The organism is Rothia sp. P100 (genome assembly GCF_023712425.1).
GTDB lineage: Bacteria > Actinomycetota > Actinomycetes > Actinomycetales > Micrococcaceae > Rothia > Rothia endophytica.
In genome coordinates, this window is sequence record NZ_JAMAYG010000004.1 from 230686 (window position 1) to 288356 (window position 57671).

Below are 57671 nucleotides of genomic sequence, written 5' to 3' on the forward strand. Positions count from 1 at the left end.
CTGGGCCTGCCCGGTGTTCTACCGGTGGTCAATGGTAAGGCAGTGGAGTCTGCTATCAAGCTGGGTCTAGCATTGGGCTGTGACATCGCCCCGGTCTCTCACTTTGCGCGTAAAAACTACTTCTACCCCGATACCCCCAAGAACTTCCAGACCTCTCAGTTTGATGAACCTATCGCTGAGAACGGCTCTATCGATATTGAGCTTGAAGACGGTACCGTCTTCACCATCGATATCGAGCGCGCTCACATGGAAGAGGACGCCGGTAAGCTGACCCACAAGGGCGGCGCCGCTGGACGCATCCAGGGCGCTGACTTCTCGCTGGTGGACTACAACCGTTCCGGTGTGCCCCTCATCGAAATCGTTACCCGCCCCATTGTGGGTGCAGGGGAACGCTCTCCTGAGCTGGCTCGTGCCTACGTAGCGGCCATCCGCGAAATCGTTAAGAACCTGGGTATCTCGGACGCCCGTATGGAACGCGGTAACGTGCGCTGTGATGCCAACGTTTCACTGATGCCCAAGGGCACCACCGAATTCGGAACCCGTTCAGAGACCAAGAACGTTAACTCCCTGCGCTCAGTCGAACGTGCCGTACGCTACGAGATTCAGCGTCATGCTGCCGTACTAGATGCTGGCGAGAAGGTGGTGCAGGAAACCCGCCACTGGCACGAGGATACCCGCTCCACCACCTCGGGTCGTCCTAAGTCTGACGCGGATGACTACCGCTACTTCCCTGAGCCGGACCTAGTGCCCGTGGTAACCGATGCCGAGTGGATTGAGCGTTTGCGCGCCGAACTGCCCGAGCCTCCCGCTGAGCGCCGCCGCCGTCTCAAGGCTGACTGGGGTTTCTCCGATGAGGAGTTCCGCGACGTGGTCAACGCCGGTGCAATGGACGTCATCGAAGAGACCATTGCAGCTGGTGCCCCCGCTGCTGTGGCGCGTAAGTGGTGGATGGGTGAAATCGCTCGCATCGCTAAGGAACGTGAAGTCGAACTGACTGACACCGGTGCGACTGCTCAGACCGTCCTTGAGCTCAATAAGCTCATTGAAGCCAAGAAGATTAATGACAAGATTGCCCGCCAGGTGCTGGGTTTTGTCATTGACGGTGAGGGTGAGCCCGCTGAAATTGTTGAGAAGCGTGGCTTGGCAGTTGTGTCTGACGACGGTGCGCTAACCACCGCTATCGATGAAGCTTTGGCTGCTATGCCCGATGTTGCCGATAAGATCCGTGCCGGTAAGGTCCAGGCTGCCGGTGCTATCGTCGGCCAGGTCATGAAGGCGACCCGCGGTCAGGCTGATGCCGGACGTGTGCGTGAGCTTATCCTTGAAAAGCTGGGAGTAGAGGGCTAAAAACCACCTCCTCCTTGAAAAGAGCAGGGCACGGGATCTTCTTCCTGTGACCCTGCTTTTTCTTTTAAACTGCTAGGCGCCCGTCCAGTAGTGGACGGGCACCTACACTCGCACTACCGGGGTGTGCTAAGGGGGCACACTCCTCAGGAGGCAGGAGTGATTGAGTGAAATAAAAAGAGCAGGGGATATAAGCGTTGGTTGTTGATAGCCCCTGCTGCTGAGAAAGCACTCAATACTTTTTATGCCTGAATATTTTAAATGTATCTATTTTTTATCGGACAGATGAGATAACAAAAACGCGTAATCCCAGGCAATGTCGCGCCAGGCCGTGTACCGCCCTGAGCCTCCACCATGCCCGCCGTCCATTTCTGTCTTGAGCAGGGGAACCGGTGAGTCTGAAGATATAATTTCACGCAGTTTAGCTACCCATTTTGCAGGCTCAACATACAACACACGTGTGTCATTAAGAGAGGTGACTGCGGCTATCGCCGGGTAGGCAGTAGCTCGGATGTTTTCGTAAGGGCTGTAAGACTTCATATAGTCGTAAACTTCACGGTTCTCGATGGGGTTACCCCATTCTTCCCATTCCAAAGCAGAGAGCGGAAGCTCTGGGTCGAGGATGGTAGTAAGGGCGTCCACGAAGGGAACCTGGGCTAGGCAGGCTTTGTACTTCTGCGGCGCCATATTCAATACGGCCCCCATGAGCAGACCGCCGGCAGAACCACCCATAATACCTATCCGTTGTTCGTCCACCCAGGGGAGTGAGGCGAGAAAGTCGGTGGAATCAATGAAATCTGTGAAGGTGTTCTTCTTGGTTAGTTTCTTACCTTCGGTATACCAGGACCGGCCCATCTCGCCACCGCCGCGGATATGAGCAATCACAAATATAGCGCCGCGGTCGAGGACGCTCAGGCGGGCTACAGAGAAGTAAGGATCCATTGAAGCTTCATAGGAGCCATAACCGTACTGAATCACGGGGTGCGGTTGTGTCTTATCCATATCAGCTAGGTGCATGACAGAAAGAGGAATCATGGCACCGTCGGCAGCTGGCGCCCACATGCGGTAAGCGGTGTATCGATCACGCTCGTAGCCCAGAACCGGCGTTTCCCGGCGTAGCACCAGCTCATCGGTATCAGGGAAGTAATCATAGACACTGCTGGGCGTGAGGAAGGAGGTGTAGTTGAGGCGAATCACCGGGGACATAATGTTCATCCCTGAACAGGAGGAGGTGTAGAGCTCCTCACTAAAGCCGCCGGGCTGAGTGAACTCGATACCGCGGGGGTTGCCTACGGCGAGCTGATGTGACAGTGAGCTGCGGGGTGCAACAAAGACCTTAACCGTGGTGTTCTCCCGCGCCATGACCGCAAGGTGGTTGCGCGAGAAGCTAACGCTCTCGATGCGTACATCGTCGCGGTGCGGCATAAGAGCCACCCAATCAGCCCGCAGACGCTCAAAGGGTACATAGGCATCGGGGAGAGGGGCTATGACGATTTCTGAGTTGGGCGCATCAAAGTCATGGGTGAGCACCAGGTAGGCTCTTCCATCGACATCGATGATGTCGGTGCTGTACTCAATCCTCTGCTCCCTGCTAATAATCAGCGTGGGCTCTACCTCGCCTAATTCGTGAATATTGACCACGCGGGTTTCAGTGTACTCAGAGTTACCGGAGGTCAACACCACGTGTGTACGGGAGGACGACATCCCCGCTCCCAGCCACATGCCCTGATCCTCTTCGGTATAGAGAGCAATGTCATCAGCCGGGTTACTTCCCACTCGATGAGCACGAATCTGATAGGGGCGCCAGGAATCATCGGCTACAGCATAGATAAGGTGGTTAGCGCCCGAGGCAAAGAAAGCTCCGGCGAAGATATCTTCAATCTTTTCATCCAGCATCTGGCCGGTTTCAAGGTTTTTAAAGTGCTGGGTGTAGCGCTCATCGCCGGTGTCATCAACTCCAAAGGTCAGCAGTCGTCCGTCGCGAGTAACCTGGAAGGAACCTAGTGAGAAGAAAGGTAGGTCTCGCGCAAACTCGTTGCAGTCCAGCACCACTTCTTCACCCTCAAGCGGCTGACCGGGCACCACCTGCGGTGGTGTATAACGCTCAACAACGCTGCCTTCTGTTAAGGCAGGCACCCGGCACATAATGGGGTACTGCTCGCCGGCCACCGTCCGATTGAAATACCACCAAGCACCCCTGCGGGAGGGAACGGACATATCCGTTTGCTGAGTGCGGCCTTTAATCTCTTCAAAAATAGCGTCGCGCAGAGGCTGCTGATCAGCGGTAACCCCATCGGTGTAAGCATTCTCTGCTGTGAGATGGGCAAGCACCTCTTCGCTCTCTTTATCACGCATCCATTCGTAGTAATCAATGAAAGTATCGCCATGATGAGTGCGCTCGCTGGCGATGCGCGGGGGACGGGGTGGGGTGAGCGTCATGAGATGCCTTTCTGATGGTTTCTTCTCCAGTCTAGTGGAGAGAGGTTTCCCCATAAGAGCAGGAGCATGCTCCTAGTCCGTGCGTGGTCTTAATCCAAACTGTGTAAGAGTGAGAGTTACACCTGCGTAACTTTTGCAACAAATGAAACATGCTGACATCTTGCGGTGCTTTCTTGACGCCATCAAACCCGCTAAGGAAGACTAACAACAGGTCAAGAGCGCCAGCACTAAGCCTCAGCTAGCTGGCCGGCAACCCTCCACCTGCGGTGGGGTGCCCTGAGTGAAGACCTGACACATCCCAGACGGGCATGTGTAAGCGCGGGACCGATGTGCCTTCTCCTTTGGTGCATCACCTTCCGGTAGACCGGGAGTTACGGCATGCGGCCCCACCTTGCGAGATATTTTCCTCACTAGAGACTGGAGCTACCAACATGACGACCTCACAGAACATCCCTACTCCCAGCAAGCCTGCCGGCTGGAAATTTGAGACCCAGCAAATTCACGCTGGTCAAGAACCTGACCCGGTCACCGGTGCACGAGCTTTGCCGATTTATCAGACCACCTCTTTTGTCTTCAAGGATTCACAGCAGGCGGCTAACCGTTTTGCTCTCTCTGAGTTGGGTCCCATCTATACCCGTATTAATAACCCCACCCAAGAAGCGGTAGAAAACCGTATCGCGGCCCTAGAAGGCGGAGTGGGAGCGCTGCTGCTCGCATCTGGTCAGGCAGCCAATACTTTCTCGATTCTTAACATTGCCGGGGCAGGGGATCACATCGTTGCCTCGCCCTCTCTTTACGGCGGTACCTACAACCTCTTCAAATACACCCTGGCGAATTTAGGCATTGAAACTACTTTCGTTGATGACCCTGCAGACCCCGAAAGCTGGCGCGCTGCTGCCCGTCCTAACACCAAAGCTTTCTTTGGGGAGACCCTGCCTAACCCCCGCGGGGACGTGCTGGATATTGAACCCATTGCAGAAGTAGCTCACAGCGTGGGTGTTCCCCTTATCGTGGATAACACCGTAGCAACACCTTATCTGCTGAACCCCATCAAGCACGGTGCTGATGTTGTGGTGCACTCTGCGACTAAATATCTAGGGGGCCACGGAACCTCTGTGGGTGGTGTCATCGTGGACGCAGGCACCTTCGACTACGGCGCTTACCCCGAAAAATACCCCCTCTTCAATCAGCCCGATGAGAGCTATCACGGCCTGGTCTACGCCCGCGACCTGGGTAAAGACGGCGCCTTTGGCGTCAACCTCTCTTACATTTTGAAAGCCCGCGTGTCCCTGCTCCGTGACCTGGGAGCATCAATTTCTCCGACCAATGCCTTTAACATAGCGATCGGGATCGAGACCCTCTCACTCCGCATGGAGCGACACGTGCAGAACGCCGCTGCAGTTGCCCGCTTCTTATCCGAGCATCCCGCAGTTGAATCGGTAGTTTACTCGGGTTTGGAAAGTTCACCCTACTACGGGCTGTCTCAGAAATACCTATCCCGTGGCGCCGGTGCAGTCCTGGGCTTCACTCTCAAGGACGCGGATGCTCCTACCGCCCAAAAATTTGTAGATGCGCTGTCCTTACACTCCCTCCTGGTCAACATTGGCGACGTGCGCAGCCTGGTAGTACACCCGGCGTCCACCACGCACAGCCAATCAACGCCAGATGAGCTAGCCGCCATCGGCATCAATCCCGCCTTTATTCGCCTCTCGGTGGGTATTGAGCATATCGATGATATTTTGGCTGACCTCGAACTGGGCTTCGACGCACTTTAAAGTACGAAAGGTAAATCGATGACGATTAAAACCTCGACCACTGATACCGCTGCTGGCACCCGTGAGGACGGCGTACTTAAGTACGCCCAGATCGGCGACCTAGCCCTCGAAAACGGTGAAACTCTGCCCGACGTCGTCATTGGCTATGAAACCTGGGGAACCCTCAATGAAGCCGGCGATAATGCGGTGTTGATTCTGCACGCGCTGACCGGTGACACCCACGTCTCTGCTGGTCGCGCGGCTTCGGATGCTCCGGCAGAAGTGCGGGCGGCAGCTGAAGCAGGTGGTTGGTGGCCTACCGCTGTGGGCCCAGGGCGAGTCATCGATACCGATAAGTACTTTGTGGTGTCCCCCAATATGGTGGGGGGGTGCTACGGCTCAACAGGACCGGCTTCCCCCTCACCCCTTTCCATAGATCCTGAAGGCAAACCCTGGGGCTCCCGCTTCCCAGCTGTTACCATTCGGGACAGCGTCCACGCCGAGAAGGTACTGGCTGATCAGCTGGGCATTACGTCTTTCCACCACGTGGTGGGTGGCTCACTGGGTGGAGCGCGCGCCATTGAATGGGCGGTGACTTACCCCTCCCTGGTGCGGTCGGTAGCTGTGCTGGCTTCGGGTTCGGCAGCTACAGCCGAACAAATTGCCTGGGGGCACATGCAGAATCTAGCGATACGCCAGGACCCCAACTTTGCCGGCGGCGATTACTACGACGGCCCCGCTCCTGATACCGGGCTGGCCCTTGCCCGACGTATCGCGCACACCACCTACCGTTCAGCGGCTGAACTGCACTTCCGGTTTGGGCGCGACGAACAGCCGGGCCACGAGGTACTTGCCCCCAAGTACAGTGAGCGCGGCCGCTACCAGGTGGAAAACTACCTGGATTACCATGGGCAGAAGTTGACCGCACGTTTTGACGCTAACTCCTACCTAGCGATCAACGAGGCGCTACTGAGCCACGATGTGGCACGTGGTCGCGGCAATCTTGAGAAAGCGCTGGCTCTTTCCACCTGTCGATGGACGCTTGCCTACGTAGACTCGGACCGCCTCTTCTTCCCATCCGACACCCAGATTATTGCTGCATCCCTGCCGCAGCCGGTGGAGCCCGCCGTGATCCATTCACCCTGTGGACATGACGGTTTTCTGATTGAACACCGCCAGCTGGAGCGCATTCTGCTGCAGAGCTTTGAGGCGCAGGACGCTGCAGACGGGCAGAAGACTCGCTCAGCCGGCCGCGCCTACCCACGCAAATATTTGAGGGTGGTCGCCTAACTATAATGCTCGGCAAAAGCCCGGGGAAGCTATGTTAGGTTGGAAAAAACACCCCGCCCAAAGGAAAACTTATGTCCCAGTACCTGGTTGATTTTTCAAATGCCGAGCCAGCACGGGCAGGCACCCACCTGGTGGTGCTCTTGCACGGTTATGGTTCTCACGAACGAGACCTTACCGGGCTGATCCCTTACCTTCCATCCGATAAGGTAACCTACGCGTCCCTACGTGCCCCACAACCGGTGGGGTATGCGCTCCCCGCGGACGCTGAGAGCGCTTATATTGGCCAAGCAGCCATGGGCTACCAGTGGTGGCCGCTGAATGCTCAGCTAGAAACGGTTGGCTTTCGAGCCATTGAGCTGACGACCGACTATGTACTGGACTGGCTAGAACCCCTAGTTGCTGACCACAAGAGCGTTACCCTGCTGGGCTTCTCCCAAGGCATGGCCGTGGCGACTTCCGTGGCCCGCCGCCGTCCCGAGCTTATTACTGCCGTGGTGGGGCTTTCTGGCTACGCAGTAGACGGCGGTTCTGATTACTTTAGGGACGCCGAGCTCACCGGGAATCAGAAACTACAACTTTTCTGGGGGAGGGGAGACTCAGACCCCGTCATCACCGCAGAGAAGATTGAATTCACCCAGCAGTGGGCGGGGAAGTATACCCAGGTGGAGCAAGAGCTTTACCCCGGCTTAGCCCACGGCATCGCTGCTCATGAGTTGACTCATATTTCGGCTTATTTGAGTGAAAAGGTGCTGGGTTAGTCCCTTTCCACCTGCACTGCCATACCATTGAGTTCCACGACGTCCCCGGGGTGGAGCTGTTTGCCGCGCTGTTCACAGATTTCATCGTTGACCTTGACCAAGCCATCCTGAATGACGTTGCGGGCGTGGGTGCCGTTTTCTACCAGGTTAGCCAGTTTCAAGAACTGACCTAGACGGATCATCTCGTCACGAATAAAAACAGGTTCAATGTTGCTCATACCCCATACTTTACCGCCCCATATGCCCCGGTGCGTGCGGTAGGCTGGTAGGTGCACGCGTCCACAGATGAGCGTGCATTTTTTGCAAATCCAAGCACGCCACAACCGGTGGCGCAGGCTCATAGGAGTATCCAACACATGGCAGCGAAGTCCACGCTCGATAACGTCATCTCACTCGCGAAGCGCCGCGGGTTCGTCTTCCAGGCAGGTGAAATCTACGGCGGTTCCCGCTCAGCCTGGGACTACGGCCCCCTGGGCGCAGAGCTCAAAGAGAACATCCGTCAGCAGTGGTGGCAGACCTTTGTCCGCGGACGCGAAGACATGGTGGGTCTGGACTCCTCTATTATCCTGCCTAAGGCAGTGTGGGAGGCTTCCGGGCACGTAGCAACCTTCACCGACCCCCTGGTGGAGTGCCTCTCCTGCCACTCACGCCACCGCCAGGACCATCTGATTGAAGCCTTTGAAGCCAAGAAGGGCCGCGCACCTGAAAACGGAATGGACGATATCGTCTGCCCTAAGTGCGGCAATAAGGGCCAGTGGACCGAACCGCAGAACTTCTCAGGTCTCATGAAGACCTTCTTGGGCCCGGTGGATAATGAAGAGGGCCTACACTTTATGCGCCCCGAGACCGCTCAGGGTATCTTCGTGAACTTCAACAACGTGGTGACTGCCTCCCGCAAGCGCCCGCCTTTCGGCATCGGCCAAATCGGCAAGGCTTTCCGCAACGAAATCACCCCCGGTAACTTCATCTTCCGTACCCGTGAGTTCGAACAGATGGAAATCGAGTACTTTGTGCACCCCGACGATGCACCCAAGTACTACGACCAGTGGATTGAAGACTGCTGGAACTGGTTCATTGACCTGGGTATCAACCCCGATAATATGCGCAAGTTTGACGTCCCCGACGACGACCGCGCCCACTACTCAGCTGGCACCATGGACCTTGAATACCGCTTCGGTTTCCAAGGCAGCGAATGGGGTGAGCTGATGGGCGTTGCCAACCGCACTAACTATGACTTGGGCGTGCACAATGAGCACTCCAATGCCAAGCTCGAATACTTTGACCAGGGCACGGGCGAACGCTACGTTCCCTACGTCATCGAGCCTTCCTTCGGTTTGACCCGCGCGATGATGGCTTTCCTGGTGGATGCTTATGTCGAGGATGAAGCACCCAACACTAAGGGTGGCGTGGATAAGCGCACCGTGCTGAAGCTGGACCCGCGTCTGGCTCCCGTCAAGGCTGCCGTTCTACCCCTGTCCAAGAAGGAAGACCTGGTTCCCTCAGCCAAGAAGCTGGCCAACGAACTGCGCCGCAATTGGAACATCGACTATGATGACGCCGGTGCAATCGGCCGCCGCTACCGCCGCCAGGACGAAATCGGCACCCCCTTCTGCATCACGGTGGACTTCGACACCCTCGAAGACCAGGCAGTCACCATCCGCGAGCGCGATACCATGGCTCAGGAACGTGTAGCTCTCGATCAGGTCACCGCCTACTTGGCAGCTAAGATAGCTGGCTAAAGAGTAGATAACCTCACATAAACTCACGAGGGTGCGCTTCACGTCAGCTACAACGAGCTGACGTGAAGCGCATCTTTTGTTTATTAACCCTCAGTGGTCTTGTGCCTGAGGGGACTAAGGGTTGATCTAGGGTAGCTGGTCGTAGTGACCCGCTGCTTGCAGAGATTCAGGCTCAATCTGGAAGGTTGAATGCCTGATACTGACCTCGAAGTGTTCAGCAACGCAGGTCTGTAACCGTTTGAGGGTTTCGACGGCGCACCCATCGGTTAAGCAGTCATCCTTAACGACCACATGGGCGGTTAATATCGGTAGGTCTGAGGAGATTTGGCTGGCATGCAAATCGTGCACAGCCACCACGTGGGGAAGAGTCTCTAGATGCCGGCGTACGTCCTCTACGTCCAGTCCCCGCGGTGCCGATTCTAGGAGTACGCTCACTGTTTCTTTTAGCAGCTTGAGGGTTCGGGGCACGATCAGCAGACCTATGAGAATGGCGGCAAGGGCGTCAGCCTGCAGCCAGCCGGTCAGCGCGATTATTATTGCTCCAGCAATGACCGCAACTGATCCCAGGGCATCATTGACCACCTCCAAGAAAGCCGCGCGCATATTAAAGTTGCGGCGATCCCCGCCCAGTAAAATCAGTATCATTACCACATTGACGGCTAGGCCGAGTGTGCCAAAGACTAGCAGCTCTCTGGTGGCTAGGGGCTGGGGATCAAAAAAGCGCTGTACTGCTTCAACCATCACAAAAGCCCCGACCCCCAGTAGCATCGCTGCTTGAACCATCGCTGCCAGCACTTCAAGGCGCTTGAGCCCCCAGGTGCGTCGAGCGGACGGCGGGCGAGCAGCCAGATGAGCCACAATGAGGGCAACGGTGACCCCGATAGCGTCGGTGGCAACGTGAACGGTGTCAAAAAGTAAAGCAAGCGAGCCGGTAACCCAGGCACCCACCAACTGGATGATAAAAAGCGACCAGGCAATGAGAACAACTGCTAACAGCTGCCGAGTGTTAACACCGGCAAAGTAATCATGAGAATGCTCAGAGCCATGCTGGTGGGAATGTGAATGCGCTGCCACACTTTCTCCCTTTTTCTTGCGTCTAACCTTTAAAGAAAAACTACACCGGTGAGACCGGGATAGCAAATGGTGAGCTGAGAGAAAGGGCGGTGGAAGCGTTTGCCCCAGGGGCCGCCCGAGCAGACTAAATGGCGACCTGAGTTTCTGATAGCTGCAGGTACCCATTAACACTGCGAGCCGCCTCCCAATCCTTTCTAATGACAGCCTTGAGAAGGGCGTCATGGAAGGTGCCATCAATGCAGAGCGCCTCGCGGCGGCGCCCTTCAGGTACAAAGCCGCAGGAGGTATAGACGTGGCGGGCACGGGCATTGAAATCGTAGACTTCAAGCTCAATACGGTTGAGGCCCAGGTGCTCAAAACCGTAGTCCACCATCAGCTTAGTGGCCTCAGTACCGTAGCCCTTATTCTGCCCGGCCTTGCCGATAGCGATGCGGTAGTTGACTGAGAGGTTGTTGGGATCGTACTCGTTGAACACGACTTCCCCCACATACTGATCTAATTCAGGTACATAAATCGCCAGGTCAAGACGATTCTGCTTTTCGTTGCGGCGACCGTACCACTCACGGGTACGCGCCTCATCGAAGGGATGGGTCTCGGTGATACGAGAATGTGCGGTGCCGGTCTTGATGAGTACGTCAGGCTCCTGCAAGATACCAATCATCGCGTCAATGGCGCGGTCATCGAGGGGGCGAAGTTCAACTTTAGAACCGCGCAAAATGGGTTTTGTCACAAGAGGTGAGGTCATGACACCAATCTATAAAGAAGGTAAGAAATGCTGGGAACAACCATCATTCTAAGCGGTAACCGGCAGGTAAAGACAAGTTGAAACTTTCTCGGTTCGCGGTGGGCGTTCAGGGGCAGTGTTGCTACTCTCTGCACCAGCGCTGGGAGCGTCCGCTAGAGTAGGTGAGTACCCCACAATGAGAGACCGGAAGGCACCTGTGAACGACTACATCTACCGCCCCTGGCAGTCTGGCGATGACCTTGCACTTTTGCAGTACTGGAACGACCCCGAAAACCACCAGGTAGCTGCATTCCGCTCGTCCTTCGCTGAGAGTAGCAATGAACCTTTCATCCGCACTATCGTTGCTGAGCATCAGGGTGTTCCTGTGGGGGCCGGTGTTATTTATGAGACCTCGCTGCATACTCAACGTCTCTGGGCGTATGTAGAGGTTGCCCCCGACCACCGCCGTAAGGGTGTCGGGTCTGCCCTGTTGCAACATCTCAAAGATGCCGCGCAGCAGGCGCCCAGCGGCGTGACTGCCCTGCGCAGCAAGACCGTGCCGGAATCAGTAGGTCTTGCGTTCGCCGAACATCACGGTTTCAGCGTATTGCAGCGCTCTCGCATGGTGCGGGTAGAAGCCGGCGGTGTGCCAGCGGTGCCCCTGCATCAGGACGAGGCGGAGCGCCTTACACAGTCCATTGAGGACATCGCTACTGGCTCAGTGGAACTGACGCAGTGTTTTTGGGAGTTTTATACAGCAGTTCATGCTTGGGACCCTCCTGCCCAGACCTCAGTTGGACGCGTGAACCGTCTCTTCCTTTCCGATGAAGCAGAAGCCCTTGGTGCGGTCGTCCTGCGTGATGACGTACTACGCGCTCAGCGGGAAGGCAAAAAGGGCTTGATCAGTGCCTTTGCCATTAGCTACCGCCCACTAGCAGTAGATGCCGGTCAGATGAAGCTGGCGGAGGATGATGCGACCGATGTCACCATTGGTTACCGCCCCGGTCACCCGGCCGCGCGTGAGGCGATTCTTCAGCTCCTTTCGGTGATGGTAGGGCAGTATGCTGTGAATATCGAGGTGGATGACTCTATGGAGGATTTAGCGGTGATGATTGACCAGCTCATCTCTATGGGCTCTGCGTCGGTGACGAGCACCTCCCTAGTAATTGCTGATAGCTAAAACTAAGAGAGTCTTTCTTTCCATGGATGATGTACGCGTAGAGCGTGTACTGCGGGCTGTTGAGTGCATCCCCTGCGGTTCAGTGGCTACCTATGGAGACATTGGGGACGTAACAGGGGAGTCTGCCCGTGTGATTGGGCGAGTACTGGCTCTTTGGGGGTCAAATGTGCCCTGGTGGCGCGTCTGTAATAGCAAGGGTGAGATTCCCGGTCACAGCGCAGAAGCTCTTGAGCTTTGGTTGGCTGATAAGTTGCCAGTCAAAGCTCAGGGGTCACTAAAATTAGTGGACTGCAGGGTAAACGTTGCAGGGCTGAAAGACCAGGTCGCGACGGTGTTTGATGGTCTTGAGGGCAATTCATGAGGGGTAAAGAAAGCGCCGTCCTCCATGCCTGAATGGAAGGACGGCGCCGGAATCTTCAAAAGACTCCTCTAATACAATACATGTTTTTAGACCCTAATCCCAGTTTATTATCTGTTCTGGCATGTCAGAAGTATCATGTCTAGACATGTTGGGATTAGTGGGGTTCTGTACTAAGTTTAGGTAAATAGGGGTGAAAAATAATTTAAAAAGCCAGCTTAGGTATTTGCCAAGTATGCTGTTAATGAGTAGTGTTACTAGTGTGCTAGGGTATAAGACTCCTTACAGGTAAGGGTCTCTTAAGCTCTCGTGCACCGTCCATGAAAATACTCCGAAAGGGAGCAAGACCTATGGCTACTAACGAAACTATCGAAACTCTGCGCAACTCCACCGTTTTTGGCCCCGAGGGTGAAAAAATCGGCAAGGTTGGCGAACTTTACCTCGACGCGCAGACTGGTAACCCCACCTTTGTTACTGTAAACACCGGTCTCTTCGGCACCAACGAATCATTCGTTCCTGTTGACCAGGCGCGCTACAGCGGCGACGAAATCCACGTTCCCTTCACGAAGGAATTCGTAAAGGACGCCCCCAACATTGCTGAAGACGGCGAGCTGTCACCCGCAGAAGAGCAGCGTCTCTACGAGTACTACTCAATGAGCGGCACTGCTACCACTCACGATGACGCTCGCACCTCACACGAGGGCCTGGCTGCTGGCACCGCAACCGCTGGCGCTACAGATTTCACAGAAGATCATCGCGATGCGCACGCTACCACCCCTCATGACGGCGATGTTGTTGCTCATGAGGAGCGTCTGAACGTTTCCAAGGCAACCAGTGCAACTGAAACCGGCCAGGTTCGCCTGCGCAAGGTTGTTCACACTGAGAAGGAAACTGTTGAGGTTCCCGTCCGCAAGGAAGAAATCGTCGTTGAGCGCACCGACCTCAAGGATGGCAAGACCGTAGATAACTACGATTTTGACTCAGCCGATGCACATGCTGACGTTACTGTTACCGCTCACGAAGAGCGCCCTGTCGTCTCAACCGAGACCGTGGCCACCGAGCGCGTCTCAGTGGGTAAGGAAGTTCACACCGAGACCGAGCGTGTATCCGCAGACGTCCGCAAGGAAGAAATCGTCGTTGACGGCGATGACACCCGTAAGAACTTCTAATAACCCCTAAAACTGTGAGTACCTCATAGTTGATATGAGCCCCGCACCTGCTAATCCAGCGTGCGGGGTTCATTTTTTACCCCCCAGAAAGTGATTCTTATGTCTCATCTCGAAGACCCCCGTTCTAAGTACCCCGTAATTAGCCCTCCCGAGCAAACCCAGCCTGAACCTGGCCTCGATCAGAAAATGGAACCTCTCGCTGATTTGGGCGAGAAAACCTATCAGGGCAATGATCGCCTTGCTGGGCGTAATGCCCTGATTACCGGAGGTGATTCCGGGCTGGGAGCGGCTGTTGCCATTGCTTACGCCCGCGAGGGGGCCAACGTGGCGATTTCTTACCTGCCAGAAGAAGAGCCCGACGCTGAACTCATTATTAATGCGATTGAGGAAGCTGGAGTGAAGGCGCTGGCGCTACCGGGGGATCTGCGTGAGCTAAAGCAGTGCCAGGCCATCGTTGAAAAGACCGTAGAAGCTTTCGGCGGTCTCGATATCGTGGTCAATAATGCTAGCCGTCAGGTGTGGCATGAAAGGATTGAGGATCTCAGCGATGAGGACTTCGACCACACGATGAAAGCTAATATTTATTCGGCCTACCGCGTTACTAAGGCGGCTGTGCCTCATCTTAAGCCCGGCTCTTCGATTATTTTTACCTCTTCGATTCAGGCTTATGAGCCCTCAGAGACGTTGCTGGACTACGCCCTGACTAAGGCTGCTCAGAATAACTTCAGTAAGGGGCTGGCACAGGCTTTGGCTCCTCGCGGTATTCGCGTGAATGCTGTGGCGCCGGGGCCCTTCTGGACTCCATTGCAACCCAGCTATGGCCAGCCCGTGGAGAAGCTAACCCAGTTTGGTCAGGACACTCCATTGGGTCGTGCCGGTCAGCCAGCTGAAATCGCAGGTGCCTATGTCTTCTTGGCATCAGATGACGCGTCCTACGTTGCGGGCGAGACCTTGGGTCTTACCGGCGGACGCCCCACCCCGTAGGTCTCACAGCTAGAGCACTGAACCTGCCCCTGACTCAGGGACCTCTAAGGTCTATGAGGCGGGGGCAGACTTTTTGGTGCAGGCCTATAAGGAGGTTTTTACCAGGGGAACTCAGCTGAGTCGTTCAAGTAGATGATGAAGCCAATAACTTTCCTGCGGGAGTTGAAGGCAATCTGTCCGACGGGTTTACCGTCTGTATGTTCTAGCGTGAAGTCTGCGATTGCAAAGATTGAGTTGTTGGGGACTTTGATAGTAGCCGAGAAAACCTTGAATTCGTGGGGGTTTGGGGCGTGGAGATTGAGGGAATCAACGCGCTGAAAATCTCCACATCCCTCCAATACTTTTTGCCACACCTCGGCAAGTTTTTTCTTGCTGAGTCCTCGTTTAGCGGTGAAAGAGAAGTAGCTGTGCACCTTCTCCCACTCCTGTTCTCCGATACGGTGAAGAACGGCTTTTGCGGTGTTGATGAGGTGCGCTTGGGTTCCTTCTGAAAAGTGCATGGGGGCGATCTCCTGAATAATCTTTGAGTATTTTTGGGCTGCTGCCTGGCGGCTAACCCCTAACACAGAGCCAATCTCACCCCAGGAGTAGCCATCATTTTTAGCGACCGCAATGCAGTGGTTGAGATGGTGTTCAGAGTCCTGAGCAGCCTCCTGGGCTAGAGCAATGTTTTCGAGTTGGGTGGGCAGATTTCCCATGGGGCCTCCTAGATGTGAAAGTGTCAATTATTTATTTCTCTTTCGCGTTTAATGATGCACATATTAGCGTGGGTGTGTCAAGGTTTTATTTCACTATTACATAGTGGTGCGTGAGCTCTGCATAGAATGGAGGCTTCACATGCTGGAGCGCACCCGGTCAAGCTGTCTAACCCACGCTGGGCCGGGGAGGGCGCCCTTGCCCGCTACTTTGTATCACAGCTGGCACTGTGAGGTGCCACGCTGACCGCCTTTGGTCAAATGTGCGAAAATAGCACAGTGACTCTTTCAACTGATACCCCCGCAGAAACCAACGCCGCGCCGCAACTTAAATTACCGCCCTTGCAACTGGGCAAGCTAACCGTTGATACCCCCGTGGTCCTGGCGCCCATGGCGGGCGTAACTAATAAGGCTTTCCGTACCCTCTGCCAGGAGTACGGTGGGGGACTGTACGTGACCGAAATGGTGACTGCCCGTGCCCTGGTGGAACGCAAACCTGAGTCTATGCGCATTATCGACCACGATGACCACGAAAAAATCCGCTCCATCCAGATCTACGGTGTGGACGCTGTGAACGTGGGTAAAGCAATTCGCATGGTGGTTGAAGAAGACCGTGCGGATCATATTGACCTCAACTTTGGTTGTCCTGTACCCAAGGTAACCAAGCGCGGCGGCGGATCAGCCCTACCCTGGAAGACTGACCTTTTTACCGCCATTGTTCAAACTGCGGTGCGTGAGGCGTCGCGCAATGATATTCCCCTGACCATCAAAATGCGTAAGGGTATCGACGAAGACTACCTCACTTATCTGGACTCCGCCAAGATTGCGCGTGACGCCGGTGTTGCGGCTATTGCTCTTCACGGACGTACTGCCGCCCAGCACTATGCGGGCAAGGCCGATTGGGATTCGATTGCTCAGTTGCGTGAAGCTATCCCCGATGTGCCTATTTTGGGTAACGGCGATATTTTCTCGGCCGAGGACGCTGTCGCTATGGTGGAGCAGACCGGTGTGGATGGTGTGGTTATCGGCCGTGGTTGCCAGGGGCGTCCTTGGCTCTTTGGTGATCTTCAGAATGCCTTTGAGGGGACAGCTGAGCGGTATCGCCCCGGTGTTACCGAAGTGGCGGACATGATTTACCGTCATGCTGAATTGCTGGTGGAGACTTTTGCCGATGAGCACCGCGGCTTGCGTGAGATTCGTAAGCACGTTGCATGGTACTTCAAGGGCTACCCTGTAGGTGGGGAGCTGCGCGCGAAGATGGCGACCGTCTCTGATCTTGCCACCTTCCGTGAGCTACTAGGCCAGCTGGACCATTCCATGGGCTACCCGGGTGCCGCTGTTGAGGGCCCGCGTGGCCGTGCCGGCACCCCAAAGGTCCCCTCACTGCCAGATGGCTGGCTCGACTCCCGCATCCTGGGCGACGCCGAGCGTCTTGGTCTGGTGGAGGCTGAGCTAGATATCTCTGGCGGCTAGAGTCTCACCTTCGATATCACCGAAACCTTCACCGGCTCTTTCCGTGACGTTTGGGTGACTAAGAGCAACTGGTGGCTGCATCATCGGCAACGAGCAGTGCGGGCTACTAGACTTAGACTCATGACTACCTACACCATTCGCCCAGAAACCTCTGATGACGCCCCTGCAATCGGTCAGCTTCATAGAGCAGCTTTCGAGACCGGCTACGAGGCACAGCTCGTCGAAGATCTGCGCGCCAACCGAAGTGTCTGGGAACCTGGTGTGTCTCGGGTAGCTGTGGGCCAGAGCGGCCAGATTCTTGCTCACGCTCTGTTGACCCGCTGCTGGGTAGGTTCGGTGCCAGTACTTGCGCTCGCCCCGGTGGCTGTAGCTCCCACTCATCAGAAGCAGGGTATCGGCAGCGAGCTGACCCGTAGCGTCCTGTCGGCAGCCCGAGAAAAAGCGCTACAACTTAATGAGCCAGCCTGTGTGCTGGTGCTGGGACATCCAGCCTTTTATAACGCCCTTGGGTTTGAACAGTCGCGTTTTCACGGAATCAAAACAAGTATGGAGGTGCCAGCTGAAGCTTTTATGGTCCTTAATCTTAACCCCGCTTTTGATTTGCCATCTGGCGAAGTTATCTACCCAGCAGAATTTGGGTTGAGCGAAGATGATGATTTATAGAACGCTCTGATACCTTGAGGGTTATTCAAAAGCCCCACCAGTCGCATAAAACACCAACCCCGCACCACCGCAAACAACCTGGTGGTTTTCCGCCTAGTTTCGACCAGGTGGTGTGGGGTGCGCCCCGCCAGTCTAAAGAAGTAGCACATCAGTAAAGTCGTACTACTTAGCAGCCGCGCCCCTGAAAGGTAAAAACTCATCTACCTGTAGCACCTCACTACATGGAGATAGGTTAAGGGGTAGCAGGTAGTCAATAAGAGGCGCACTCTTTTTTGGGGGCGGGGGGTTGATAGGACGCGCGTACCTCTAACTCAGGATTTTTTTCAACCCGCTTCTGAGGTCAGCTTTAATATCATCTACTAGCCCTGATCGGCTTGGCACGTTCAGATAATCTAGGGTCAGGCCATTAATGAAGGCTGTTAGAAGCCGGGCGGTGCGAGGAAGATCTTCAGTGGCGACTCCCAAGTTGCCGGTAGAGTGCCAGGCGATCAGTGCCTGCATTAGCCGATCCTGAAAAGTGGCTAGCTCCTGTTGATACAACTTGGCTAGCCCGCTGCGTGTTGAAGCCGCTGCGCCCATAGTAATCCAAAGCGTGGAGTCCTCTCGTTGCACCTCTCCAATCGGTAGAAGCTCGAGTAGGGCAGTCGTTAGTCTTTCCAATGGATCAGCGGGTAGTTGTAGATTCTGCACCCGCTCGTGTTGCCGTGCTGTAGAGCGCAAGAGTGCTTTTTCGAGCAACTGATTTTTTGTGCCCATGTAGTACTGGACGGTGCCGTGGGCAAGACCTGCTTCTTGGGCCACTTTCCGCACGCTCACTACATCAAACCCTTGTGTAACAATCACGCGGATTGCCGCATCGCTTATAGCGGCTTCTTGAGCAGATGTATCAGACATACATGCACTTTATCAACGAAGATATCTTAACTCTATTTTCTCATACGTTCGTATGATAAAGTCTAATGTGATTGCATGGGGGAGTGGACTTTGGCAAACTTTCTATCATTATTGGCTCTAGCCTTGGTCGATAGTCTCAGTATGGGAACCCTAGTGATTCCTCTGGTATTGCTTATCAAATGGAGGTATGTCCGGGTGGTCCCTTACGGGGCCTACCTGGCTACCATAGCCGCCTCCTACTTCTTGATAGGCATTGCGCTTTTCTTTGGGATGCGCAGGGTGACGGAAATCTTCAGTCAAGTAGCCGTCACCGCCTGGTTTAGTTGGGCCTTATTAGCATTGGGTGCTGCTCTGTTCATCTTCGGAGTTTTCTCGCCCAACCCTGTGAAGAAGACAGCGGATGAGATTATGGTTGCCCGGGGGCAACAGGCTGACCAGAAGATCCGGCAGCGTGCAGGTTTACTGGGCATCGTTAGTTTGGCTGTTGGGGCAGCTGTTTTAGAGACGGCAACCATGTTGCCTTATCTTGCCGCTATTGGCATTATTCAGTCGCTACCTGCACCTTTTGCAGTTCAGCTGGGGGTGCTGGGTCTTTATTGTCTAGTGATGGTTGCCCCGGCTGTGCTGATAGGATGTATCGCTCGTCTGTGGGGTGAGCGCGTTTTCGAAAAAATCTTCACAATAATGCCGCGTTTAGAGTACGAAGCCAAAGTAACGCTCCTATGGGTGGCGGCTATTGTGGGAGTGTTGCTGGTCAGAAACAGTGCGATACAGCTGGGCTTGTTCTAGGAAGCTTGAACCACCAGATTTCTCTGCACGCCTCCGAGGGGGCATATCCTACTAAACTTGGAGCTATGAGCGTCGAAAAGTCATCAAGTGCGTATCTCAGTGAGCTCGCCCCCAGTCCCGGTTACACCGAGGCGGACGCCGCCCGCTGGGTGCCCGAGCACCATAAGTTTGTTTACCGTTCGCCCTTTGAGCGCGATCGTGCTCGTGTGTTGCACTCGGCCGCACTGCGCCGTTTGGGGGCTAAAACGCAGGTGGTTGACCCCGATACCGATGACTTTGTGCGTACCCGTCTTACTCACTCCCTAGAGGTCGCCCAGATTGGGCGTGAGGTGGGCAGAATGCTGGGGTGCGACCCCGATGTGGTTGACGCGGCCTGCCTTTCTCACGACCTGGGTCACCCGCCTTTTGGGCACAATGGTGAAACTGCCCTGGATAAACTCGCTGCGGACGCCGGCGGGTTTGAGGGTAATGCGCAAACCCTCCGCCTGCTCACCCGTATTGAACCCAAGGTGATGCGGCACGATGGTGGCAGTGCGGGGCTCAACCTGACCCGCGCGTCCTTAGACGCCACCTGCAAGTACCCATGGGGGTATGCCGACGCCCCGCCACGGCCGGACGGTAGACCCAACCGCAAGTTCGGTGTCTATGCCGATGACCTGCCGGTCTTCACCTGGTTTCGAGCCGGTGCCCTTGAAGCTGGGGCGGCGCCCACCCAAAAATGTATCGAAGCGCAGGTTATGGATCTTGCCGATGATATCTCCTACTCGGTGCATGACGTTGAGGATGCCGTGTTTGGCGGTCACGTGCAACTGGATGATCTCAAGAACCCCAGTACCCGCGAGATTCTGTTTGAAAAAACTCGCCAGTGGTACCTGCCGGGAGCTGACGATAGTACCCTCGATGCCGCCCTGAACCGTCTAGAAAACCTGGAACGCTGGGTGCCTTTTATGAGCGGTACTCGCAGTTCTCATGCCTCTTTCAAAGCACTGACTTCAAAACTCATTGGTCGTTTTGCGGCCTCGGCAATGAACGCCACCCGTGATGTTTACGGTGATGGGGATTTGACTCGCTACAGCGCCCAGTTGGTGGTGCCCCAAGAAACCGAGCATGAGATTGCCGTGCTCAAGGGCATTGCCACCACCTTTGTCATGACCTCTCGTGACGCCCAGCCCCACTACGAAAACCAGAAAGAAATTCTGGAGTTTCTAGTGGCAGCCTTGCTGGATAACCCTGAATACCTTGAACCTGTCTTTGCTGCTGACCTGCGTGAGCTAGGCCGCAACGATGACGTTGCTAAACTGCGCCTGGTCATCGATCAGGTCGCCTGCCTGACTGACCGCAGTGCCCTTGCCCTCTTCAAACGCATCACCGGGTCGAACTGGTCGGTGGGCAACAAGCCCCTTTGGTAGAATCCTTTCACGGAAGTAGAACAATGAGATATAAAAAATCTTTCAAACAGCTCGCCCTAGCGGCGGTAGCCAGCCTCATGATTGGCGTGCTGGTGGGTGCAGTCACCGGACGATGGATATGGGGATTCACCGCCTTTATCGTGACCCTACTCATCGCCCTTTCACCCGAAAGCTTCGGGATGGGACGCACTCGCCCTGGCCCCCTCGACGATGAATAACCGCGTTTGACGCCTTCAACTACACTGGTAGGGTGGCTGGCTTAATTAAACGTGAAGACATCGATGAGGTACGCTCGCGCACCGATATCCGCGAGATTGTTGAAGGATATGTAACCCTCAAAAGCGCTGGCATCGGCTCTTTCAAAGGGCTCTGCCCCTTCCACGACGAGCGCACCCCCTCCTTCCACGTGCGCCCCCAGATGGGCACCTACCACTGCTTCGGCTGCGGCGAATCAGGTGATGTCATTTCCTTCGTAATGGAAATGGACCACACCCCCTTCACCGAAACGGTAGAAAAACTGGCAGCCCGTATCGGCTATGAACTGCATTACGAACAGGGCACCGGTCAAACCAAAGAAGAGGTCGGCCGTCGGCAGCGTCTACTGGACGCCCACAAAATAGCCGCCGAATTCTTTCAAAAAAACCTCTACACCCCCGCCGCTGCCCCGGCTCAAAAGTTCCTGGGCGGGCGCGGGTTTGACCCGGCGTCCAGCCAAAAATTCGGGGTAGGTTATGCCCCCAAGGGCTGGGATAATCTGCTCAAATATCTGCAGAATAAGGGCTTCACCACCGATGAGTTACGCGCCACCGGCATGTTCTCAGAGGGCAACCGCGGGCTCTATGACCGTTTTCGCGGCAGGCTGGTCTGGCCCATTCGCGGTATCGCCGGGGAAACCATCGGCTTTGGCGCTCGCAAGCTCTTTGACGATGATCAAGGCCCCAAATACCTCAATACCCCCGAAACCCAGCTCTACAAAAAATCCCAGGTGCTCTACGGCATCGACCTGGCAAAACGTAATATCTCCCGTCAGAAAAAGATTGTGGTGGTTGAAGGGTATACCGACGTCATGGCAGCCCACCTGGCCGGGGTCGATACAGCGGTTGCCACTTGCGGCACCGCTTTCGGCACCGACCATATCAAAATCGTGCGCCGCCTCATCTCGGATGACGGTAGCGGTGGAGAAGTCATTTTCACCTTTGATGGTGATGCCGCCGGGCAAAAGGCTGCCTTGCACGCCTTCGCCGAAGACCAGCGCTTTGTCGCTCAAACCTATGTTGCCGTTGCTAAAGACGGCATGGATCCGTGCGATCTACGTCTAGCCCGGGGAGACGCCGCCGTGCGTTCGCTGATTGAGTCCCGCCGCCCGCTCTTTGAATTCGCCATCGATGCCACCCTAGCTGACTTTGATCTTGATTCCCTTGAAGGGCGAGTACGCGGTATGCGGGCCATCGCTCCTATCATCGCGGGCATTAAGGACGCCGCCCTGCGCCCAGCCTACGTTCGGCAGGTAGCAGGCCAGCTGGGCTTAGACATCGGTGAAGTGCAGCGCGCCGTCACCTATGCCCTTAACCACCCGCAACTCTCTGCTAGCCAAAAAGCTGAAGCTGCAGAAGCTGAACGTGCAGCCCGACAGGCAGGTGAAGAAACAGAGCAGAGAGCCCAAGAAAACCCCTTCGAGCAGCCCGACATGAGCGACCCTCTCGCCAAGCTAGAACGCGATGCCTTAGAAATCGTGGTGCAAAAGCCTGACTATCTCAGTGTCGAACAGTGGCAGGAACTCGCCACTGTGCAGTACCGCTACCGCATGCACGCTGGGGTGGGGCAGGGGATTATCGGTGCAGCAAGCACCATGGCCCCCGTTCCCGGTCACGCCTGGGTCAACACCATCCGAGCCCATGCCCCAGAGGAAGTACACGCTCTCATCGCCCAGCTCACCGTGGCTCCCATCCCCGCGCGCACGGTCGACCAGCTAGTGCGCTACTCCCGCGATATTCTCAACCGTCTCTTTGAGCAACAAATCACTCGCCAAAAATCAGACCTACTCATGAGACTACAACGGACTAACGCCGCCACCGAACCCGAAGAATACCGGCAAATCCAACAACAACTACTGGAACTAGAAATGCAGCGACGCAAAAAAATGCAAGGGCAAGACTAACTTCCACCAGTCCGCGTGATGTGTGACTGAGCTTACGGAATTTCGATTTGCGAGGTTGAAGCAACTCCAGTAAAGTTATTACTCGTTGCGGAGATGAAAATATCACCTTAAACATTCCCCCGTAGCTCAATTGGCAGAGCATTCGACTGTTAATCGAAGGGTTACTGGTTCGAGTCCAGTCGGGGGAGCAAGCAATAAGACCCAGCTTTTTAGCTGGGTCTTTTTCTTTAACCAGCAATCACTCCGCAGGTCTTAGAATCCGAGCGTGCACCCTAAAGACGCGCAGTGGTATCTGGCAATCCTCCCCAACCGCCCTTTTCTTCTTGACTACTTGAAAAAAAATACCCCTGGGGGTATATTTTGGAAGGTAGGTTAGTCAGCTGAAAGGTATTTATGCTACTCGCTGTGCTGTTAGGAGCCGTTATCGGTCTGCTCATGGGTGCCCTGGGCAGTGGCGGGGCAATTCTTGCTGTGCCTGCTCTAGTGTTTCTTTTTGGCTTTGAGCCTCAGGATGCCACACTCGGCTCACTGGTTGTGATGGTAGCTGGCGCACTTTCAGGCATTGTCAACCATGCAAAAATGGGTTCAGTAGACCTAGGTAAAGGTATGCTGTTCGGAATGCTGGGGATCGCTGGCACCTATGTTGGACGCTATCTTGCTGGGGGAGTAGATGGCAGCGCTCTCATGCTCACCTTCGCTGCCCTTTTAGTAGTGATAGCTAGCCTCATGATCAAAAATGCTGTGACCGGCTCACGAGTCGACCCCAGTGATAGAAGTGCGGGCAGGTTTGCAGGTGCCATTAAGATTACCCTGGCTGCTCTCTTAGTGGGTGTCCTCGTAGGCTTCTTTGGTATGGGTGGCGGTTTTATGATCGTTCCGATGCTTACTCTGCTGATGGGCTTGAGTATGCGGCATGCGGTGGGCACCTCGCTGGTTGTCATCTTTATCAACTCCGTCGCGGGGTTGGGCGCCGGTTTTGCCCAGTTAAACCAGCTGGACTGGGGTGTATTGAGTGTTATGGCCGGCTCGGCTGTACTTGCGACACTCATCGGAACCAGGATGGGTGCCAAGGTGCCTCAGAAAATGCTCAAGCTAGCTTTCGCTACCCTGCTGTACCTTATAGCTATCTACACCGCTATTAACAGTTTTCTATCCATCATCTAATTACTACATCAAAGGAATGATATGACCATCGAATCATAGTTACCTCAGTCAATCGACTCAGCCCGTTTAGGGCAGGTGCGCAGTGAGGGCAAGGCCCTGTTGCTTGACGTAAGAACAGCGGCTGAGTTTAAAAGTGCCCATATTCCGGGGAGCGTCAACGTGCCTTTGGCGCTTATTGAAAAGCATCCCGAGGACCTCAGTGCTCACATTAATGAGGAAACCATTATTATTTGCCGTTCGGGTGCCAGAGCGCAGAGAGCTCAGAAGCTACTGGCCGGGGTGGGTGTGCTCAATACCAGCGTCCTGACCGGCGGTATTGAAGCGTGGAAATCAGCGCAGGGTGCTATTAAAGCGGGCCCCACTCGTTGGGATCTTGAGTGCCAGGTGCGTTTAGTAGCTGGTTCACTGGTGCTCAGCAGTATTGCCTTAAGCGCAGTAGCTCCTAAAGCTAAGTATGTTGCCGGGGCTATCGGTGGTGGTCTGAGCTTTGCTGCGCTGAGTAATACCTGTGCCATGGGTGCGGCTCTGCAAAAGCTGCCTTATAACCGCCAGGGTGAAGTGAGTTTGAAAGAAGCGCAGGTTCGCTTGCGCCAGCACAACGCTTAGGCGATAGATAAAGCCGCCGGGACCATATGGTTCCGGCGGCTTTTTTGCGCCTGTGTTAGCAGGTAGTTCTGTTTACGCTAGTGAGAGGAACATCTTTTCTAGTTGCTCTGGGCTCATTTCTGGTTCTTCGGCGGTCAAGCACTGCTGTAGCCCAGCGGCGACGATGGCAAAACTTGCCCGGTCTACGGCTTTGGATGCTGCGGCAAGCTGGTTTACGACCTGCTGGCAGTCCGCACCCTCTTCCAGCATGCGGATGATGCCACCCAATTGCCCTTGGGCTCTTTTGAGGCGGTTGATGGCAGGTCTGATGTTATCTGGTTCAAGTTGCACGATTTTCTCCTTGTGTTGCTCTGTTTAGTATACCCCCGGGGGTTTGACTTTAAGTGGTATTTTGCTATGCTCAATAATACCCCCAGGGGTATTATTTATAACTGATAGGAGTCACCATGCTTTTTGAACGAATTTATGAAGAGGGACTAGCACAGGCAAGCTACTTCATTGGCTGCCAGCGCAAAGGCCAAGCTATTGTGGTTGATGCCCGCCGTGACATTCAGGTTTACCTTGATCTAGCTGCCAAAAATGGCATGGACATTATTGCTGTCACTGAAACCCACATCCACGCGGACTACCTATCGGGAACCCGCGAACTGGCATCGTCAACCGGCGCCACCGTTTACCTCTCGGGGGAGGGTGGAACTGACTGGCAGTACGACTTTGACGGTACGAGAATCCACCACGGCGACACCATCCAGCTGGGCAACATTACCCTTACAGCTCAGCACACCCCGGGCCACACCCCTGAACACCTGTCCTTTCTCGTGACCGACGGTGCGGTGGCAGATCAGCCCGGCTATATGCTGACCGGTGACTTTGTGTTTGTGGGAGATCTGGGGCGGCCAGACCTGCTCGATGAGGCAGCAGGTGGCAAAGACACTCGCTTTGCGGGCGCAAAAGATCTCTTTGCAAGCCTCAAGAGAGTCTTCATGCCCCTACCGGATTACGTGCAGATTTACCCGGCGCACGGTGCAGGTAGCCCCTGCGGTAAGGCCTTGGGAGCGGTACCCACCAGCACCGTGGGCTACCAAAAAGCTTTTGCATGGTGGGCGCCCTATCTTGAAAACGACGATGAGCAAGGGTTCATTGATGAACTTCTGGACGGACAGCCGGACGCACATGCCTACTTTGCGCGCATGAAAAAAGAGAACCGGCTGGGCCCAGCGCTCATAGGACAACCTGCCCATCCCGAAAAGCTGGATGTTGAACAGGTCAAGAATATGTTGAGTGACGGGTCAGCTCTACTGGTTGATACCCGTGACCAGCACAGCCTCCACAGGGGAACTGTTAAAGGTGCATTGAACGTTCCGGCAGGAGACCAAGCCTCCAATTTTGCTGCCTGGGTGATCGACCCGGAGCGTGAGCAACGCCCCCTCATCGTCACTTTTGATGATGAAGCTAACGCGGCTCAATTTAGGGACGCTCTCTACCGTGTTGGTATTGATACGGTGCGTTTCTTTACCTCTGATATCGCTGAGTTGGCGAACTATCAGCCAGAAACCATCGTTCCGGCTGATTTAGATCACACCGGTTACGATGCCCTCGTTGATGTGCGCGGCAAGGGGGAGTACGCTGCCGGCAGTATCCCTGGGGCACAGCAGCTATCTGGCGGGTCAGCGCTCTGGCGCCTCAATGAGCTACCGCAGACTGGTTCAACCCTGGTGACTTTTTGCCAATCAGGTGTGCGCAATTCGGTAGTGGCTAGTGGTCTGCGTCGAGCAGGTTACAAGGTGCTGGAACTTGAAGGAAGCTACCAGGGCTGGCTGGATGAGCAGGGTGCATAACGATAGGTAAATAATTACCTCCAGGGCGTGAAGTATCTCCCCTAATAGGGCTATAAGCGGAGTAAACTGATAACTTGGTATAAGCAGTACACAAGCACACTTATAATGCAAAGAGAGGTGGCTCATGACCACTCCAATGGATCCTATTGGGCAAACTCGTGCTCAGAGCGTCCGCGCCGATGAAATGCCTGCCGCTAACCGCGGTATCCGCGCGGGCATCAACAACATCAAATCCAGTGCGACCCAGGTTGTTGATGCAGGCAAGGTTCTTACCCGCCTTACCCCCAAACAGCTTAAAGACGAAGTTGCCATTGCCAAAATTGAGGTCAAAGAAAAGGGCATCGCGGTAGGTAAGGGCGCTGCAGTAGCTGCTGTAGCCGTCATCTTCGCACTTTTCATGGCCATCGCTCTGGTCATCCTTGCTTACGTTGGTCTTGCCGCGATCATGCCTAACTGGGCAGCTGCCCTCGTACTGGTGGGGCTTTTCCTCCTGTTAGCTGCCGTGCTGGGCTTCCTCGGTTACAAGATGATCATGAAACAGCTTCCTTTCAAACCTGAATCAGCAATCTTCGGTGTACTCTACGACCTCGGCGTGCTCAAGGAAGGCTCAGCAATGACTTCAAAGCGAGTCAAGCGTGAGCAGGCTGAAAAGGCTGAAGCTAAGAAGGCTGAATCAGAAGAGAATAAGAGCGAGGACTCTGAGAAGACCCCTGCCGCTCCTGCTCCTAACAAGGAACAGCTCATCCAGCGCACTAAGCAGCGCCGTGAACACCTCAAGACCCTGCGCGATGACATCGAAAACCACGCCAACGACGTTCAGACCCGCGCTAAGGGCCTGAGCCAGGAGGCTAAGTACAGTGCCAAGAACACCCCTGCGACTGCGGCATCTACTGCGGCTGCCAACGGCAGGAACCTGGTTAACAATGCATCTGACCCTGAAACCCTGCAGGCCCACTGGAAGTCCTTTGCCGCGCTGGTAGCTTCCCTCGGTGCCTTCTTCGTATTCCTAGGCAAGCTCATTCGTCGCAAGTAAGTCTCCCTGACTTACGAGTATGCGCCCGCCGCCCTTTCTCAGAAAGGGCGGCGGGTTTTTGTTGAAATAGTGGGGTTTACAATCGTGTGAGAGTGAACGAGCTATCTGCACTGAACCTGCAAAAAATTAATCAATCCGGTAGTGTCTTGATGGTAGCAAACACCCTCTCTTCAACCCTTAAAGGTGACCACATCAATGGCCACGCAGCCCCTCACCATTCTTATTGGTGCTGATACCTACCCTCCCGATATCAATGGTGCAGCGCAGTTCTCCCACCGTCTAGCACGAGCCATGAAAGATCGGGGGCACACGGTTCACGTCATGGCGTCCCGTCAAGAAGCAGGTACAACAACGTCCTTTGACGTAGACGGCCTAACAGAGCACCGCGTGCGCTCGCACAAGGTGGTCACCCACTCCTACATGCGTTTGAGTTTTCCGTGGGAAATTTATAAAGACGCTGAACATATCGTCCAACGCATTAAACCCGATGTTATTCATGTCCAGTGTCACTACATCATCGGCAGGGTGCTCGCCAGAATCGGTAAGAAATACGGGATACGTGTTATCGCCACCAACCACGTGATGCCAGCGAACATCAACCCCTTCTTGCCCTTTCCTCAGTGGGGCAAGGACCTGGTGGAGAAAGCTTCATGGAGCGATATGCGCCGAGTGCTTTCTCAGGCGGCGGTTGTCACTAACCCCACTCAAATCGGGGCTGATGCTATGCGCGCTTCAGGTAAATTTAAGCGCCTGGTCATGCCGGTGTCTAACGGTATTCAGAGTGAGAACTACGAGCTTGCTCCCGGTGAAACGGTTGAGAAAGACCCTCGGGAGCTTCTTATCTTCTTTGCTGGTCGTCTGGCGGTCGAAAAAAATGTGGATGTTCTCATCGAAGCGCTTGCACTACTTCCTGAGTCTTTGAACCACACGGTTCTTGAAGTAGCTGGCAGCGGTGAAATCCTGGAGAGTTTACAGGTTAAGGCGCATGAATGCGGTGTTGAGCACCGCGTGAGATTCTTGGGGTATGTTACCGACGAGCAGCTACGGGACGGCTACTTGCGCGCTGACGTCTTCTGTCAGCCTGGTACCGCTGAGTTGCAATCTCTCGTCACGCTTGAAGCGATGAGTGCTTCTAAGCCCGTGGTTTTGGCCAATGCACTTGCATTACCCCACCTTGTAGAAGAGGGGCAGAATGGTTACCTCTTCGAGCCGGGCAACCCCCAGGATTTAGCAGAAAAATTAGCTGCGGTGTTGCTTCTGTCAGAGGAAAACAGAACCAAAATGGGCCAACACTCTCATCGAATGATTGAGAAGCACGCAGCCGAGAAGACCTGGCAAACCTTTGAATCTCTCTACGTATCGAACCAGGCTTACCATGATTTTGTAGCTGGTCGTCGTTAGCCATGTAGGCAACAAATTTTTCTAGAGCAGCCCCTGTGGGGTATTCTTGGTAACGCTTGCATTGCTAGATTGCGTGTGGGCGGGGGGCCTTAGCTCAGCTGGTCAGAGCAGGGGACTCATAATCCCTTGGTCGCGGGTTCAAGCCCCGCAGGCCCTACAGCATAAACCGCTTCCGTTAGGTTAAACGATATAACCTGATGGGGGCGGTTTTTCTATACTGGTCAAAATGCATGTGCTGACCGATGAACCAAAACTACCTAGGCCGCAAAATCATCGCCTATGGGCAGGAGAACGCTGGGATCAGCTAACCCCAAAAAGAGCAGGGGGTTAACGTAGTCGTCCGGTCCTTGACGAACACCCCAGTGTAGGCAGGCCGCAGGCTGGCAGTGAGCTACCTCTTGATCAAGCTGAGCGATAATCTGCCCCGCCTGAACCTCAGTACCTACCGGAAGAGTATCGGTCACCGGTTCAAAGGATGACTTGTGCCCGTCCGGGTGCTCGATGGTCATGACTTTACGGTCCACCACGGTACCTGAAAAAGTGATGACCCCAGCTTCAGGGGAGCGCACCTTAAAATTCTCCTGCAGTGTGAGGTCCACACCGCGGTGACCTGGCGACCACTTCTGCTCAGGCTTTTCAAACTCCCTAGCAACGCTTAGCGGACCGGTCACCGGGGCTTGCCACCGTGGCGTCTTGCCATCTACCGCATCACTGCTGGGGGCTACTAGTAGAAAAACGGCGAGCAAAACCGCTAAAAGGCATTGATGCTTCACCTTCCGAATATAAAGCTTCATGGTGTCATCTTCCTTCGCTATGAACCTCTTACCCTGCGCCTGGCGAACGCTTTAACCAATACCAATGAAAAAGTGACATGGGAAGATATCCCGCCCTGCAATCTGAGGGAGTTTTCCACTCAACCCCTTGGTATATCAAGCAGCCCAGTAACTACCATCACCTTTCCCACGGCAGATGAAACAGTTCATGGTGATGGCAGTATTGACTTGAACTTCTTACGGGGCACCCAACTCACATGGACTGCTAAAGACGGTGTGCAGAGAATTAAGTAGCTATTAAGGGCGGATTCACCAAGGAATTTTAGACTCATTAGTGTCAGTCAGCGGCAGAGCTAAAAGTGACCTGCTTACCAGACTTAAAACGCCCAAAATCGGTGTTAGAGCAGGCTTTGATGCGGTATAGTTGATGTTTGCAGTTTGCCTTTGTGCGCACTCGTGTGCACACTTTCAGCCTTCAACGGTAGAAAAGAGGCAAAGGGAATCCTTTTACATAGAGACCCATCCGCACCTTGGTGCGGGTTTGACATCGCGTAGTGCACAGCAGTTTTACCACTGATAAGGGACGTTCGGTCCGGGAAACCGGTCGCGGCCTGAGATTACCCGTCTAAACCTTTAACGGGCCGATCTGAGCGCTACCAGGGGAGCGGGTGCAAGCCCATACGCTCCACATGTAAACCGATAACTACTATGCGCGTGGCGTGGTTAGCCTGGAATCAGGGGCCCGCCCGGCACTTTTCAAAAGGAGACGACATGCCCGTCGTAACTATGCGCCAGCTTCTCGATTCAGGTGTCCACTTCGGTCACCAGACCCGCCGCTGGAACCCCAAAATGAAGCGCTTCATCTTCACCGAGCGCAACGGCATTTACATCATTGACTTGCAGCAGTCACTGGCCTTCATTGACCAGGCTTACGAGGCTGTTAAGGCAACCGTTGCACACGGTGGCACCGTTCTCTTCGTTGGTACCAAGAAGCAGGCTCAGGAAGCCATCGCTGAACAGGCTACCCGCGTGAACATGCCCTACGTTAACCACCGCTGGCTCGGTGGTATGCTCACCAACTTCCAGACCGTTTCCAAGCGAATCGATCGTATGAAGGAACTTGAGCAGATCGACTTTGATGACGTAGCAGGCTCACAGTTCACCAAGAAGGAACTGCTGTTGCTCCGCCGCGAGCACGAGAAACTGGAGAAGACCCTCGGTGGTATCCGTAACCTCACCAAGGCTCCCTCACTCATCTGGATTGTAGACACCAAGAAGGAACACCTCGCGATTGACGAAGCTCAGAAGCTCGGCATCCCCGTGGTAGCCATCCTGGACACCAACTGCGATCCTGACGAAGTTTCATTCCCCATCCCCGGCAACGACGACGCTATCCGCTCCGTCAACCTGCTCACCCGCGTCATTGCGGATGCAGCTGCTGAGGGTCTGCTGGAACGCGAAAACAAGAAGGCTGGCAAGTCAGCTAATGCTTCCGAAGAGCCCATGGCTGAATGGGAACGCGAACTGCTCGAACAGCACGAATCCGCTAAGGCTGAAGAAGCTAAGGCAGAAGAAGCTAAGTAAAGCTTGAGAACGATAAGGCACCCGCCCACCTTGGTGGGTGCCTTATCCTCTCACCGCCACCGGTTACGGTGGCACCCAATAGATTTTTGATCTGTTCACAAACCATCAAGGAGTTCACAATGGCGAACTACACCGCAGCAGACATCAAAGCACTGCGCGAAAAGACCGGCGCTGGCATGCTCGACGTCAAGAAGGCCCTCGACGAGGCTAATGGCGATCAGCAGAAGGCAATGGAAATCATCCGCGTTAAGGGCCTCAAGGGCGTTACCAAGCGCGAAGGCCGTGCAACCGCAGAAGGCCTCGTAGCCGCACGCGTTGAAAACGGCGTTGGCTTCATGGTCGAAGTTAACTCAGAAACCGACTTCGTTGCTAAGTCCGATCCCTTCATCAAGTTCGGTAACGACGTTCTCGAGGCAGCAGTTGCAGCTAACGCTTCAACCATCGAAGAACTCAATGCAGCATCCTTCGAGGGTAAGACCGTTGAGGAGCTCACCACCGAAGCTGGCGCACTGCTGGGCGAAAAGATCGTTGTTCGCCGCGTAGCACGCGTTGAAGGCGAAAACGTCGCTGTTTACCTGCACAAGACCTCAAAGGACCTGCCTGCACAGGTTGGTGTCCTGCTGGCTGTTGCTGGTAACGACGTTGAAACCGTTGCTCACGATGTAGCAGTTCACATTGCTGCAATGAGCCCCAAGTACCTCACCTCTGAGTCCATCTCAGCTGAGGACATCGAGGCTGAAAAGCGCGTTGCAGAAGAAACCGCACGCAGCGAAGGCAAGCCCGAGCAGATCATCCCCAAGATCATTGAAGGCAAGCTCAAGTCTTTCTACAAGGAAAACACTCTGGTTGACCAGGACTTCGCAAAGGACTCATCAAAGTCTGTTGCCGCAGTTCTGGAAGAGAACGGTGCAACCGCAACCGCTTTCGAACGTTTCCGTGTTGGTGCATAAATAGAGAAACTCGCTCTTTGAGTAGTTACCTTGCCCTGTCAAAGGGGCACTGTGATACTGCACAGAAAAGGTGAGTACAAAGGGGAGTCCTACACAAGGGGCTCCCCTTTGTCGTATGCTAGAGACGACGCGAGCGCCGGTAGGCGTTGCACCTATCATTGAGTTGCCAGGAGGGCCTATGACCACCACACCTATTCATAAAGATGACACCGGACGCCGCCGAGTCCTCCTCAAGCTTTCTGGTGAAGTTTTTGGTGGCGGACAGGTCGGTATCTCAACCGATGTTGTACGAGGCATTGCTGAACAGATTGCGTCAACCATCGGAAAAGTTGAGGTCGCTGTTGTCGTGGGTGGCGGTAACTTCTTCCGTGGCGCCGAGCTTTCAGAAGCGGGTATGGACCGTTCGCGTGCAGATAATATCGGTATGCTGGGTACCGTTATGAATTCTCTGGCCTTGCAGGATTTCCTAGAGCAGGCTGGTATTGATACCCGTGTGCAGTCGGCTATCTCCATGCACCAAGTTGCCGAGAGCTACATTCCGCGCCGCGCCATCCGCCACATGCAAAAAGACCGCGTTGTGATCTTTGGTGCTGGTGCTGGTTTGCCCTACTTCTCTACCGATACCGTTTCGGCTCAGCGTGCTCTTGAAATTCATGCTGATGAGGTTCTAGTAGCTAAGAACGGGGTAGATGGTATCTATACTGCTGACCCCAACAAGGATCCCAACGCCGAGCGTCTTTACAACCTTACGTACGATGAGGCCCTGAAGCGTAACATCCGTGTCATGGACCAGACCGCTTTCTCCCTCTGCAAGGATAACAACGTGACGATGCGTGTGTTCGGTATGCAGGGTGAGGGCAATGTAGCTAGGGCCATCCTGGGTGACAAAATCGGTACACTGGTGACCGCATAACTACTAGAGATTAGCCCCTACCAGTCTGACGCACTAGACTGGTAGGGACTGAATAAAAAGCCTGCCTTACGGTGGGCAAGAACCAAAAGGACAACACCGATGGTTGATGAAACCCTCCTTGAAGCCGGCGAAAAAATGGATAAGTCCGTGGAAGCGCTAAAGAACGAATTCGCTAACATTCGCACCGGACGCGCTAACCCCTCGCTTTTTGCTAACCTCAATGCTGACTACTACGGCGCACCCACCCCCTTGCAGCAGCTGGCGTCCTTCCAGACCCCCGAAGCCCGTACCATCCTCATCACCCCCTACGACAAGAGTGCACTGGGTGCCATTGAGAAGGCAATTCGCGACTCAGATTTGGGTGCCAACCCCGCTAACGACGGTAACGTTGTGCGCGTTGTAATGCCTGAAATGACCGAAGAGCGCCGCCGCGAGTACGTCAAGATGGCTAGCCACAAGGCAGAAGATGGACGCGTTGCTGTGCGCAACACCCGCCGTCACGCCAAGACCGCTATCGATAAGCTGGTCAAAGACGGTGAAATCGGTGAAGATGATGGCACTCGCGCAGAAAAAGAACTGGATGCCCTCACCAAGAAGCACACCGATCAGATTGACGCTCTGCTGAAGGTCAAGGAAGCTGAACTGACCGAGGTCTAAACACGATGACTGCTCAGCCTACTGAACAGCCTAAGAAGGCTTCAAAAGCTGGCAGGAACTTACCCGCCGCTATCACCGTTGGCGTTACCCTCGGCGCGGTGCTGGTGGTGGGTTTGTTTTATCTTCCTGCTGTCCTTGTGCTGTTGGCTGCCGCTGCTGTTGCTGTGGGAACGTGGGAAGTTTGCCACGGTCTCAACCAGAAACGCGGCATGGGTGTGCCGCTTATCCCGGCTGTCGCTACGGCCTTCTTCATGCCTTTTGCCTCCTACTATGGCGGTGGGCAATGGTTAATTTTCACGGTGGTTGCCTCAATCCTGGTGCTGATTGGTTGGCGCATCGTTGGCAAACGCGATGGCATGATTATGTCCATCATGGGTTCGATCTTTGTGATGTCCTGGGTACCTTTCATGATCTCGCTAGCTCTTTTGCTCTACCGCGAAGAATCAGGTGCTGGCAAGGTGCTCATGATTTTGCTGATGGCTATTGGCAACGATACCTGGGGTTATATTGCAGGTGTGCTCTGGGGTAAGCACCCGATGGCTCCCAAAATATCTCCCAAAAAAACCTGGGAGGGCTTTGCAGGCTCTATGGTTGGGTCACTTATCGTTGGCATCATCTGCTCAATGGTGATTGGTGATCCTTGGTGGTACGGCATCATTGTGGCCATTTTTCTGGTGATTGCCTCAACGGTGGGTGACCTGGGGGAGTCCATGGTCAAACGCGAAATTGGCATTAAAGATATGTCTAATCTTCTTCCAGGACATGGGGGAGTCATGGATCGTCTTGACTCCATTGTTTTCGCGATTGCAACCGGCTACGTTATTTTTGCTGTACTCGGTGCTATCTTCTAGGTCATGCAGAGAACTTTTAAGGAGTGAACATGTCGCAGCAGGCATCAACTGCCGAGAACTTTAGCAAAGTGGGCCCGCAGGAAAGCGGCTACAGTGTACGTGAGGTCAATGATTTTTTCGGTGCACTCGCCGATGACTATGAGCAGCTCCTAACACACCATGGCACCTCGCAGTCTGCGCATACCTCCCGCACCATCCGAGATAAGGTGTTCACGCCGGAAGCAGGGGGTTACACCCCCCAGACGGTTGATAGTTATCTAGACCAAGTTGAGGATCGCTTTGCTGAAATCGAGCGTCGGCTCTACATTGAGCGTTATGGCGAGGAACTCTGGCAAGATTCGCTAGAAGAACTGCGTGCGCTTCTGCGGGGGCGCTTAAACCGTCCCGATGGGGAGCGTTTTCGTAGACCCTCCCATCGACGAACCAAGGGTTACTTGACTGAGGATGTTGACGAACTCTGCCGTCTCATCCTGCGCACGGTTGAGCATGGTGAAACTTTGCTACCGCAAAAAATTCGCTCAGCGGCTTTCAGAAGTGCGGTGGGCAAGAACAGCTATGACGAAACGCAGGTTGATGCTTTTATGAGGCGGTGTCTCGAATATGTACAAGACACGCTATAAAAGTTACGAGCTTATTTTTACTAGTGAGGGCAGGTTTACCGGGTTATTACGGGAATCTGCTCTTTTTGTGTCATCTGTACTTGCAAGTGATGTGCGATACATACTAGTGTGTTCACAGTTACACATTAGGAGGTAGTTGATGTCACACACATCACCCGAACCCATCAAACTACCGGTCGACGCCGACCATGTAGATTTCGCTGCCGCCCAACGGGGCGAAGATTTTGTTAAGCTACGCAAAACCCACCGTTCATTCGTTATGCCCATGACCGTTGCCTTTCTTGTCTGGTACCTGGCATATGTAGTCCTGGCCGTTTATGCGCCAGGACTAATGGGCATCCAGGTGGTAGGAAACATAAACCTCGGTATTCTTCTGGGGCTGCTGCAATTTGTCACAACTTTCGGTATCACAGCACTGTACGTATCTTTCGCAAATCGCAAACTTGACCCCCTGGCACTGAAGCTACGCACCGACATTGAAGACGGTCAGTACGCTCACGGCAAGACCAACTAAGAGGCAACTATGAACATAACTACTGTGCAGGCCAGCGCCCTGCAGGCAGCAGACGCTGCAACCAAAACCGTGGGTACTCCCTGGATTAACATGACCATCTTCGGCGGTTTTGTGCTCATCACTATGGTGGTGGTGCTGAGAGCGTCGAAGAATAATAAAACTGCAGCCGACTACTATGCCGGCGGGCGCTCCTTCAGTGGAACTCAGAACGGTCTAGCTATCGCCGGTGACTACCTTTCGGCGGCTTCGTTCTTGGGTATCGTTGGTGCAATTGCTTTGACTGGCTACGATGGCTTTCTCTACTCCATCGGCTTCCTCGTGGCCTGGCTGGTAGCACTTCTTCTGGTAGCTGAGCCCCTGCGTAATACCGGTAAGTTCACCATGGCTGACGTTCTTTCCTTCCGTCTGCAACAGCGTCCGGTGCGTATCGCAGCCTGTATCTCAACCCTTGCTGTCACACTTTTCTACCTACTAGCTCAGATGGCGGGTGCCGGTGCGCTCGTCTCCTTGCTCATGGGTATTAGCTCCCAACTCGGCCAGTCGTTGATTATTGTCGGTGTTGGTCTGCTCATGATTGTATACGTCATGATCGGTGGCATGAAGGGTACTACCTGGGTGCAAATCATCAAGGCTTGCCTGCTGCTTTTCGGTGTTGCCGTGATGTCGGTCTGGATTCTAGCTCTCAACGGTTTCAACCTCTCAAACCTCTTGGGCGCAGCTGTTGAAACCTCCGGTGATCCTAGAATTCTAGAGCCCGGCCTCAAATACGGTGTTAACGAAATCGCCAAGCTGGACTTCGTTTCCCTCGCTATGGCGATGGTCTTCGGCGCCGCTGGCCTGCCGCACGTTTTGATGCGCTTCTACACCGTGCCCACCGCTAAAGAAGCACGTAAGTCTGTGGTGTGGGCTATCGTCCTCATTGGTTGCTTCTACCTCTTTACCTTAATCTTGGGCTTCGGCGCTGCAGCAATGGTTGGTGCGGAAGCCATCCAGTCAGCACCCGGTGGCGTCAACTCAGCGGCACCCCTGCTGGCCTACGAACTCGGTGGTTCTCTGCTGATGGGCGTCATTGCAGGTGTTGCTTTCGCAACCATCCTGGCAGTAGTTGCCGGTCTCGCAATTACAGCATCAGCTTCTTTCGCCCACGATATCTACACCAATGTCATCTGCAAGGGTAAGTCTGATCCCCTCAAGGAAACCCGCATCGCAAAGGCAACCGTGGTAGTCATCGGCTCACTGTCCATCCTCGGTGGTCTTGGTGCCCAGGGTCAGAATGTTGCCTTCCTGGTTGCCCTTGCCTTCGCCGTTGCAGCATCGGCTAACCTGCCTACCATCGTCTACTCCCTCTTCTGGAAGGGCTTCAAGACACGCGGTGCGCTCTGGTCAATGTACGGTGGTCTGAGCATCTCGGTTCTCTTGATTCTTTTCTCGCCGGTGATGTCCGGTGCAGAAACCTCCATGATCAAGGGAGTAGATTTTGCCTGGTTCCCGCTGGCTAACCCCGGCATCGTCTCTATCCCCGCCGCCTTCCTGCTGGGCTTCCTGGGCTCACTAGGTGGCAAGGAAGAGTCAAGCGCTAAGCAGTCAGAGATGGAAGTTCGCTCACTCACCGGCGTCGGTGCAGAAGGCGCAATCGATCACTAAGAGCTGTATCTAGCATTATCATTGGTGGGCGCCCCGAACGGGGCGCCCACCAGTGTTAACCCAACTGTGACCAAAGTATAAGCAAGAAACTAACAGATTGCTTAGTGTTTCGTGTAGGCTTAATAACGTACAGCTGATAATTATCAGCACAGATGAAAGGACATACACTCATGGGTATCCTCGGTTGGATTATTCTTGGCCTCATTGCAGGTGCGCTCGCTAAGCTCATTATGCCCGGCAAGCAGGGTGGCGGCATCATCGTCACTATGGTTCTGGGTATCGTAGGCGCTATGCTCGGTGGCTGGCTGGGTAACTTCCTGCCCTTCCTCACCGCTGGTGTCGGTGGCGTAACCCTCGGTTCAATCTTCACCGCTGTTATCGGCGCCCTGATTGTCCTGTGGATCTACGGTATGATCACCAAGAAGAGCGCTCGCTAGCCTCTACCGTTAAGGCTCCCCGCCAGTGTCCCTCACGGGTGCACGGCGGGGATTTTTTGTTAATGTTTCTCGTTATACTCAGGTAGGGCATGCAGGGTGGTGAATAACGCACCGGAGGGGAGGGTCAGCCCGGCGGGGTAACGGGTAGTGTTTGGTGGGCAGAGCTCAACTCCACGAAGAACCTACCGTCGATACTACGCACAGGGAGAGCCATGAAGAGCATACTTAGAATTATCCGTGCCACCCGAGAACTTTGGCCCCTTTATACCGGCATTGTGGTGTGTGCTGTGCTGACCTCAGTTAGCTCCCTCTTAGCGCCCTTTATTATCTCGGGTGCGACCGATACGGTGGTAAACCACCTCAACGGCTCTGAGCCCACTACCGGTATGGCAATTGCCTGGTTCGCAGTGGCCTACCTGGTAGCCCAGCTCTTTAACGTGATCACCAGCAACATTGGTGGCTACATCGGTGATGTGATGAGCCAAAAAATGCGAACCATCCTATCAGTTCGCTACTTTGAGAAGCTACTAACACTGCCGCTCTCGTACTTTGATACAGAGCTGACCGGCACCATCATTTCGAGGCTTAACCGTTCAATCACCGAAGTAACTAACTTCGTGAAGGCCATGAGCAATACCTTTATCTCCCTCATTATCACCACCGTCTCGGTTATCGTTATTAGCTCTATCTACTACTGGCCGCTGGGTCTGCTCCTTATCATCATTTTCCCCGTCTACCTGTGGCTAACCTCAAAAACTAGCGCCAAGTGGCAGGTCTGGGAGGGTAAGAAAAACCAGAACATCGATATAGCTTCAGGCCGCTTCAACGAAGTCATCGGTCAGATTCGAGTGGTCAAGTCTTTCGGTGCCGAGCGCCGCGAACTAGACCTTTTCCGCACCCACTTTGGCAATACGGTAGGGCTAACCCGTGAGCAGTCCCGCTTCTGGCACTCCATGGATGTCGCCCGCCTCGCCTTCCTAAGCCTCATCTTCTTTGGACTCTACCTGCTCATTTTCCTGCAAACTCTGGCGGGTAACTTCAGCATCGGTGACATGGTGCTCCTTATTCAGTTACTTGCCATGGCAGTAGCCCCCATCAATTCGCTGTCCTGGATTGTTGACAGTGCCCAGCGCGCCATCACCGGCTCAAAGGACTACTTTGACGTGATGGAACGGGACTCCGATGCCCGTGCCTTGGCCATTACCGCTGGCACTGACGTTCCCACCCGCCCGCACACCATCCAGGCCGAAACCGGGCAAGAGCTGGTGCGTTTTAATGAGGTCACTTTCGGTTATAACGGTGAAGAGGACGTACTGCACAAGATCGACCTCTCCATCAAACGCGGTGAGCGCATCGCTTTCGTGGGTGAATCCGGTGGCGGTAAGTCCACGCTGATGGCTCTTCTTGAAGGCCTCTACGATGCCCGCAGCGGCTCTATCACGGTCGATGGCATGGATATTGCCGGCAGTGACCTTGAAACTGTGCGTTCACTGATTGGCATGGTCTTCCAGGATGCCTCACTCTTCTCGGGCACCATCGCAGAGAATATCGCCTACGCCAACCCCGCTGCCAGCCGCGAGCAGATTATCGCTGCTGCTAAAAAAGCCAATGCCCACGAATTCATCTCAAAATTTTCGGACGGCTATGACTCACTGATTGGAGAACGCGGCCTCAAACTCTCTGGTGGTCAGAAGCAACGCGTAGCGGTAGCCCGCGCCATCCTCAAAGATGCTCCCATTCTCATTCTCGATGAAGCTACATCGGCTCTAGATATTAAGGCTGAACGAGCTGTTCAAAAGGGCCTTGAAGAGTTGATGGTGGGGCGTACCTCTCTGATCATTGCCCACCGCCTGTCGACTATCGCCACTGTTGACACCATTGTCACGCTCAAGGACGGCCGTATCGAGGAGATAGGCGCCCCTGCCGAGCTGGCGGTGTCCGGCGGCATCTATGCCGAACTGCTGGGTCTGCAGAACCAGGGCGGTAAGGCTTCTAAGAAGAAGCTGCAAAGCTTCGATATCGTGGGCTAGCTCGGCCCTGGTGTAAGGGCTAGGTGTGAGAAAATGAAGCCATGCGATTTGGTTCAACACAAAACCTTAGCCCCAACACCACAGCCCTCACCCCTGAACTGATTGATTTCTTAGGTCAGGGCCGCACCGTTGCGTTGCTGGGTTCTACCGGTTCTATCGGCACCCAGGGTATTGAGGTCATTGACTACCTCAATTCACTAGCTGATAGCAGTAGCGGTGCACAGGATGCCCCCCTACGGGTGCTTGCACTATCTGCTGGCAGCAGCTCTCTACCTGCTCTAGCACAGCAGGCCGTGAAACTGCGCGTGCAGTTGGTCGCGACCAGCGGCAGCGAGCAGGACGCCGTCCGGCTGCGCGAGCTCATTGCTGATGCAGCTCGCACCCAGGGTTTATCTAGTTATCAACCGGATATCGCCTACGGTCCTGAAGCTTCAGTGCAGGCTGCCTCATCTGGGGCGGACGTAGTACTCAATGGCATTACCGGTTCCATTGGCTTACGCCCCACCCTGGCCGCTCTTGAAGCAGGTTCTCAGGTGGCTCTGGCAAATAAAGAGTCTCTCATTGCTGGTGGCGCCCTGGTACGTGCCGCGGTAGATGCCTCACCGCTAGAGCAGCCCATGGTGCCCGTTGACTCTGAACATTCTGCACTGGCCCAGGCGCTAGCCTCCGGTACCGACCGGGAGATTGACCGGCTGGTTCTCACCGCCAGCGGTGGGCCCTTTCGTGGCATGAGCTATGAACAGTTGCGCGAGGTTACCCCAGCTCAGGCACTGGCACACCCCACCTGGGATATGGGCTTGGTCGTCACCACCAATTCTGCGTCTATGGTCAATAAAGCGCTGGAAGTTCTTGAAGCCCACCACCTCTTTGGCATCGACCTAGACCGGATTGACGTGACGGTGCACCGCCAGTCAGTGGTGCACTCCATGGTGCAGTTTGTGGACGGCTCTACCGTTGCTCAGGCGTCCCCACCGACCATGCTTCTTCCCATCGCACTGGGACTAACGTGGCCGCACCGTATTCCCGGTGTCGCCCAACCCTGTGACTGGACGCAGGCGTCCGAATGGACTTTTGAGCCCCTGGATCACAAGGCCTTCCCCGCTGTGCAGATGATTAAGCAGGCAGGAAAGCGCGGCGGTACCTTCCCGGCAGTTTTCAACGCCGCCAATGAGGAAGCCGTAGCTGCCTTCCATGCCGGGGCTATCCGCTTCACAGACATGATTGAGAGCACCGCCCGGGTGCTAGAAGACCACGAGGATTCCAGTGCTAAGGCTGAAACCTCTGAGCTGACGCTGGACGCCGTGCTGGAGGCCGAGCGCTGGGCGCGCGTTCGCGCTCACGAGATTTTAGCTCGCTAGGGGCTTTAATCGCACAAAAACCGGTACTGGAACGATCCAGTACCGGTTCTCATTTCGACCTCAGAAAATCGCGGTTTAGTAAACCTCAAGACCGCGAGCGCGGAACTGATCGCGCACCCGCTCAACGTCCTCCTTGGAGGGTGGCTCAACGCCCGCAAGTTCGTACTTGAGACCCAGAGATTCCCACTTATCGGTGCCCATCTGGTGGAAGGGGAGCACCTCAACGCGCTCGACCACGTTCTTCCAGCGGCAGACGATATCTGCCACCTGCTCAACGTTCTCTACCGAATCGCTGTAACCCGGCACAGAGACGAAGCGAACCCAGATTTTCTTGCCCAGGGCGGAAAGCCTGTCGCCGAAATCAATGGTGGGCTGTAGCTCGCGGCCGGTGAGTTTCTTGTAAACCTCTTCTGAACCGGACTTTACATCCAGCAAGACCAGGTCCACGTTTTCCAGGAACTCATCCGATGCGCTCTTGCCCAGATAGCCAGAGGTGTCGATGCAGGTGTGAATACCCAGAGACTTAGCACTTATCAGAATATTTTCTGCAAAAGCGCGCTGCATCAGCACCTCACCACCAGAGATGGTGATACCGCCACCGGTGGCGCGGAAAATCTTGCGCATCCGCCTAATCTTCTTCATCAGGTCGGCTGCCATAATAGGCTGGCCGTCCCGCATTTGGAAGGTATCAGGGTTGTGGCAGTAGAGGCAGCGCAGGGGGCAACCATTCATAAAGATGGTCATGCGTGTGCCGGGGCCGTCCACGGCAGTGACCAGCTCCCAGGAATGCACCGAACCCAGCTGACCTTCACGCATCATCTTGAGTTGCTGTGCGCGTTCAAGTTCAGTCAGTTCACCTAGGCCCCAGGTGCCTGCACCCTTATGTCGATCCGTCGGCGGAGCAAAATCTTGCTCGCCGACGGATACAGTGGCGTCTGTTGTTGTCACTGCAGCTTATGCACCGTGGTGGAAGGTGCGTGAGAGCACGTCCATCTGCTGTTCGCGGGTTAGACGAACAAAGTTCACGGCGTAACCTGAGACGCGCACGGTCAGGTTGGGGTAGTTATCGGGGTTCTCCATCGCGTCCTCGAGGGTTTCGCGGTTTAGAACGTTGATGTTGGCGTGGTAGAGACCCTTGGGGGTGGTCTTTGCTGCGCGGTTTGCCTTCATGGATGCTAGGCGCTCTTCGTATGACTTTACTGCCATGATGTTCTCCTTGGGGTGGTGCGGTGCACGGGTTGTTTATAGTTTTTAGTCTTCTTCAGGGATGAAGCCGGCGTCAAGGATGCCGACCAGGTTTCTGACCTGTTCTTCTTTAGTGCGCCCCAGTGCGGTGGGGGTGATGGTGTTGGTGAGTGAGATGCCGTCCAGAGCGTCCTCGTAGTCCAGCTTGCCGACCGAAAGCATGGAAGCGACCATGCCGTGGGTGTCCATACCGTTTTCGGGGTTGGCGCCGGGTGAGAAGGGCTCGCCTGCGCGGTGACCTGAGGGGAAGCTACCGGTTGCCTTGCCGTAGACCACGTTGGAGGTGATGGTCAGGACGGACTGGGTGGGGATCGCGTCGCGGTAGAGGGGGATAGCCTTGATTTTCTCCATGACGGTGTGGACGATGGTTGCGGCGATGTCATCGGCGCGGTCATCATCGTTACCGTAGGCCGGGAAGGAACCCTCGGTGATGTAGTCAACGATTAGACCGGTCTCGTCGCGCACGGGGGTGACCTTAGCGTACTTGATAGCTGCCAAAGAGTCGGCAACAATCGACAGACCTGCGATACCGCAGCCCATGGCACGGATGATGTCTGAATCGTGCAGTGCCATTTCGATGGACTCGTAGGCGTACTTGTCGTGGCTGTAGTGAATGATGTTCAGAGCCTCAACGTAGGTGCCGATCACCCAGTCCAGCATTTCTTCGTACTTAACCCAGACCTCGTCAAAGTCGAGGGGGTCGTCGCCGGTGATGGGCTCGTAGCCGGTAACAATCTGCGTGCCGGTCACTTCATCACGACCGCCGTTGATAGCGTAGAGCAACGCCTTAGCAGCATTGACGCGAGCGCCGAAGAACTGCATCTGCTTGCCAATTTTCATGGGGGAGACGCAACAGGCGATAGCGACGTCGTCGCCCCACTGTTCGCGGATCTGGGGGTCTGATTCGTACTGAATTGAGGAGGTCTCAATGGAGATAGCGGAGCAGAATTCCTTGTAGCCGGTGGGCAACTCTTCATCCCAGAAAATGGTGATGTTGGGCTCGGGGGCAGGGCCCAGGTTACGCAGAGTCTGCAGCAGACGGAAGGAGGTCTTAGTGACCAGGGTGCGGCCGTCAGCGGAGAAGCCGCCGTCTGACCAGGTTGCCCAGTAGGGGTCACCTGAGAAGATCTGATCGTAGTCGATGGTGCGCAGGAAGCGGACAATGCGCAGCTTGATAACCAGAGCATCAATCATTTCCTGGGCGTCGGTCTCAGTGATGAGACCGGCTTGCAGGTCGCGTTCGAAGTAGATATCCAGGAAGCCGGAGAGGCGGCCGATGGACATCGCAGCGCCGTCCTGAGACTTGACCGAAGCTAGGTAAGCGAAGTAGGTCCACTGCACTGCTTCTTGGGCGTTGGTAGCGGGGCCTGAGATATCGAAGCCGTACTTTTCAGCCATCTTCTTGAGGCGTTGCAGAGCACGAATTTGCTCTGAGTGCTCCTCCCGGTAGCGTGCCCAGTGCTCACTGAAGCCTTTGCTCAAGGTGGCGTCTTTAGCGCGCTTTTTATCAGCAATGAGGTTATCAACGCCGTAGAGAGCTACACGACGGTAGTCACCGATGATGCGGCCGCGGCCGTAAGCATCGGGCAGGCCGGTGATGATGTGGGAGGAGCGGGCCGCGCGGATGCGAGGGGTATAGATGTCAAAGACAGCCTGGTTGTGGGTCTTGCGGTACTCGGTGAAGATCTTCTTAATATCTTCGTTGGGTTCCTTGCCGGCCTCACGGATAGCGGTCTCGACCATGCGCCAACCCCCGTTGGGCATCATGGCACGCTTGAGAGGTACGTCGGTCTGCAGACCAACGCAGACGTTATCATCCTCAGAAATGTAGCCCGCAGGGAAAGCGTCAATTTCAGCCGGGGTATCGGTATCAATATCGTAAACACGCTGCTTACGCTCAACCGAGAGGTATTTCTTCTCAAGAGTGTCCCAGACCCGCAGGGTTTTATCGGTGGGCCCAGTAAGGAACTCGGCATCACCTAGGTAGGGGGTGAAATTATTGAGCACAAAGCCGCGAACGTCAATTTCATGCTGCCAAGCACCGGGGGTGAACCCCTCCCATGCCTTGGTTGACTGCTCATTGACGAATACGCCGTGGGCTGCAGAGCTTTCAGCTTGCACCTGTGCGGTCATGTGAACTTCTCCTTGTGAAGATTTCTATGGTTTGAACACACCCGTAGTGGGTGTTCCTTCATGAATAAGTCTGCCGTGAAGAAGGGCTTAAATCAAATCTGGTACGAAATATACTATAAATGATAGACCTTGAATACATAAGATATATTACCTAGTCAACTCATATTTTGTGGTTTTTAATGGCGGGCCGTAGGTAAGATTTTCAATCCCATGTGAGCGCTTTGTTTCGCGTCCAAGGCGGTTTATGAAGTAAGTGTTTTTTTGACCTAAAAGTAAAGGTGCAAAACAACCAAAAGATGGGGTTGGTTCTACCTAAACTGGTCTGACACTTGAAGTGATTTCAGTGAGAGGTAGGACGAGGTGGGGGCGGCGGACTGACTCAGGGCTGGCGTGAGTCGCCGAATGAGCGAAGCCCACCTGGGGGAGGGTCTGAGGGCCGCCGTGGCCCAGTAGTTCTTTCCCAGTGTTCATCAGTCCCACTGTTGGCAAATTCAAAGACTCATCAGCTCGCTAAGAGCGCCTAATCTCTAGCCGGTGGCGTAGGCTAAAAAGCTGGTATATCTCGACGCCACTCCAACTCCCCGACAAGAGAGATGGGCCCCGGCGTCCTACCGCGATTCAAGGAGTTCTGTGGGTATTCTGCTCTTCATTCTGGGTGTTGTGCTGATGGCGCTCGCTATTGCCGTATCCATTGCCCTGCATGAGGTGGGGCATCTGGTGCCCGCCAAGCTCTTTGGGGTGCGGGTGCCGCAGTACATGATTGGTTTCGGTAAGACCATCTTCTCCTGGCGCCGCGGTGAAACGGAATACGGTTTCAAGGCGCTACCTTTGGGCGGCTATATCTCCATGATCGGCATGTACCCGCCGGGTCGGGAAAACCAGGGAGGTCGAGCCGGCGGAACCAGCCCTTTCCAGCAACTTGCCACCGATGCCCGTGAGGCGGATGCTGAACGCCTCTTACCGGGGGACGAAAACCGTCTCTTCTATAAGCTACCGGTCTACAAACGCATCATTATTATGCTGGGTGGGCCCACCATGAACCTGCTCATTGGGCTGATGTGTACCGCCATTTTGGTGACCGGCTTCGGCTCCTACCAGCCCACCGCAACCGTTAGTACGGTATCCGAGTGCGTGCAGCAAGTGAGTGCTACCGATGCTAACAGCGCATCTGCAAGTGAATGCGGCGCAGAAGACCCGGTATCACCTGCCCTGAAAGCTGGTCTGCAGCCGGGCGATGTGATAACTAGTTTTGACGGCGAACCGGTGACTGGCTGGGAGCAGCTCAGCTCTATGATCCGAGACCGTGCCGATCAGACCGTGCCAGTCACCGTGCAGCGTGATGGTCAGCTACAAGAACTGCAGATTACTCCCATGCTGACCGTCCGCCCGGTGATGGATGAGTTATTAGGGACCTATACGGTGGATAGTGATGGCAACCTAGAAACCGTTGATGTTGGTTTCATTGGTATCAGCCCCAAAACTGAGCTGACCCCCGGTACGGTAGGGGAGGTGCTGCCCACGGTTGGGCAGTCTCTTGAGCGAATCGGGGCTACCCTCATTAAGCTACCCGCCCGCGTCTACGGAGTGGCACAAACCCTACTCACTAACGGGGAGCGCGATATCAACAGCCCGGTCTCAGTGGTGGGTGTGGGGCGTATTGCCGGTGAAATCGCTGCCCACGACGAAATCATGCTGCGCGATAAGGCTGCCTCCCTGGTTTCACTGATCGCTCAAATGAACCTCATGCTCTTTGTCTTTAACCTGATACCGTTGCTGCCTCTGGACGGCGGGCACGTGCTAGGTGCACTTTGGGAGAGCTTCCGCCGCAAGACTGCCCGCCTGTTAGGGCGCAAGGATCCTGGCCCCTTTGACCCGGTGAGGTTACTGCCGCTGACCTACTTAGTGGCAGGTTCCTTCTTAGTAATGACCGTTATTCTGGTGGCTGCTGATATTTTCAAGCCCATCAACATTTTCTAGTAGCTAGCTTGTGATGCCCGCCAGCTTTTCAACCTTTGCCTGGTAGAAGGGCGGGTAACAGTTCGCTTCTGCCACGGTACGAGCCGCCTGCTTATCGCCCATGGCGGCGGCGAAAGCCGTGCCCAAGGTGACCCCGTGGGCGGGTGCGTCCAGAAACTCCACGGTGTCGCCGGGGCTAACGGTGCCCGGGGTGATAACACGCATGTAGGCGCCAGCGTCCCCGCGGGCGGTGAAGGTTTTGACCCAGCCGCGCTGATCCAGCCAGGTGGCGAAAGTGCGGCAGGGGGAGCGGGGCACACTCACCTCGAGCACTGCCGTTCCCACCTTCATACGCTGGTTGAGCAGCACCTCAGCCCAGGTGATGCCTTCGGTGGTGAGGTTTTCACCAAAGTAACCATCAGTGAAATCTTGGCTCAGTTGCTCGCCCCAATAGTCCAGCTCTTCGCGCGCATAGGCGTAGACCGCCTTGTGCTGCCCGCCGTGGTGCTTGGTATCGCCGATCGTATCCCCTGCAACCCCGGAGCCATCCCCATAGTGAGGCCCCGGCACAAAGACCTCAATAAAAGGCTGCGCCACCTTGTTAATGCCGGTTATTTTCTGGGTTCTCGTCTGATAGGGCACAGGGTCAGCGAGATTGGTTGAGAGGACGCGGGGCAAGGGTGAGGTCTGGGTCATAGGGTTCAGTATAGGTGGACGTTGCTCAATGCGGAGTCTGATACATCGACTTTGACCTGACCTCTATGTGCGCTAGCTCAAGCACCCCCAGCGCAGAAGCGTGGCACAATATATAGTTGAAACAACGCGCGCCACCGCCGGTGTGCCGCCTGTAAGTCTTTTGGAGGATTATCTTGACCTCAGTCGCTCTTGGAATGCCCGCCGCACCGCTGCCCCTGCTGGCACCGCGCCGCAAAACCCGTCAGTTCAAGGTAGGTAGCGTAGGGGTAGGGTCAGATTCCCCCATCTCGGTGCAGTCTATGACCACCACCAAAACCCACGATATTGGCTCCACTCTGCAGCAGATTGCTGAGCTGACCGCGTCCGGTTGCGACATTGTACGCGTGGCTTGCCCCACCGATAAAGACGCCGAGGCGCTGCCCATTATCGCCAGGCAATCCCAAATCCCGGTGATTGCTGATATTCACTTCCAGCCCAAGTACGTCTTCCAGGCGATTGAAGCCGGTTGCGGTGCTGTGCGCGTGAACCCCGGTAACATCCGTAAGTTCGATAACCAGGTCAAGGAAATCGCTGCTGCAGCTAAGGATCACGGCACCTCCATCCGCATCGGTGTCAACGCTGGTTCGCTGGACCCCCGCCTGCTGGAAAAGTACGGTAAGGCAACCCCCGAAGCACTGGTGGAATCCGCTGTCTGGGAAGCATCACTCTTCGAGGAGCACGGCTTTAACGACTTCAAGATTTCTGTGAAGCACAACGACCCCGTCATTATGGTGGAGGCCTACCGTCAGCTGGCGGCTGCCGGCGACTGGCCCCTACACTTGGGGGTCACCGAAGCAGGCCCAGCTTTCCAGGGAACAATCAAGAGTGCTACAGCATTTGGTGCCCTTCTTTCAGAGGGTATTGGCGACACCATTCGCGTCTCCCTATCAGCTCCTCCCGTTGAAGAGGTTAAGGTTGGTTCGCAGATTCTTGAATCACTCAATCTGCGCCCCCGCAAGCTCGATATTGTTTCCTGCCCCTCCTGCGGCCGCGCCCAGGTAGATGTATGGGAACTTGCAGAGAACGTCAGCAAGGGCCTTGAAGGGATGAAGGTGCCCCTGCGCGTTGCCGTCATGGGCTGCGTAGTGAATGGCCCCGGTGAAGCTCGCGAAGCCGATCTTGGCGTTGCCTCCGGTAACGGTAAGGGGCAGATTTTCGTCAAGGGTGAAGTTATTAAGACTGTGCCCGAAGAGGACATTGTGCAGACCCTCATCGATGAGGCCAACCGCATTGCCCGCGAAATGGAAGAACGCGGCGAAATCGACCTCTCCGGTGACCCCACTGTTTCAGTGAGCAACTAAACCACCGCACACCCACCGTGTCAGTTTTATCAAAAATCCAGCGCAATGCTGCGGACGCCATCATACGCCCGCTCACTCTCGATGACCGAGATGAGCTGGAGGCCCTGATTAGCACTGACCCGGTGGGTTTTTTATATGCTGCTGAACACCTCAACATTTTTGGCTTGCCTGCACCCAGCACCCTGAACGCCCTCAAGACCCCCCGCGGGTTTATCGGAATATTTGCGCCCCGCCATGCCGCTACTGCTGAGGGCTCACCCAAGGACGCTGCGCCGCCAGAATCAGTGGTAGCTGGACGCCTGCCGCGGCGAGTGCTCAACGTGCTAGAGGCAACGTTCGCGAGGACTACAGAAACTGTAGGCAGAGCGCAGGGGAGTCACATCGAAGCTTCTCTACCTGGTTATGCCGAAGCGGTGTCACCAGAAAACCGTGAACCCCGCTACGCTCTGGTAGGTGCACTGTGGCTGGGCGCTAATTGCGTACCCCTGACCATACCTGCTGAGTATCAACGCCAGGTTGCCCAGTACGTCCTGAGGCATCACCGCAAAATCGGATCTATCTTTGGGCGCCGTGAAGCTGTGATGGGTCTGTGGGAATACCTAGTCCAGCGTATGCCCACGCCCTTTGACGTGCGAGAAGACCAGCCCCTGCTGGAGCTGCCCGAGCATGTTGACCTGACCGAACTTGCAGACAGAGAACTGCACCGCCCTAACCTAACAGCTCCGCAAATTGCCGAGAAGGTGCGGTGGGCACGCACTTCTGACCGACAAAGCCTACTGCGCGCTTCGGTGGCTATGTTTACTGAAGAAGTGGGTTATGACCCCATGACCCGTGACCCCGCAGGCTACACCCGCCGTATCGATGACCTGACCCGCAGTGGACGCACCCTGGTGGCCGTCAACGATGAGGGCGTGGTCGTCTTTAAAACAGATCTAGGGTTAGCTCACGGGGACGCCTGCCAACTGCAGGGCGTCTGGTTACACCCTGCTTATCGGGGGCAGGGGCTGGCACCCACCTTGCTGGCGCAAGCGTCCGAACTCATTCGCACTCGCTTTCCCCAGCTCTCGCTCTACGTCAACAGCTATAACACGGTTGCCAGGGCACTATATCAACGCACAGGCTGGCAGCAAACAGGCACTTTCTCCACCATCCTGTTCTAAACCTGACAACGGGTGGAAAGTGCCCTATAAGTGGGGGTGGGCAACACCTTGTCATCGACAAAAAACCCTCTGAAACTGAGGTTTGGGATCTGGCCTGAACGAGCGAGACCTTACCAAGACACACTGGTGCGCATCACTGAACCTCGCCCAAACAATCTGTTGGAACTGCGGGCGGCACACAGGAGGTGTGCCGCCCACAGCTCTAGGCGGTAAACTGGGAGCAGACTGTGGCCTGCCTCAGCTGAGACAGGCATCTTAGACCACTTACGAGAAACGGAACAGCAGCACCTTGGTACAGCGCCTTTCTAACCTATTCCTGCGCACTTTGCGCGAAGACCCGGCTGATGCCGAAGTCGCCAGCCACAAACTGCTGGTGCGCGCCGGCTACATCCGCCGAGCAGCCCCCGGTATCTACTCCTGGTTACCTTTGGGCCTCAAGGTTCTAGCCAAGGTAGAGAACATTGTGCGCGAAGAGATGAACGCGATCGGCGCCCAGGAAGTGCACTTCCCGGCGCTGCTACCCCGCGAACCCTACGAGGCAACCAACCGCTGGACCGAGTACGGTGATAACCTTTTCCGCCTGCAGGACCGCAAGGGCACTGACATGCTCCTGGCCCCGACCCACGAGGAAATGTTCACCCTGCTGGTTAAAGATCTCTACACCTCTTACAAGGATCTGCCCGTCTGCCTCTACCAAATTCAGACCAAGTACCGCGATGAGGCCCGCCCTCGTGCTGGTCTACTACGCGGCCGCGAATTCATCATGAAGGACTCCTACTCCTTCAACATTGATGACGCCGGTTTAGATGAGGCCTACCAGGCTCACCGTGCCGCCTACATCAAGATTTTCGAGCGTCTGGGTCTTGAAATTGTGATTGTGAAGGCTCAGTCTGGTGCTATGGGTGGCTCCCGCTCAGAAGAATTTCTGCACCCCACCCCCATCGGTGAGGACACCTTTGTGCGTTCAGCTGGTGGCTATGCAGCAAACGTTGAGGCTGTGACCACTGTGGTTCCTGAGCCCGTGGACGCAATCAATACCCCTGCCGCTATCGTGCTGGAGACCCCCGAGTCACCCACCATTGAAACTTTAGTAGACCAGTCCAACTCCTTGCACCCCAAGGCGGATGGCGCCTGGACCGCGGCTGACACGCTCAAAAACGTCGTGGTTGCTGTTATCCTCCCAGACGGCGAGCGTAAGCTGGTCGCCATCGGTGTGCCCGGTGATCGTGCCGTTGATATGGATCGTGTTGAGGTTAACGTCGGCGCCCTGCTGGGCGTTGGTGGCGAGGTTGAGGTCGAGGCTGCAACCGAAGAGGACTTCAAGAAGTTCCCCCAGCTGGTCAAGGGCTACATCGGCCCCGGCAACACGCTGGATGCCAAGCTTCTGGGTGAAGAGTCTGCTACCGGCATCCCCTTTTACCTGGATCCCCGCGTCGTACCCGGCTCTGCCTGGATTACTGGCGCTAATGAGGCCGGCAAGCACGTCTACTACCTGGTCGCGGGCCGCGACTTTGAAGCGGATGGCGTCATTGAGGCCTGCGAAGTGCGCGAGGGTGACCCCGCTCCGGACGGCTCAGGTGAGCTGATGACTGCCCGCGGCATCGAGATGGGCCACATCTTCGCGCTGGGCACCAAGTACGCTGAGTCACTGGGCCTGAAGGTGTTGGACCAGAACGGCAAGCTGCAGACCGTCACCATGGGTTCTTACGGTGTGGGTGTCACCCGCGCACTGGCTGCCGTTGCTGAGGGCAACCGCGATGACCGCGGCCTCATCTGGCCCCGCAACCTTGCACCGGCCGATGTGCACGTGGTGATGACCGGTAAGGGCACTGAAATCGTTGATGGCGCTGAGGCACTGGTTGCTGACCTTGAAGCCGCAGGGCTTGAGGTCATTTTTGATGACCGCCCTAAGGCGTCCCCCGGCGTTAAGTTCGGCGATGCTGAGTTGCTGGGTGTTCCCACCATTGTGGTCGTTGGGCGTGGCTTTGCCGAAGGCAAGGTTGAGGTCAAGGACCGCCGCAGTGGTGAGGCACGTGAGGTCGCTGTGGCCGATGCGGTTGCAGAAATCCTAGCTGAGGTTCAAGGCTAGAACTTAGCTTTGCGTTAGGTTTGAGAGGTGGAAGGGGTGCCCCTTCCACCTCTTTGTTGTTGGTGTAAAAGGACGATGGTGCGGTGCTGGGGCTTGAAGGGCTAGATCTGCTGACTCTGAGTTTGCTACTGCTGGCTGCTTTTGCGGCTGGCTGGGTGGACGCCGTGGTCGGTGGCGGCGGAATGATTCAGCTGCCCGCTTTGCTCATGGTGCCCGGGCTAACGCCGGTGCAGGCGCTGGCGACCAATAAGGTGGGCTCTGTCTTTGGCACTCTCACCAGTGCAGCCACCTACTTACGGCGTGTGCCGGTGGACCGGCGCACGGCACTGCCCACAGCCCTCCTTGCTTTTGGAGCTAGCGTGATGGGAGCTCTGCTAGCAACGATTCTGCCGGTGGTTCTCATTAAGCCGCTTATCATTCTTGCTCTGCTCGGAGTGCTGGTATATACCCTCCTCAAACCTCAGCTGGGGGAGTTGAGCCGCCCCAAACATACCGGTGGGCGGTTGCTACTGACGAGCCTGGGGATTGGTGCAGTCATCGGTTTTTACGACGGGGTGCTGGGCCCCGGCACAGGCTCTTTCTTGATGATTGCCATGATTTCACTGCTGGGCTATAGCTTCTTGCAGGCGACCGCTCACGCGAAAATCATTAATGCCGCAACCAACCTGGGCGCTATCGTACTTTTTAGCCTGGGTGGGCACACTGTCTGGTTGCTGGGGTTGGCCTTGGGGGTTGCCAATATGGCTGGTGGCTACCTAGGTGCTCGCACCGCCATAGCACGGGGCAACGGTTTTATACGGGTGATGATGCTCTGCGTGGTGAGCGCCCTGATTCTTAAGCTCAGCTACGATTTGCTCACCGGTGCCTAGCTGGTGCTGCCGGCATCCAGCAGGGTTTTGACCAGCAGAAGCTCTACCCGGTCAGCCTCCGTTGGTAGGGCAGAATCGCCGAGGGCAGCCTGCGCGTTGGTGGTAATAGCTGCCAGCGCAGCATCCAGCTGGGTAGAAGCGTCCGCGGGTTCAGCCAGAGGGTAGGACGCCGCCGGGGCTCGCAAGAGCCCCTCACAGCTCAAAATCGGGGAAAGCTCACCTTCAAGAGTGTCAGCAAACTTAGCCCGATTGCCAGCAGTCTCGGCTACCTCGCCGTATTCCTGACCGGCGCGGGCAGCGTAAACCTCTGCGACATAGCCCAGCTGTCCTAACGCATCTTGCAGATGAAGAACTGGCTCAGAAACCGCCCCTTCTGCGGGAGCTGGGTTTGGGTTATCGCAGACAAAACCTTCCAACCCCTCTAAACGCTGCTCTAGCACGGGAGGGTAATTTCCCTCAACGAGACCATCAGCTGCTGCTCCCTGCCATACCCTCACCGCAGCCATGAGTGCGCGCTCGCGGTCAGCTGCAGTTTGCGCATCAAACCCGAGTGAGAGCAGCGCATCAAGGCTCTGCTCTACCCGGCTCCCGGAACCTTCTGAAACCTGAACGGCTTCAAGTTCTCGTGCAGCCGGTGCCAAAGTCTCCAAAGATGCGGTGATCGCCGCACCCAGCTCGCCATCCTCACCGGCTTCCCGCAGAGAAAGGAGCTGAGCTGCAATTGCGCTCTGAGTCTCAAGTTCTGCCCGGGTCTGATCGCTCTTCTTCTGCGCTGTTAAGCCAACTGCGACCAGAGCAAGAAGTATGAGGGCCAGAAGAGCGGCAAGAATCTTGGGAAGAGGGCGGGGCATGGGCAACCTTGGGACGGCGGGAAGGACACACCCCATTCTGCCAGAAAGATCCATGCCCAGGCAGAGCTAACTGACCGGTCCCGGGATATCGGTTAGGGTAGAGAAGACGACAAACCGTGAAAGGTGAGAAAAGCTATGGCGAACGGCCCCAAGGCTTCAAAAAAGGACGCTCCTAATGCTCGCGAGCGCAGGGCATCGGCCCGTGCCGCTGAGGGTATTTCCATCCCACAGGCTGCGTCCGGCTCTTTTCTTGTGCTGGATGAAGTGCGTGGTGCTATCGAGAAGGTGGTAGCCGAAGACTTTAAGCTGGTGCTTGAAAAGGTCACAGCCCAGGGCAAGGGTGCTAACCGCACCCTTGAAATCGTGATTGATTACCCAGAAGACCGCACCGATGCTCTCTCGCTGGACACCATCGCTGAGGTTTCACAGGCAATTTCATCGGCGCTCGATGAAGCGAACGACGGTGAGGCTCCCTACATGTTAGAGGTCTCATCCCGCGGCGTCACCAGCCCGCTAATCGAAACCCGTCACTGGAAACGCTCGATTGATCGCCTGATTGATATCACCGAAAAGGGCGGGGAAAACTACCTTGCCCGCCTCGATTCAGTGAGTGATGAGGGCCCGGTCCTCCGCCGTAAAAAAGAAACCAAGAAGGGTCAGCCGGAGTCTTACCGCGATGCGCATACCCTTCCCTGGGACGCGATTTCTGCCGCAAAGGTAGAAATTGAGTTTAACCGTTAGCTCCTAGTCGGTAGAATAGCTAGCAACGACGCATAACCTCTTTAGGTTGCACCCCTAGGGTGCGCATACAACTTAGCGGGGCCGGGGTGTGAAAACGCCCCGGCGCCGTGCTACATAGAAGGGCCCGCCATGGACATTGATTTGAGCAACCTTCGCCTGCTCGAAAAAGAGCGCGACATCTCGATTGACGACCTGATCCCCATGATCGAAAGTGCCCTTCTGCTGGCATACCAGAAGCAGCCCGGTGCAATCCGAGGCTCACGGGCAGAGATTGACCGTTCCAGCGGCATCGTCACCATCTGGGCTCCTGAGCTCGATGAAGATGACCAGCGCATCGGCGAATTTGACGACACCCCCAACAACTTTGGGCGTATCGCGGCCTCAACCGCTCGTCAGATCATTCACCAGCGTCTGCGCGATGCTCAGGACTCCCAAGTTCTCGGTGAGTTCAAAGACCGTGAAGGTACCCTGGTGTCAGGTGTTATCCAGCAGGGCCCTAACCCCCGCATGATTCACGTTGACCTCGGCACCCTCGAAGCGGTCTTGCCGACCGCTGAGCAGGTGCCCGGTGAACGGTACACCCACAACACCCGCCTGCGCGCCTACATCCTAGAAGCCCGCCGCGGCCCCAAGGGCCCCTCCATCGTACTTTCGCGTTCACATCCCAACCTGGTGCGCCGCCTCTTCGAGCACGAAGTGCCCGAAATTCAGGACGGCTCAGTTGAAATCATGGCCATCGCCCGTGAAGCTGGTCACCGCACCAAGATGGCAGTACGCGGCACCAAGCCCGGCATCAACCCCAAGGGTTCTTGCATCGGTGAGATGGGCTCTCGTGTGCGCGCCGTGATGGGTGAGCTGAATAATGAGAAGATCGACATCGTTGACTACTCGGATTCACCTGAAGAGTTCATCGCCGGAGCGCTCTCACCCTCCAAGGTGAGCGAAGTAACGGTGACCGACCGCAAAACCTTCTCAGCCCGCGCTATTGTGCCCGATGACCAGCTCTCACTGGCTATCGGCAAGGAAGGGCAGAACGCCCGCCTGGCTGCTAAGCTCACCGGCTGGCGTATCGATATTATCGCTGAATCTAAGTACCGCGCGGCTCTAGCAGCAGCCGAAGAAGCCGCAGCAGAGGCCGAGACTGAAGCTTCGGATAGCGAGAGCTAACTAACATAGTTGCCGTTAGCCCCCGTAAGGGGGCTAAACTGGTCTATAGAGGTTATTAACAGGGAACCAGTGCGCCCACTCTTGCCCCTCTACTCTATGGAGATGAAGCAAGCGGTAGCGTCCTGGTAACAGAACTAAAAGGAGGGGCACATGCACACTCCTCTTCGTACCTGTATCGGCTGCCGCGCAACTGCTGCGCAGTCAGACCTCATCAGAATTGCAAAGGTTGACGGCGAGCCCCCGCGGCTCACCTTTGACCCGGCAAAAAACCACCCGGGTAGGGGAGCATGGCTCCACCACACTCAGGAATGCCTGGCGCTCGCAATCAAAAAGAACGCGTTCAGCAGGGCCTTTCGCACCCGGGTACAGCCAAATGAACTGGTGATCACAGCATAATGCTGCACATCGGTTCAGGGGTAAGACCCAGGCGAACCAAGAAAGTCAAACGAGTTTGACGGCTTACCTTGTAAGAAAGCGAGTCAGAAAACTGATGGAAACCCGATGAGTGCCGCGCAATGAGTGCTTTTCTGTGCTCAGACACCGGCAACACCGCAGCTCACCATGAGCTGCCACCCCCAATAAACTGAAGGTTCGCGCCTGTTCTGGTGCGAATCAGAACAGGAGAAAAGTGGCTAAGCCCCGCGTTCACGAGATCGCTAAAGAACTCGGAATCCCCTCTAAAGAAGCAGTAGCAAAGCTGCAAGAACTTGGCGAATTCGTCAAGGGTGCTTCTTCAACCCTCGAAGCACCGGTTGTTAAAAAACTCCGCGCTGCTTTCCCCAACGCCAAGCCCGCTGCGGCCCCCCAGACTGAGGCTGCTAAGCCCAGCGCTTCTAGGCCCACAGCAGCAAAGCCCGGTGCCATGAAGCCCGCCGCGCCCAAGCCTGCCGCAAAGCCCGCTGATGCCCCCAAGGCTGAAGCTGAAAAGCCGGCACCTGCCGCACCTAAGGCAGCAGAGCCTCAGGCTGAGACCAGCAAGCCTGCTGGCCCCCGCCCCGGCAACAACCCCTTCTCAACCTCACAGGGCATGCAGGCATCTGCTCCTAAGCCCGGTGCACCTAAGCCTGCAGCTCCCAAGCCCGCAGGTAAGCCCGGCCCCCGCCCCGGCAACAACCCCTTCTCAACCTCACAGGGTATGGGTAAGCGCGGCGACCGCCCCGAGCGTGGCGAACGCGGTGAAGGCCGTACCGGTGGTCCGCGTCCCGCAGGTGGACGTAACCCCCGCGGCGGCGCACCCCGCCCCGCAGGTAACGGTGGTCCCCGTCCTGCTGGTGCAGACAACCGCGCTCCCCGCCCCGCAGGTGGACGCAACGCGCGTCCTGCCGGTGCAGATAACCGCGCTCCCCGCCCCGCAGGCGCAGGTGCCGATAATCGCGCACCCCGCCCCGCAGGTGCAGGTGCAGATAACCGCGCTCCCCGCCCCGCAGGCGGCGGTGCAGGTGGCAACCGCCCCTCACCCAACATGATGCCCACCAAGATGAGCGGCAATGTCGGTGCTCGCGGTGGCGCTGGTGCTCCCGCAGGCGGCGGCAACGGCCCCCGTCGCGGTGGTGGTGGCCCCGGTCGCCCCGGTGGTGGCCCCGGTCGCCCAGGTGGTGGCCCTGCAGGCCGCGGCAATGCACAGGGTGCATTCGGCCGCGGTGGTGGTAAGCGCAAGAAGGGCAAGACTAAGTCAGCTCTGCGTCGTGAAGAGCAGCTGCGTCAGCCGACTGTTGGTGGCGTTGCCGTACCTCACGGTGACGGTACCACCGAGATTCGCTTGCGCCGCGGCGCCTCCCTCATGGACTTCTCCGAGAAAATAGGCGCAAATGCAGCGGCACTGGTAACCGTTCTCATCCACCTGGGTGAAATGGCAACCCAGACCCAGTCACTGGACGAAGAAACCTTCGAACTGCTCGGTGCTGAACTCGGTTACGTCATCAAGATCGTTTCCCCCGAAGACGAAGAGCGCGAGCTGCTCGAATCCTTCGACATCGACCTTGAAGCTGAAGCTGAAGGCGAAAACGACGACGTGCTCGAATTCCGCCCGCCCGTAGTGACCGTTATGGGTCACGTTGACCACGGTAAAACCCGCCTGCTAGATGCTGTGCGCAACACTAACGTCATCGACGGTGAAGCTGGCGGCATTACCCAGCACATCGGTGCTTACCAGATTCA

53 protein-coding genes, 2 tRNA genes, 1 pseudogene and 1 riboswitch (2 of these 57 only partly in view) are annotated in these 57671 nt (G+C 55.7%); of the genes and pseudogenes, 43 read left to right on the top strand and 13 right to left on the bottom strand.

The window, feature by feature from the left end; translation table 11 throughout:
* Positions 1-1347 carry the 3' portion of an Asp-tRNA(Asn)/Glu-tRNA(Gln) amidotransferase subunit GatB gene (gene gatB, locus M3668_RS10245; RefSeq protein WP_251380747.1) on the top strand. 159 nt of this gene lie to the left of the window's left edge, so 1347 of the gene's 1506 nt are visible here — the last part of the coding sequence; its start codon lies beyond the left edge, outside the window; its stop codon occupies positions 1345-1347.
* 264 nt (positions 1348-1611) lie between these two features.
* Here gatB and M3668_RS10250 read toward each other — a convergent pair whose 3' ends face one another.
* The gene (locus tag M3668_RS10250; protein WP_251380748.1) at positions 1612-3783 is read right to left on the bottom strand and encodes a S9 family peptidase; all 2172 of its coding nucleotides are present in this window, start codon (positions 3781-3783) and stop codon (positions 1612-1614) included.
* A gap of 210 nt (positions 3784-3993) precedes the next feature.
* Positions 3994-4108: riboswitch (SAM riboswitch) on the top strand.
* 106 nt (positions 4109-4214) lie between these two features.
* Between M3668_RS10250 and M3668_RS10255 the strand changes: the two genes are divergently transcribed.
* The 3 genes from M3668_RS10255 to M3668_RS10265 all read left to right on the top strand — a co-directional run bounded on the left by M3668_RS10255 (position 4215) and on the right by M3668_RS10265 (position 7585).
* The gene (locus tag M3668_RS10255) at positions 4215-5558 is read left to right on the top strand and encodes an O-acetylhomoserine aminocarboxypropyltransferase/cysteine synthase family protein (protein WP_251380749.1); all 1344 of its coding nucleotides are present in this window, start codon (positions 4215-4217) and stop codon (positions 5556-5558) included.
* A gap of 18 nt (positions 5559-5576) precedes the next feature.
* Positions 5577-6827 (top strand): homoserine O-acetyltransferase MetX, encoded by a 1251-nt coding sequence (gene metX, locus M3668_RS10260; protein WP_251380750.1) that lies wholly within the window; start codon positions 5577-5579, stop codon positions 6825-6827.
* 71 nt (positions 6828-6898) lie between these two features.
* Positions 6899-7585: an alpha/beta hydrolase gene (locus tag M3668_RS10265; protein ID WP_251380751.1), complete on the top strand. Its 687-nt coding sequence runs from the start codon at positions 6899-6901 to the stop codon at positions 7583-7585.
* Here the strand turns inward: M3668_RS10265 and M3668_RS10270 are convergent.
* A complete protein-coding gene (locus tag M3668_RS10270; protein ID WP_251380752.1) occupies positions 7582-7803 on the bottom strand; it encodes an RNA-binding S4 domain-containing protein in 222 nt (73 codons plus the stop codon). The genes M3668_RS10265 and M3668_RS10270 overlap by 4 nt on opposite strands.
* 138 nt (positions 7804-7941) lie before the next feature.
* Here M3668_RS10270 and M3668_RS10275 point away from each other — a divergent pair, with 138 nt between their 5' ends.
* Positions 7942-9324, top strand: a complete 1383-nt coding sequence (locus M3668_RS10275) for a glycine--tRNA ligase (RefSeq protein WP_251380753.1) — start codon at positions 7942-7944, stop codon at positions 9322-9324.
* Positions 9325-9450: 126 nt separating this feature from the next.
* Here M3668_RS10275 and M3668_RS10280 read toward each other — a convergent pair whose 3' ends face one another.
* Both M3668_RS10280 and M3668_RS10285 read right to left on the bottom strand, forming a co-directional pair.
* Complete coding sequence (locus tag M3668_RS10280) at positions 9451-10398, bottom strand: cation diffusion facilitator family transporter (protein ID WP_502948969.1); 948 nt, start codon at positions 10396-10398, stop codon at positions 9451-9453.
* A 124-nt stretch (positions 10399-10522) separates the two neighbouring features.
* Positions 10523-11143 carry a GNAT family N-acetyltransferase gene (locus M3668_RS10285; protein ID WP_251380754.1) on the bottom strand — a complete coding sequence of 207 codons (621 nt, stop codon included), beginning with the start codon at positions 11141-11143 and terminating at the stop codon, positions 10523-10525.
* Positions 11144-11339: 196 nt separating this feature from the next.
* Here M3668_RS10285 and M3668_RS10290 point away from each other — a divergent pair, with 196 nt between their 5' ends.
* From M3668_RS10290 to M3668_RS10305, 4 genes are all read left to right on the top strand, one after another.
* Complete coding sequence (locus M3668_RS10290; RefSeq protein WP_237203410.1) at positions 11340-12302, top strand: GNAT family N-acetyltransferase; 963 nt, start codon at positions 11340-11342, stop codon at positions 12300-12302.
* A 22-nt stretch (positions 12303-12324) separates the two neighbouring features.
* Positions 12325-12663 (top strand): MGMT family protein, encoded by a 339-nt coding sequence (locus M3668_RS10295; protein ID WP_251380755.1) that lies wholly within the window; start codon positions 12325-12327, stop codon positions 12661-12663.
* A 347-nt stretch (positions 12664-13010) separates the two neighbouring features.
* Positions 13011-13829: a PRC and DUF2382 domain-containing protein gene (locus M3668_RS10300; protein ID WP_237203412.1), complete on the top strand. Its 819-nt coding sequence runs from the start codon at positions 13011-13013 to the stop codon at positions 13827-13829.
* 99 nt (positions 13830-13928) lie between these two features.
* Positions 13929-14813: an SDR family oxidoreductase gene (locus tag M3668_RS10305; protein WP_251380756.1), complete on the top strand. Its 885-nt coding sequence runs from the start codon at positions 13929-13931 to the stop codon at positions 14811-14813.
* Positions 14814-14911: 98 nt separating this feature from the next.
* Here the strand turns inward: M3668_RS10305 and M3668_RS10310 are convergent, their stop codons facing one another.
* Positions 14912-15511, bottom strand: a complete 600-nt coding sequence (locus M3668_RS10310) for a DUF3887 domain-containing protein (protein ID WP_251380757.1) — start codon at positions 15509-15511, stop codon at positions 14912-14914.
* 258 nt (positions 15512-15769) lie between these two features.
* Between M3668_RS10310 and dusB the strand changes: the two genes are divergently transcribed.
* Positions 15770-16981 (top strand): tRNA dihydrouridine synthase DusB, encoded by a 1212-nt coding sequence (dusB, locus tag M3668_RS10315; RefSeq protein WP_502948970.1) that lies wholly within the window; start codon positions 15770-15772, stop codon positions 16979-16981.
* A 120-nt stretch (positions 16982-17101) separates the two neighbouring features.
* Positions 17102-17644, top strand: coding sequence for a GNAT family N-acetyltransferase (locus M3668_RS10320; protein ID WP_251380759.1), 543 nt, complete (start codon positions 17102-17104; stop codon positions 17642-17644).
* Between the two features lie 306 nt (positions 17645-17950).
* On the opposite strand, the gene M3668_RS10325 is transcribed toward M3668_RS10320, so the two are convergent.
* A complete protein-coding gene (locus tag M3668_RS10325; protein ID WP_237203417.1) occupies positions 17951-18538 on the bottom strand; it encodes a TetR/AcrR family transcriptional regulator in 588 nt (195 codons plus the stop codon).
* A 90-nt stretch (positions 18539-18628) separates the two neighbouring features.
* On the opposite strand from M3668_RS10325, the gene M3668_RS10330 reads away from it, so the two are divergent.
* The 7 genes from M3668_RS10330 to M3668_RS10360 all read left to right on the top strand — a co-directional run bounded on the left by M3668_RS10330 (position 18629) and on the right by M3668_RS10360 (position 24664).
* Complete coding sequence (locus M3668_RS10330) at positions 18629-19327, top strand: GAP family protein (protein ID WP_251380760.1); 699 nt, start codon at positions 18629-18631, stop codon at positions 19325-19327.
* Between the two features lie 65 nt (positions 19328-19392).
* A complete protein-coding gene (locus tag M3668_RS10335; protein WP_251380761.1) occupies positions 19393-20736 on the top strand; it encodes a deoxyguanosinetriphosphate triphosphohydrolase in 1344 nt (447 codons plus the stop codon).
* A 23-nt stretch (positions 20737-20759) separates the two neighbouring features.
* Positions 20760-20954 carry a hypothetical protein gene (locus tag M3668_RS10340; RefSeq protein ID WP_251380762.1) on the top strand — a complete coding sequence of 65 codons (195 nt, stop codon included), beginning with the start codon at positions 20760-20762 and terminating at the stop codon, positions 20952-20954.
* A 32-nt stretch (positions 20955-20986) separates the two neighbouring features.
* On the top strand, positions 20987-22894 hold the full coding sequence (dnaG, locus tag M3668_RS10345) for a DNA primase (protein WP_251380763.1): 1908 nt from the start codon (positions 20987-20989) through the stop codon (positions 22892-22894).
* A 115-nt stretch (positions 22895-23009) separates the two neighbouring features.
* A tRNA-Asn gene (locus tag M3668_RS10350) sits at positions 23010-23082 on the top strand.
* A 205-nt stretch (positions 23083-23287) separates the two neighbouring features.
* Positions 23288-24058, top strand: coding sequence for a sulfite exporter TauE/SafE family protein (locus M3668_RS10355; RefSeq protein ID WP_251380764.1), 771 nt, complete (start codon positions 23288-23290; stop codon positions 24056-24058).
* Positions 24059-24133: 75 nt separating this feature from the next.
* Positions 24134-24664 (top strand): rhodanese-like domain-containing protein, encoded by a 531-nt coding sequence (locus M3668_RS10360; protein WP_251380765.1) that lies wholly within the window; start codon positions 24134-24136, stop codon positions 24662-24664.
* Positions 24665-24736: 72 nt separating this feature from the next.
* Here the strand turns inward: M3668_RS10360 and M3668_RS10365 are convergent, their stop codons facing one another.
* Positions 24737-24994 carry a metal-sensitive transcriptional regulator gene (locus tag M3668_RS10365; protein WP_251380766.1) on the bottom strand — a complete coding sequence of 86 codons (258 nt, stop codon included), beginning with the start codon at positions 24992-24994 and terminating at the stop codon, positions 24737-24739.
* 116 nt (positions 24995-25110) lie between these two features.
* Between M3668_RS10365 and M3668_RS10370 the strand changes: the two genes are divergently transcribed.
* From M3668_RS10370 to M3668_RS10385, 4 genes are all read left to right on the top strand, one after another.
* Entirely contained in the window at positions 25111-26502 is a 1392-nt protein-coding gene (locus M3668_RS10370) for an MBL fold metallo-hydrolase (RefSeq protein ID WP_251380767.1), read from the top strand.
* A 124-nt stretch (positions 26503-26626) separates the two neighbouring features.
* Positions 26627-27535 carry a phage holin family protein gene (locus M3668_RS10375; RefSeq protein ID WP_251380768.1) on the top strand — a complete coding sequence of 303 codons (909 nt, stop codon included), beginning with the start codon at positions 26627-26629 and terminating at the stop codon, positions 27533-27535.
* Between the two features lie 195 nt (positions 27536-27730).
* Entirely contained in the window at positions 27731-28936 is a 1206-nt protein-coding gene (locus M3668_RS10380) for a glycosyltransferase (protein WP_251380770.1), read from the top strand.
* 83 nt (positions 28937-29019) lie between these two features.
* Positions 29020-29093: transfer RNA gene (locus tag M3668_RS10385), tRNA-Ile, on the top strand.
* Positions 29094-29193: 100 nt separating this feature from the next.
* On the opposite strand, the gene M3668_RS10390 is transcribed toward M3668_RS10385, so the two are convergent.
* Positions 29194-29607 carry a M23 family metallopeptidase gene (locus M3668_RS10390; protein ID WP_251380771.1) on the bottom strand — a complete coding sequence of 138 codons (414 nt, stop codon included), beginning with the start codon at positions 29605-29607 and terminating at the stop codon, positions 29194-29196.
* Positions 29608-29700: 93 nt separating this feature from the next.
* Here M3668_RS10390 and M3668_RS10395 point away from each other — a divergent pair, with 93 nt between their 5' ends.
* From M3668_RS10395 to dxr, 12 genes are all read left to right on the top strand, one after another.
* Positions 29701-30003, top strand: a complete 303-nt coding sequence (locus tag M3668_RS10395) for a hypothetical protein (protein ID WP_251380772.1) — start codon at positions 29701-29703, stop codon at positions 30001-30003.
* A gap of 477 nt (positions 30004-30480) precedes the next feature.
* Positions 30481-31293, top strand: coding sequence for a 30S ribosomal protein S2 (rpsB, locus tag M3668_RS10400; protein ID WP_251380773.1), 813 nt, complete (start codon positions 30481-30483; stop codon positions 31291-31293).
* 119 nt (positions 31294-31412) lie between these two features.
* Positions 31413-32243 (top strand): translation elongation factor Ts, encoded by an 831-nt coding sequence (gene tsf / locus M3668_RS10405; protein WP_251380774.1) that lies wholly within the window; start codon positions 31413-31415, stop codon positions 32241-32243.
* A 178-nt stretch (positions 32244-32421) separates the two neighbouring features.
* On the top strand, positions 32422-33156 hold the full coding sequence (pyrH, locus tag M3668_RS10410) for a UMP kinase (RefSeq protein WP_251380775.1): 735 nt from the start codon (positions 32422-32424) through the stop codon (positions 33154-33156).
* A 99-nt stretch (positions 33157-33255) separates the two neighbouring features.
* Positions 33256-33813, top strand: a complete 558-nt coding sequence (gene frr / locus M3668_RS10415) for a ribosome recycling factor (RefSeq protein WP_251380776.1) — start codon at positions 33256-33258, stop codon at positions 33811-33813.
* Positions 33814-33818: 5 nt separating this feature from the next.
* Complete coding sequence (locus M3668_RS10420; protein ID WP_251380778.1) at positions 33819-34664, top strand: phosphatidate cytidylyltransferase; 846 nt, start codon at positions 33819-33821, stop codon at positions 34662-34664.
* A 29-nt stretch (positions 34665-34693) separates the two neighbouring features.
* Positions 34694-35284: a DivIVA domain-containing protein gene (locus M3668_RS10425; protein WP_251380779.1), complete on the top strand. Its 591-nt coding sequence runs from the start codon at positions 34694-34696 to the stop codon at positions 35282-35284.
* Positions 35285-35423: 139 nt separating this feature from the next.
* Positions 35424-35798 (top strand): DUF485 domain-containing protein, encoded by a 375-nt coding sequence (locus tag M3668_RS10430; protein ID WP_251380780.1) that lies wholly within the window; start codon positions 35424-35426, stop codon positions 35796-35798.
* Between the two features lie 9 nt (positions 35799-35807).
* Positions 35808-37442, top strand: coding sequence for a monocarboxylic acid transporter (locus M3668_RS10435; protein WP_502948971.1), 1635 nt, complete (start codon positions 35808-35810; stop codon positions 37440-37442).
* Between the two features lie 170 nt (positions 37443-37612).
* The gene (locus M3668_RS10440) at positions 37613-37879 is read left to right on the top strand and encodes a GlsB/YeaQ/YmgE family stress response membrane protein (RefSeq protein ID WP_251380781.1); all 267 of its coding nucleotides are present in this window, start codon (positions 37613-37615) and stop codon (positions 37877-37879) included.
* A 212-nt stretch (positions 37880-38091) separates the two neighbouring features.
* Positions 38092-39909, top strand: coding sequence for an ABC transporter ATP-binding protein (locus M3668_RS10445; RefSeq protein WP_251380782.1), 1818 nt, complete (start codon positions 38092-38094; stop codon positions 39907-39909).
* A 41-nt stretch (positions 39910-39950) separates the two neighbouring features.
* Positions 39951-41267 carry a 1-deoxy-D-xylulose-5-phosphate reductoisomerase gene (gene dxr, locus M3668_RS10450; RefSeq protein ID WP_251380783.1) on the top strand — a complete coding sequence of 439 codons (1317 nt, stop codon included), beginning with the start codon at positions 39951-39953 and terminating at the stop codon, positions 41265-41267.
* Between the two features lie 75 nt (positions 41268-41342).
* Here dxr and pflA read toward each other — a convergent pair whose 3' ends face one another.
* The 3 genes and pseudogenes from pflA to M3668_RS10470 all read right to left on the bottom strand — a co-directional run bounded on the left by pflA (position 41343) and on the right by M3668_RS10470 (position 45116).
* A complete protein-coding gene (gene pflA, locus M3668_RS10455; protein WP_251380784.1) occupies positions 41343-42215 on the bottom strand; it encodes a pyruvate formate-lyase-activating protein in 873 nt (290 codons plus the stop codon).
* 6 nt (positions 42216-42221) lie between these two features.
* A pseudogene (gene grcA2, locus M3668_RS10465) lies at positions 42222-44645 on the bottom strand (autonomous glycyl radical cofactor GrcA2).
* Positions 44646-44957: 312 nt separating this feature from the next.
* Positions 44958-45116, bottom strand: a complete 159-nt coding sequence (locus tag M3668_RS10470; protein WP_251380787.1) for a hypothetical protein — start codon at positions 45114-45116, stop codon at positions 44958-44960.
* A gap of 159 nt (positions 45117-45275) precedes the next feature.
* On the opposite strand from M3668_RS10470, the gene M3668_RS10475 reads away from it, so the two are divergent.
* Positions 45276-46622, top strand: a complete 1347-nt coding sequence (locus M3668_RS10475) for a M50 family metallopeptidase (RefSeq protein WP_251380788.1) — start codon at positions 45276-45278, stop codon at positions 46620-46622.
* A 3-nt stretch (positions 46623-46625) separates the two neighbouring features.
* Here the strand turns inward: M3668_RS10475 and M3668_RS10480 are convergent, their stop codons facing one another.
* Positions 46626-47297: an MOSC domain-containing protein gene (locus tag M3668_RS10480; protein WP_251380789.1), complete on the bottom strand. Its 672-nt coding sequence runs from the start codon at positions 47295-47297 to the stop codon at positions 46626-46628.
* A 173-nt stretch (positions 47298-47470) separates the two neighbouring features.
* On the opposite strand from M3668_RS10480, the gene ispG reads away from it, so the two are divergent.
* The 4 genes from ispG to M3668_RS10500 all read left to right on the top strand — a co-directional run bounded on the left by ispG (position 47471) and on the right by M3668_RS10500 (position 52755).
* Positions 47471-48637: a flavodoxin-dependent (E)-4-hydroxy-3-methylbut-2-enyl-diphosphate synthase gene (ispG, locus tag M3668_RS10485; protein WP_251380790.1), complete on the top strand. Its 1167-nt coding sequence runs from the start codon at positions 47471-47473 to the stop codon at positions 48635-48637.
* 17 nt (positions 48638-48654) lie between these two features.
* Complete coding sequence (locus M3668_RS10490; protein ID WP_251380791.1) at positions 48655-49797, top strand: GNAT family N-acetyltransferase; 1143 nt, start codon at positions 48655-48657, stop codon at positions 49795-49797.
* Between the two features lie 289 nt (positions 49798-50086).
* Positions 50087-51886: a proline--tRNA ligase gene (locus M3668_RS10495; RefSeq protein ID WP_251380792.1), complete on the top strand. Its 1800-nt coding sequence runs from the start codon at positions 50087-50089 to the stop codon at positions 51884-51886.
* 83 nt (positions 51887-51969) lie between these two features.
* Positions 51970-52755 carry a TSUP family transporter gene (locus M3668_RS10500; RefSeq protein WP_251380793.1) on the top strand — a complete coding sequence of 262 codons (786 nt, stop codon included), beginning with the start codon at positions 51970-51972 and terminating at the stop codon, positions 52753-52755.
* Here the strand turns inward: M3668_RS10500 and M3668_RS10505 are convergent.
* On the bottom strand, positions 52752-53606 hold the full coding sequence (locus M3668_RS10505; protein ID WP_251380794.1) for a hypothetical protein: 855 nt from the start codon (positions 53604-53606) through the stop codon (positions 52752-52754). The genes M3668_RS10500 and M3668_RS10505 overlap by 4 nt on opposite strands.
* 135 nt (positions 53607-53741) lie before the next feature.
* Between M3668_RS10505 and rimP the strand changes: the two genes are divergently transcribed.
* From rimP to infB, 4 genes are all read left to right on the top strand, one after another.
* Positions 53742-54347: a ribosome maturation factor RimP gene (rimP, locus tag M3668_RS10510; protein ID WP_251380795.1), complete on the top strand. Its 606-nt coding sequence runs from the start codon at positions 53742-53744 to the stop codon at positions 54345-54347.
* A 129-nt stretch (positions 54348-54476) separates the two neighbouring features.
* Entirely contained in the window at positions 54477-55514 is a 1038-nt protein-coding gene (nusA, locus tag M3668_RS10515; RefSeq protein WP_251380796.1) for a transcription termination factor NusA, read from the top strand.
* Positions 55515-55664: 150 nt separating this feature from the next.
* Entirely contained in the window at positions 55665-55910 is a 246-nt protein-coding gene (locus M3668_RS10520; protein ID WP_251380797.1) for a YlxR family protein, read from the top strand.
* 232 nt (positions 55911-56142) lie between these two features.
* Positions 56143-57671: the 5' portion of a translation initiation factor IF-2 gene (infB, locus tag M3668_RS10525; RefSeq protein ID WP_251380798.1), read on the top strand. It continues 1393 nt past the right edge of the window; only the first 1529 of its 2922 coding nucleotides appear in the window; its start codon is at positions 56143-56145; its stop codon lies off the right edge, out of view.

Coding starts and splice junctions, on each gene's coding strand:
- M3668_RS10250 (WP_251380748.1), bottom strand. CDS start 3,783: ATGACGCTCACCCCACCCCGTCCCCCGCGCATCGCCAGCGAGCGCACT.
- M3668_RS10255 (WP_251380749.1), top strand. CDS start 4,215: ATGACGACCTCACAGAACATCCCTACTCCCAGCAAGCCTGCCGGCTGG.
- metX (WP_251380750.1), top strand. CDS start 5,577: ATGACGATTAAAACCTCGACCACTGATACCGCTGCTGGCACCCGTGAG.
- M3668_RS10265 (WP_251380751.1), top strand. CDS start 6,899: ATGTCCCAGTACCTGGTTGATTTTTCAAATGCCGAGCCAGCACGGGCA.
- M3668_RS10270 (WP_251380752.1), bottom strand. CDS start 7,803: ATGAGCAACATTGAACCTGTTTTTATTCGTGACGAGATGATCCGTCTA.
- M3668_RS10275 (WP_251380753.1), top strand. CDS start 7,942: ATGGCAGCGAAGTCCACGCTCGATAACGTCATCTCACTCGCGAAGCGC.
- M3668_RS10285 (WP_251380754.1), bottom strand. CDS start 11,143: ATGACCTCACCTCTTGTGACAAAACCCATTTTGCGCGGTTCTAAAGTT.
- M3668_RS10295 (WP_251380755.1), top strand. CDS start 12,325: ATGGATGATGTACGCGTAGAGCGTGTACTGCGGGCTGTTGAGTGCATC.
- M3668_RS10300 (WP_237203412.1), top strand. CDS start 13,011: ATGGCTACTAACGAAACTATCGAAACTCTGCGCAACTCCACCGTTTTT.
- M3668_RS10305 (WP_251380756.1), top strand. CDS start 13,929: ATGTCTCATCTCGAAGACCCCCGTTCTAAGTACCCCGTAATTAGCCCT.
- M3668_RS10310 (WP_251380757.1), bottom strand. CDS start 15,511: ATGGGAAATCTGCCCACCCAACTCGAAAACATTGCTCTAGCCCAGGAG.
- dusB (WP_502948970.1), top strand. CDS start 15,770: ATGTGCGAAAATAGCACAGTGACTCTTTCAACTGATACCCCCGCAGAA.
- M3668_RS10320 (WP_251380759.1), top strand. CDS start 17,102: ATGACTACCTACACCATTCGCCCAGAAACCTCTGATGACGCCCCTGCA.
- M3668_RS10325 (WP_237203417.1), bottom strand. CDS start 18,538: ATGTCTGATACATCTGCTCAAGAAGCCGCTATAAGCGATGCGGCAATC.
- M3668_RS10335 (WP_251380761.1), top strand. CDS start 19,393: ATGAGCGTCGAAAAGTCATCAAGTGCGTATCTCAGTGAGCTCGCCCCC.
- M3668_RS10340 (WP_251380762.1), top strand. CDS start 20,760: ATGAGATATAAAAAATCTTTCAAACAGCTCGCCCTAGCGGCGGTAGCC.
- M3668_RS10355 (WP_251380764.1), top strand. CDS start 23,288: ATGCTACTCGCTGTGCTGTTAGGAGCCGTTATCGGTCTGCTCATGGGT.
- M3668_RS10370 (WP_251380767.1), top strand. CDS start 25,111: ATGCTTTTTGAACGAATTTATGAAGAGGGACTAGCACAGGCAAGCTAC.
- M3668_RS10375 (WP_251380768.1), top strand. CDS start 26,627: ATGACCACTCCAATGGATCCTATTGGGCAAACTCGTGCTCAGAGCGTC.
- M3668_RS10380 (WP_251380770.1), top strand. CDS start 27,731: ATGGCCACGCAGCCCCTCACCATTCTTATTGGTGCTGATACCTACCCT.
- M3668_RS10395 (WP_251380772.1), top strand. CDS start 29,701: ATGCTTCACCTTCCGAATATAAAGCTTCATGGTGTCATCTTCCTTCGC.
- rpsB (WP_251380773.1), top strand. CDS start 30,481: ATGCCCGTCGTAACTATGCGCCAGCTTCTCGATTCAGGTGTCCACTTC.
- tsf (WP_251380774.1), top strand. CDS start 31,413: ATGGCGAACTACACCGCAGCAGACATCAAAGCACTGCGCGAAAAGACC.
- pyrH (WP_251380775.1), top strand. CDS start 32,422: ATGACCACCACACCTATTCATAAAGATGACACCGGACGCCGCCGAGTC.
- frr (WP_251380776.1), top strand. CDS start 33,256: ATGGTTGATGAAACCCTCCTTGAAGCCGGCGAAAAAATGGATAAGTCC.
- M3668_RS10420 (WP_251380778.1), top strand. CDS start 33,819: ATGACTGCTCAGCCTACTGAACAGCCTAAGAAGGCTTCAAAAGCTGGC.
- M3668_RS10425 (WP_251380779.1), top strand. CDS start 34,694: ATGTCGCAGCAGGCATCAACTGCCGAGAACTTTAGCAAAGTGGGCCCG.
- M3668_RS10430 (WP_251380780.1), top strand. CDS start 35,424: ATGTCACACACATCACCCGAACCCATCAAACTACCGGTCGACGCCGAC.
- M3668_RS10435 (WP_502948971.1), top strand. CDS start 35,808: ATGAACATAACTACTGTGCAGGCCAGCGCCCTGCAGGCAGCAGACGCT.
- M3668_RS10440 (WP_251380781.1), top strand. CDS start 37,613: ATGGGTATCCTCGGTTGGATTATTCTTGGCCTCATTGCAGGTGCGCTC.
- M3668_RS10445 (WP_251380782.1), top strand. CDS start 38,092: ATGAAGAGCATACTTAGAATTATCCGTGCCACCCGAGAACTTTGGCCC.
- dxr (WP_251380783.1), top strand. CDS start 39,951: ATGCGATTTGGTTCAACACAAAACCTTAGCCCCAACACCACAGCCCTC.
- M3668_RS10470 (WP_251380787.1), bottom strand. CDS start 45,116: ATGAACACTGGGAAAGAACTACTGGGCCACGGCGGCCCTCAGACCCTC.
- M3668_RS10480 (WP_251380789.1), bottom strand. CDS start 47,297: ATGACCCAGACCTCACCCTTGCCCCGCGTCCTCTCAACCAATCTCGCT.
- M3668_RS10505 (WP_251380794.1), bottom strand. CDS start 53,606: ATGCCCCGCCCTCTTCCCAAGATTCTTGCCGCTCTTCTGGCCCTCATA.
- rimP (WP_251380795.1), top strand. CDS start 53,742: ATGGCGAACGGCCCCAAGGCTTCAAAAAAGGACGCTCCTAATGCTCGC.
- nusA (WP_251380796.1), top strand. CDS start 54,477: ATGGACATTGATTTGAGCAACCTTCGCCTGCTCGAAAAAGAGCGCGAC.
- M3668_RS10520 (WP_251380797.1), top strand. CDS start 55,665: ATGCACACTCCTCTTCGTACCTGTATCGGCTGCCGCGCAACTGCTGCG.